The 49720-nt window shown below is 68.5% G+C and carries 47 protein-coding genes and 4 pseudogenes (1 of these 51 running past the window's edge); 29 read left to right on the top strand and 22 right to left on the bottom strand.

The genetic code is table 11. From position 1 onward, the window contains the following. The 4 genes from ACFYY1_RS28445 to ACFYY1_RS28460 all read right to left on the bottom strand — a co-directional run. Nucleotides 1-1578, bottom strand: the 5' portion of a protein-coding gene (locus ACFYY1_RS28445; RefSeq protein WP_388590663.1) for a glycoside hydrolase family 2 protein. 852 nt of this gene lie to the left of the window's left edge; the window shows 1578 of its 2430 coding nt (coding positions 1-1578); it begins with the start codon at nucleotides 1576-1578; its stop codon lies off the left edge, out of view. A gap of 292 nt (nucleotides 1579-1870) precedes the next feature. Next, on the bottom strand, nucleotides 1871-2905 hold the full coding sequence (locus ACFYY1_RS28450; RefSeq protein ID WP_388590664.1) for a LacI family DNA-binding transcriptional regulator: 1035 nt from the start codon (nucleotides 2903-2905) through the stop codon (nucleotides 1871-1873). 117 nt (nucleotides 2906-3022) lie between these two features. Next, complete coding sequence (locus ACFYY1_RS28455; RefSeq protein WP_388590666.1) at nucleotides 3023-4612, bottom strand: right-handed parallel beta-helix repeat-containing protein; 1590 nt, start codon at nucleotides 4610-4612, stop codon at nucleotides 3023-3025. Nucleotides 4613-4827: 215 nt separating this feature from the next. Next, nucleotides 4828-5631 (bottom strand): endonuclease/exonuclease/phosphatase family protein, encoded by an 804-nt coding sequence (locus tag ACFYY1_RS28460; RefSeq protein ID WP_388590668.1) that lies wholly within the window; start codon nucleotides 5629-5631, stop codon nucleotides 4828-4830. A 301-nt stretch (nucleotides 5632-5932) separates the two neighbouring features. Between ACFYY1_RS28460 and ACFYY1_RS28465 the strand changes: the two genes are divergently transcribed. The 5 genes from ACFYY1_RS28465 (at nucleotide 5933) to ACFYY1_RS28485 (ending at nucleotide 12085) form a co-directional block, all read left to right on the top strand. After that, the gene (locus ACFYY1_RS28465; RefSeq protein WP_388590670.1) at nucleotides 5933-7120 is read left to right on the top strand and encodes an ROK family protein; all 1188 of its coding nucleotides are present in this window, start codon (nucleotides 5933-5935) and stop codon (nucleotides 7118-7120) included. Nucleotides 7121-7235: 115 nt separating this feature from the next. Continuing rightward, nucleotides 7236-8573, top strand: coding sequence for an extracellular solute-binding protein (locus tag ACFYY1_RS28470; protein ID WP_388590672.1), 1338 nt, complete (start codon nucleotides 7236-7238; stop codon nucleotides 8571-8573). Beyond that, nucleotides 8560-9579, top strand: a complete 1020-nt coding sequence (locus ACFYY1_RS28475) for a carbohydrate ABC transporter permease (protein ID WP_388590673.1) — start codon at nucleotides 8560-8562, stop codon at nucleotides 9577-9579. The genes ACFYY1_RS28470 and ACFYY1_RS28475 overlap by 14 nt, the downstream gene beginning before the upstream one ends. Next, on the top strand, nucleotides 9576-10436 hold the full coding sequence (locus ACFYY1_RS28480; RefSeq protein WP_388590675.1) for a carbohydrate ABC transporter permease: 861 nt from the start codon (nucleotides 9576-9578) through the stop codon (nucleotides 10434-10436). The genes ACFYY1_RS28475 and ACFYY1_RS28480 overlap by 4 nt, the downstream gene beginning before the upstream one ends. Nucleotides 10437-10444: 8 nt before the next feature. After that, entirely contained in the window at nucleotides 10445-12085 is a 1641-nt protein-coding gene (locus tag ACFYY1_RS28485; RefSeq protein WP_388590677.1) for a beta-N-acetylhexosaminidase, read from the top strand. A 209-nt stretch (nucleotides 12086-12294) separates the two neighbouring features. On the opposite strand, the gene ACFYY1_RS28490 is transcribed toward ACFYY1_RS28485, so the two are convergent. After that, a complete protein-coding gene (locus ACFYY1_RS28490) occupies nucleotides 12295-13827 on the bottom strand; it encodes an MFS transporter (protein WP_388590679.1) in 1533 nt (510 codons plus the stop codon). A 64-nt stretch (nucleotides 13828-13891) separates the two neighbouring features. On the opposite strand from ACFYY1_RS28490, the gene ACFYY1_RS28495 reads away from it, so the two are divergent. The 9 genes from ACFYY1_RS28495 to ACFYY1_RS28535 all read left to right on the top strand — a co-directional run bounded on the left by ACFYY1_RS28495 (nucleotide 13892) and on the right by ACFYY1_RS28535 (nucleotide 23322). Continuing rightward, nucleotides 13892-14062, top strand: a complete 171-nt coding sequence (locus tag ACFYY1_RS28495) for a contact-dependent growth inhibition system immunity protein (protein ID WP_388590681.1) — start codon at nucleotides 13892-13894, stop codon at nucleotides 14060-14062. Nucleotides 14063-14405: 343 nt separating this feature from the next. Further along, nucleotides 14406-16382 carry a protein kinase gene (locus ACFYY1_RS28500; protein ID WP_388590682.1) on the top strand — a complete coding sequence of 659 codons (1977 nt, stop codon included), beginning with the start codon at nucleotides 14406-14408 and terminating at the stop codon, nucleotides 16380-16382. Between the two features lie 372 nt (nucleotides 16383-16754). Next, entirely contained in the window at nucleotides 16755-16970 is a 216-nt protein-coding gene (locus ACFYY1_RS28505) for a hypothetical protein (protein ID WP_388590684.1), read from the top strand. Nucleotides 16971-17131: 161 nt separating this feature from the next. Then, complete coding sequence (locus ACFYY1_RS28510; protein ID WP_388590685.1) at nucleotides 17132-17686, top strand: isochorismatase family protein; 555 nt, start codon at nucleotides 17132-17134, stop codon at nucleotides 17684-17686. Nucleotides 17687-18033: 347 nt separating this feature from the next. Then, on the top strand, nucleotides 18034-19431 hold the full coding sequence (locus ACFYY1_RS28515; protein WP_388590686.1) for a hypothetical protein: 1398 nt from the start codon (nucleotides 18034-18036) through the stop codon (nucleotides 19429-19431). A gap of 295 nt (nucleotides 19432-19726) precedes the next feature. Beyond that, nucleotides 19727-20494, top strand: a complete 768-nt coding sequence (locus tag ACFYY1_RS28520) for an aminoglycoside adenylyltransferase domain-containing protein (RefSeq protein WP_388590688.1) — start codon at nucleotides 19727-19729, stop codon at nucleotides 20492-20494. Nucleotides 20495-21435: 941 nt separating this feature from the next. Next, the gene (locus tag ACFYY1_RS28525; RefSeq protein WP_388590690.1) at nucleotides 21436-21780 is read left to right on the top strand and encodes a hypothetical protein; all 345 of its coding nucleotides are present in this window, start codon (nucleotides 21436-21438) and stop codon (nucleotides 21778-21780) included. A 208-nt stretch (nucleotides 21781-21988) separates the two neighbouring features. Continuing rightward, nucleotides 21989-22921 (top strand): transposase family protein, encoded by a 933-nt coding sequence (locus tag ACFYY1_RS28530; RefSeq protein ID WP_388590692.1) that lies wholly within the window; start codon nucleotides 21989-21991, stop codon nucleotides 22919-22921. Beyond that, nucleotides 22906-23322 (top strand): PPOX class F420-dependent oxidoreductase, encoded by a 417-nt coding sequence (locus tag ACFYY1_RS28535; protein WP_388590694.1) that lies wholly within the window; start codon nucleotides 22906-22908, stop codon nucleotides 23320-23322. Before ACFYY1_RS28530 ends, ACFYY1_RS28535 begins: the two co-directional genes overlap by 16 nt. A 38-nt stretch (nucleotides 23323-23360) precedes the next feature. On the opposite strand, the gene ACFYY1_RS28540 is transcribed toward ACFYY1_RS28535, so the two are convergent. After that, nucleotides 23361-23612: a winged helix-turn-helix domain-containing protein gene (locus tag ACFYY1_RS28540; RefSeq protein WP_388590696.1), complete on the bottom strand. Its 252-nt coding sequence runs from the start codon at nucleotides 23610-23612 to the stop codon at nucleotides 23361-23363. Between the two features lie 145 nt (nucleotides 23613-23757). On the opposite strand from ACFYY1_RS28540, the gene ACFYY1_RS28545 reads away from it, so the two are divergent. After that, a complete protein-coding gene (locus ACFYY1_RS28545; RefSeq protein WP_388590698.1) occupies nucleotides 23758-24288 on the top strand; it encodes a GNAT family N-acetyltransferase in 531 nt (176 codons plus the stop codon). A gap of 22 nt (nucleotides 24289-24310) precedes the next feature. On the opposite strand, the pseudogene ACFYY1_RS28550 reads toward ACFYY1_RS28545, so the two are convergent. The 3 genes and pseudogenes from ACFYY1_RS28550 to ACFYY1_RS28560 all read right to left on the bottom strand — a co-directional run bounded on the left by ACFYY1_RS28550 (nucleotide 24311) and on the right by ACFYY1_RS28560 (nucleotide 26775). After that, nucleotides 24311-25186, bottom strand: a pseudogene (locus tag ACFYY1_RS28550) (IS5 family transposase). Between the two features lie 518 nt (nucleotides 25187-25704). Further along, a pseudogene (locus ACFYY1_RS28555) lies at nucleotides 25705-26295 on the bottom strand (MBL fold metallo-hydrolase); the annotation flags it as partial. Between the two features lie 102 nt (nucleotides 26296-26397). Continuing rightward, nucleotides 26398-26775: a VOC family protein gene (locus ACFYY1_RS28560; protein ID WP_388590700.1), complete on the bottom strand. Its 378-nt coding sequence runs from the start codon at nucleotides 26773-26775 to the stop codon at nucleotides 26398-26400. 421 nt (nucleotides 26776-27196) lie between these two features. Between ACFYY1_RS28560 and ACFYY1_RS28565 the strand changes: the two genes are divergently transcribed. After that, nucleotides 27197-27733, top strand: a complete 537-nt coding sequence (locus ACFYY1_RS28565; RefSeq protein WP_388590702.1) for a hypothetical protein — start codon at nucleotides 27197-27199, stop codon at nucleotides 27731-27733. An 85-nt stretch (nucleotides 27734-27818) separates the two neighbouring features. On the opposite strand, the gene ACFYY1_RS28570 is transcribed toward ACFYY1_RS28565, so the two are convergent. Both ACFYY1_RS28570 and ACFYY1_RS28575 read right to left on the bottom strand, forming a co-directional pair. Further along, on the bottom strand, nucleotides 27819-29024 hold the full coding sequence (locus tag ACFYY1_RS28570) for an NADH:flavin oxidoreductase (protein WP_388590703.1): 1206 nt from the start codon (nucleotides 29022-29024) through the stop codon (nucleotides 27819-27821). A gap of 437 nt (nucleotides 29025-29461) precedes the next feature. Further along, nucleotides 29462-30085 carry an NAD(P)-dependent oxidoreductase gene (locus ACFYY1_RS28575; RefSeq protein WP_388590705.1) on the bottom strand — a complete coding sequence of 208 codons (624 nt, stop codon included), beginning with the start codon at nucleotides 30083-30085 and terminating at the stop codon, nucleotides 29462-29464. Nucleotides 30086-30188: 103 nt separating this feature from the next. Here ACFYY1_RS28575 and ACFYY1_RS28580 point away from each other — a divergent pair, with 103 nt between their 5' ends. Together ACFYY1_RS28580 and ACFYY1_RS28585 are read left to right on the top strand one after the other, a co-directional pair. After that, entirely contained in the window at nucleotides 30189-30575 is a 387-nt protein-coding gene (locus ACFYY1_RS28580) for a winged helix-turn-helix transcriptional regulator (RefSeq protein ID WP_388590706.1), read from the top strand. A gap of 115 nt (nucleotides 30576-30690) precedes the next feature. Next, nucleotides 30691-30945 carry a DUF2283 domain-containing protein gene (locus ACFYY1_RS28585; protein ID WP_388590708.1) on the top strand — a complete coding sequence of 85 codons (255 nt, stop codon included), beginning with the start codon at nucleotides 30691-30693 and terminating at the stop codon, nucleotides 30943-30945. Between the two features lie 193 nt (nucleotides 30946-31138). Here ACFYY1_RS28585 and merB read toward each other — a convergent pair whose 3' ends face one another. Next, nucleotides 31139-31846 (bottom strand): organomercurial lyase, encoded by a 708-nt coding sequence (gene merB / locus ACFYY1_RS28590; RefSeq protein ID WP_388590710.1) that lies wholly within the window; start codon nucleotides 31844-31846, stop codon nucleotides 31139-31141. A 552-nt stretch (nucleotides 31847-32398) separates the two neighbouring features. Between merB and ACFYY1_RS28595 the strand changes: the two genes are divergently transcribed. Beyond that, nucleotides 32399-32860, top strand: a complete 462-nt coding sequence (locus tag ACFYY1_RS28595; RefSeq protein ID WP_388590712.1) for a hypothetical protein — start codon at nucleotides 32399-32401, stop codon at nucleotides 32858-32860. Between the two features lie 763 nt (nucleotides 32861-33623). Here the strand turns inward: ACFYY1_RS28595 and ACFYY1_RS28600 are convergent. Continuing rightward, nucleotides 33624-34064 (bottom strand): hypothetical protein, encoded by a 441-nt coding sequence (locus tag ACFYY1_RS28600; protein ID WP_388590714.1) that lies wholly within the window; start codon nucleotides 34062-34064, stop codon nucleotides 33624-33626. A 107-nt stretch (nucleotides 34065-34171) separates the two neighbouring features. After that, nucleotides 34172-34366 (bottom strand): hypothetical protein, encoded by a 195-nt coding sequence (locus ACFYY1_RS28605; RefSeq protein ID WP_388590716.1) that lies wholly within the window; start codon nucleotides 34364-34366, stop codon nucleotides 34172-34174. A 163-nt stretch (nucleotides 34367-34529) separates the two neighbouring features. On the opposite strand from ACFYY1_RS28605, the gene ACFYY1_RS28610 reads away from it, so the two are divergent. Further along, nucleotides 34530-34880, top strand: coding sequence for a 5-carboxymethyl-2-hydroxymuconate Delta-isomerase (locus ACFYY1_RS28610; RefSeq protein WP_388590718.1), 351 nt, complete (start codon nucleotides 34530-34532; stop codon nucleotides 34878-34880). Between the two features lie 144 nt (nucleotides 34881-35024). Here the strand turns inward: ACFYY1_RS28610 and ACFYY1_RS28615 are convergent, their stop codons facing one another. Next, nucleotides 35025-35804 carry a hypothetical protein gene (locus tag ACFYY1_RS28615; protein WP_388590719.1) on the bottom strand — a complete coding sequence of 260 codons (780 nt, stop codon included), beginning with the start codon at nucleotides 35802-35804 and terminating at the stop codon, nucleotides 35025-35027. A gap of 1909 nt (nucleotides 35805-37713) precedes the next feature. Here ACFYY1_RS28615 and ACFYY1_RS28620 point away from each other — a divergent pair. Together ACFYY1_RS28620 and ACFYY1_RS28625 are read left to right on the top strand one after the other, a co-directional pair. Continuing rightward, entirely contained in the window at nucleotides 37714-38673 is a 960-nt protein-coding gene (locus tag ACFYY1_RS28620) for a hypothetical protein (protein ID WP_388590721.1), read from the top strand. Between the two features lie 156 nt (nucleotides 38674-38829). Continuing rightward, the gene (locus tag ACFYY1_RS28625; protein ID WP_388590723.1) at nucleotides 38830-39261 is read left to right on the top strand and encodes a DUF5959 family protein; all 432 of its coding nucleotides are present in this window, start codon (nucleotides 38830-38832) and stop codon (nucleotides 39259-39261) included. A gap of 4 nt (nucleotides 39262-39265) precedes the next feature. On the opposite strand, the pseudogene ACFYY1_RS28630 reads toward ACFYY1_RS28625, so the two are convergent. Then, a pseudogene (locus ACFYY1_RS28630) lies at nucleotides 39266-40055 on the bottom strand (IS5 family transposase); the annotation flags it as partial. Nucleotides 40056-40213: 158 nt separating this feature from the next. Beyond that, nucleotides 40214-40528 carry a CPCC family cysteine-rich protein gene (locus ACFYY1_RS28635; RefSeq protein WP_388590724.1) on the bottom strand — a complete coding sequence of 105 codons (315 nt, stop codon included), beginning with the start codon at nucleotides 40526-40528 and terminating at the stop codon, nucleotides 40214-40216. Between the two features lie 311 nt (nucleotides 40529-40839). Here ACFYY1_RS28635 and ACFYY1_RS28640 point away from each other — a divergent pair. After that, a pseudogene (locus ACFYY1_RS28640) lies at nucleotides 40840-41166 on the top strand (IS5/IS1182 family transposase); the annotation flags it as partial. Nucleotides 41167-41282: 116 nt separating this feature from the next. Here the strand turns inward: ACFYY1_RS28640 and ACFYY1_RS28645 are convergent. Further along, the gene (locus ACFYY1_RS28645) at nucleotides 41283-41780 is read right to left on the bottom strand and encodes a winged helix-turn-helix transcriptional regulator (RefSeq protein ID WP_388590725.1); all 498 of its coding nucleotides are present in this window, start codon (nucleotides 41778-41780) and stop codon (nucleotides 41283-41285) included. Between the two features lie 104 nt (nucleotides 41781-41884). On the opposite strand from ACFYY1_RS28645, the gene ACFYY1_RS28650 reads away from it, so the two are divergent. Both ACFYY1_RS28650 and ACFYY1_RS28655 read left to right on the top strand, forming a co-directional pair. After that, the gene (locus ACFYY1_RS28650) at nucleotides 41885-42529 is read left to right on the top strand and encodes a dihydrofolate reductase family protein (RefSeq protein ID WP_388590727.1); all 645 of its coding nucleotides are present in this window, start codon (nucleotides 41885-41887) and stop codon (nucleotides 42527-42529) included. Nucleotides 42530-42952: 423 nt separating this feature from the next. Then, nucleotides 42953-43090 carry a hypothetical protein gene (locus ACFYY1_RS28655; protein WP_388590728.1) on the top strand — a complete coding sequence of 46 codons (138 nt, stop codon included), beginning with the start codon at nucleotides 42953-42955 and terminating at the stop codon, nucleotides 43088-43090. A gap of 106 nt (nucleotides 43091-43196) precedes the next feature. Here the strand turns inward: ACFYY1_RS28655 and ACFYY1_RS28660 are convergent, their stop codons facing one another. Further along, complete coding sequence (locus ACFYY1_RS28660) at nucleotides 43197-43808, bottom strand: TetR/AcrR family transcriptional regulator (protein ID WP_388590730.1); 612 nt, start codon at nucleotides 43806-43808, stop codon at nucleotides 43197-43199. Nucleotides 43809-43854: 46 nt separating this feature from the next. Here ACFYY1_RS28660 and ACFYY1_RS28665 point away from each other — a divergent pair, with 46 nt between their 5' ends. Then, the gene (locus ACFYY1_RS28665) at nucleotides 43855-44319 is read left to right on the top strand and encodes an SRPBCC family protein (protein ID WP_388590732.1); all 465 of its coding nucleotides are present in this window, start codon (nucleotides 43855-43857) and stop codon (nucleotides 44317-44319) included. 152 nt (nucleotides 44320-44471) lie between these two features. Here the strand turns inward: ACFYY1_RS28665 and ACFYY1_RS28670 are convergent, their stop codons facing one another. Continuing rightward, complete coding sequence (locus tag ACFYY1_RS28670) at nucleotides 44472-45383, bottom strand: acetylxylan esterase (protein ID WP_388590733.1); 912 nt, start codon at nucleotides 45381-45383, stop codon at nucleotides 44472-44474. Nucleotides 45384-45722: 339 nt separating this feature from the next. On the opposite strand from ACFYY1_RS28670, the gene ACFYY1_RS28675 reads away from it, so the two are divergent. Then, on the top strand, nucleotides 45723-46310 hold the full coding sequence (locus tag ACFYY1_RS28675) for a histidine phosphatase family protein (protein ID WP_388590735.1): 588 nt from the start codon (nucleotides 45723-45725) through the stop codon (nucleotides 46308-46310). Nucleotides 46311-46524: 214 nt separating this feature from the next. Continuing rightward, nucleotides 46525-47001: a DUF6924 domain-containing protein gene (locus ACFYY1_RS28680; RefSeq protein WP_388590737.1), complete on the top strand. Its 477-nt coding sequence runs from the start codon at nucleotides 46525-46527 to the stop codon at nucleotides 46999-47001. A 200-nt stretch (nucleotides 47002-47201) separates the two neighbouring features. On the opposite strand, the gene ACFYY1_RS28685 is transcribed toward ACFYY1_RS28680, so the two are convergent. Beyond that, nucleotides 47202-48017 (bottom strand): S8 family serine peptidase, encoded by an 816-nt coding sequence (locus ACFYY1_RS28685; protein ID WP_388590738.1) that lies wholly within the window; start codon nucleotides 48015-48017, stop codon nucleotides 47202-47204. Between ACFYY1_RS28685 and ACFYY1_RS28690 the strand changes: the two genes are divergently transcribed. After that, complete coding sequence (locus tag ACFYY1_RS28690; protein ID WP_388590739.1) at nucleotides 47977-48276, top strand: hypothetical protein; 300 nt, start codon at nucleotides 47977-47979, stop codon at nucleotides 48274-48276. The genes ACFYY1_RS28685 and ACFYY1_RS28690 overlap by 41 nt on opposite strands. 359 nt (nucleotides 48277-48635) lie before the next feature. Here ACFYY1_RS28690 and ACFYY1_RS28695 read toward each other — a convergent pair whose 3' ends face one another. Then, a complete protein-coding gene (locus ACFYY1_RS28695; RefSeq protein WP_388590740.1) occupies nucleotides 48636-49376 on the bottom strand; it encodes a class I SAM-dependent DNA methyltransferase in 741 nt (246 codons plus the stop codon). Between the last annotated feature and the right edge of the window lie 344 nt (nucleotides 49377-49720).

Below are 49720 nucleotides of genomic sequence, written 5' to 3' on the forward strand. Positions count from 1 at the left end.
CATGCCGGGGGAGTCGGGAGCGAGCCGCTCGCCGGGCAGGGCACGGTGGAGCGTCGCGAGGGCAGGGGGAGCCTGCCAGCCGAACTCGGCGCAGAAGCGGGGCACGTCTGCCCGGTACTCGGCGTAGTCCTGACGGTTCCACACCTCCCACGAGTGATGGGTGCCGTGCCGGGGATCGTTGGGATGGTGGTCCCACGACCCGGACCAGGGGCTGCCCGCCGTGTACGGGCGGGTCGGGTCCAGCTCGGCGACGATCCTGGGCAGCAGTCCGAGGTAGTAGCCCTCGCCCCAGGAATTGCCGGCCAGCGGCCGCTCCCAGTCCCAGTCCCGGAACCCCCAGAGGTTCTCGTTGTTGCCGTTCCACAACACCAGACTCGCGTGCGGCATCAGCCGGATAACGTTGTCACGCGCCTCTGCTTCGACCTCTCCGCGCAGTGGCTGCTCCTCCGGGTAGGCGGCGCAGGCGAAGGGGAAGTCCTGCCAGACCATGAGACCCAGCTCGTCGCACACGTCGTAGAAAGCGTGGTCCTCGTAGATGCCTCCGCCCCAGATACGGACCAGGTCGACATTGGCCTCGGCGGCCCGGGCCAGTCGTTTCCGGTAGCGCTCGGGCGTGACCCGGGAGGGCAGGACGTCGTCGGGGATCCAGTTGACCCCGCGCGCGAAGATCCGTACGCCGTTGACGACGAAGGTGAAGCCGGTGCCGTGGGAATCCGCCGATCGGTCGACTTCGACCGTGCGGAAACCGATGCGGCGCGTCCAGGCGTCGAGCCGCTCACCTCGCTCGTCGAGCAGCGTCACGTCGAGGTCGTACAACGGCTGGTCGCCGTATCCCCGCGGCCACCACAGCGCGGGGTCCTCCACGCTCAGGCACAGCACCGTGCCGTCGCCCTCGAACGCGATCTCCGCCTCGGTGCCGGCGACGGTGGCGCGGAGGGTCAGCCGACGGCCGGCGCCGTTCGCGGTGCGCTCCGTGCGTACCCGCAGCTCGACACGACCGGTGGAGCCGTCGACCGAGACGAGGGGGCGGACCTCGGCGAGACGGGCGGTGGACCAGTGTTCCAGGCGCACCGGACGCCACATCCCGGCGGTCACGACGGTCGGGCCCCAGTCCCAGCCGAAGCTGCACGCCATCTTGCGGATGTACTGGAAGGGTTCAGGGTAGGCGTTCGGGCGTTCTGCGGTCAGGGCGCGGACGCGGTCCGCCTCGTCGTAGGCCGATGCGAATCGCACTTCGAGCGGCCCCGACCGCCCCGTGACGTCGAAGCGGTGGACGCGGTGCATGTTGCGCGTGGTGCCGAGGCCTTCGCCGGCGAGGACGACCTCGGCGGCGGTGTCGAGCCCCTCGAAGACCAGCTCGGCCCGCTCGTGGTCGCTGCTGTGGTGCAGCTCGCTCACGTAGGACCACGCCCGCCGTCCCACCCAGGCGATCCCGGTCTCGTTGTCGCCGACGAAAGGATCGGGGATGACCTGGGCGGCGAGCAGATCGGTGTGGACACAGCCGGGGACACGGGCGGGCAGCAGCGCGTCCTCGTGGCGCAGGCTCCAGCCCTCGTTCAGCTGGGTGACGTCCTTCATGGTGTGCGGCTCCAATCGCCTGGCAGCTGATGGATGCGTGGTCGGGGCGATGCGGTTGACCGGCCGGGTGATCAGCCCACTGTCCGCCCGTGAACCGGTGAAGTCCAGAAGGTCTCACGAACAGTTGTCAACAGAGCGCGCAGCCCCTGATTTGTGTCGTGCCTGGCAAGTGGTGGTTACGGATGAACATGGCCCGACGAGCATGAACTTTACCGGTTCAGGTCCAACTGGCATAGTGTCGCCGCCCGGTGGGACTGCCGCCGATGCGCGCCGGTCCCGGCCGGATCTCCGCTCAGCGAGGGTGCGACACGTCGCTCGGGGGCGGGCCGGTACTGCCCCGGGGGACGAAGCCGGCGCAACCCACGTGGACGTTCCCCACCTCGTCACCGGCGACGAGGGACAGGAGCGCGCTTGCCGCGCGTGCACCGTAGGCCGGAATGTCACGGGTGACCACCGAGAGCACGGGGCGGACCACCTGGGTGAGCGGGGACTCGTCCCATGCCACGACTGAAAGGTCGGTGGGGACGGAGAGGTTGAGTTCCTGGGCCACCGAGAGCGCAGCGACGGCCATGATGTCGTTGTCGAAGACGATCGCCGTGGGACGCACGGGCGAGATCATCAGGCTCCGTGCCGCTCGCGCACCTTCGTCGCCCGTGTAGTCGGTGTGGATCACGGTCGCCTCGGCGATCCCGGCCTTCTGACAGGCCGCGCTCAGGGCCGCGTCCCGCACCGCCGTGTGCGCCAGGCCGGCGGGCCCGGCCACGCGTGCGATCCGGCGATGGCCGAGTGCCGCCAGGTAGCGGACGATCTCGTGGACGCTCTCGCCGTCGTCCGACCAGATCGCGGGGAGTGTGCCCGTCGCGTGGGGCGGCCCGACGGCGACCGCGGGCAGGTCGAGCGCGTCGATGGCGGCAGGGCGGGGGTCGTCGGTCTGCAGGTCCATCAGGAGGACGCCGTCGATGCGCCGTTCGCCCCACCAGCGTCGGCACAGTTCGATCTCGCTCTCCTGCGAGGCGACCATCTGCAGCATCAGTGCGTACGAGCGTTCGACGAGGACGCTCTCCACCCCACTGATGAACTCCATGAAGAACGGCTCGACGCCCAGCGTCCGGGCGGGGCGCCGCACAGCGAGACCCACTGCCTGCGCCCGACCGCCGGTGAGAGCGCGGGCGGCGCTGTTGGGACGCCAGCCCAGCTCCTCGGCGATGTTCTTGATCGACGCGCGGGTGGTCGCGGAGACGCCCGGCAGGTCGTTGAGCGCGTACGAGACCGCCACTTTGGAGACACCGGCGCGGCGTGCGATGTCCGCCATGGTCGGCCGCTTCACACGCCGCTCCTGTTCTGCGCCGAGCTGTTCATCGTGGGGAGAGTCTGGGGGAGACCATATCGCTCGGCCGGGCGGCCTCACCGCGATTCTCGCGGGAGGCTGCCCGGCCGGAAGCTGTTACGCGGCGCTGCCGGCGGTGGTCGTCGGCAGGATCGGCTCCATGGTTCCGGGGCCCTGGTAGGCGCCCATGTTCGGCGGGCTGCCGACCGGGTTGCCGTACAGGTCCCGGTCAGGAGAGCCCGGGACGGGGGTGCCCGCGCGCAGGGCGGGGGAGCCGGGGCGCAGGCGCAGACCCAGGGGCAGGGCGCCGGTGGGGTCGGTGAGCAGCGGGTCGGCGGTGGTGCCGCCGGGGTTCGCGGGCGTGCCGGCCGTGTTCACCAGGTCGTTGTGGGAGAGGGTGACGCCGCCGCTCCTCAGGTTGAAGGATGCGGTGCCGGAGCCTTCCTTGACCACGATGTTGTTGTCGAACGCGATTTCGTGCTTCTCGGTCGTGTTCTCGTTGACGACGGTCTGGCTGACGCCCTCGCCGACGTAGATCGTGTTGTTGTGGAAGCGGACGTCATCGAAGGAGCCGCGGCAGGTCTCGATGCCGCGGAAGTGGTCGTTGCGGCTGACGTTGTAGCGGATGACCGCGTTGGCGAGCTTGCCGGTGGCGGTGCAGACGAGGAAGAATCCGCCCGCGTTGTCGTGGCTGACGTTGTACTGGAAGACGGTGCCGAAGGTGCCCTCGTCGACGTCGTACGCCATGCCGTCGCGGGTGGTCTCGCCGCCGGACACCTCGTTGTACTGGAAGACGGTGTTGTCGGCGTTCCACGGCCACATGCCCGCGTTGTAGCCGGCCGAGCGGCGCTGAAAGCCGTCGAGGCGGTTGTGCTCGACCAGGGTGCCGTCGGTCGCGGTGATGACGATGCCGTCGCCGCCGAGGTCCGCCAGGGTGTTCCCGCGCACCACGACGCGGGTGGAGGGCAGGTAGGCGGGCCCGTTCGGGTCGTAATCGCCGTGCACCGGACGGTTGTTCCAGGTGGAGGCGAAGTAGATGCCTTCACGGTCGACGGTGCGGACGGTGTTGCCGGAGACGACCACGTCGTCGAACTTGGTCGGCACGGTGGAGCCGGTCACCGAGAACAGGATGCCGGCCGAGCCTTCGGTGCCCTTGGTGTCGTCGCCGAGGATGTCGTGGATGTCGAGGCCGGTCAGGCGGTAGTGGGTGCCGGTGCCGTAGTCCTGGAGCTGGACCCGTACTCCTCGCTTGTTCCGGCCGGGGTTGCCGGAGTTGGTGATCTCCAGGTTGCTCGCCTCGACCCACTGGGTGTTCTTCAGCAGCAGGGTCTCGGCGTTGCCGCCGCCGTCGATGACCGGTTTCGCGCCCTGTCCGTACGCCCCGATCACCATCGGCCGGCCCGGCTGGCCCGTCCCGCGCGGAGCCAGGGTGCCCGTGCAGCGGCTGCCGCGCTTGAGCAGGATCGAGCTGCCGGCCCTCAGGTCCAGGCCGTTGACCTGGTCCAGGGTCCTCCAGGGTCGGCTGCGGGAGCCGTTCTCCACTCCGGAAGCGGCCCCGCAGTCGACGTACTGGACCTGCCGGGAACTGTCGCGAGGGGCATTCGCCGCTGAGGCGGCCGGCGCCGTGGACACTGCCAGTGCGACGGCGACGAGCGCCGCGCCCGCCGTGCGTACGGCCTCGGAGCGGCGTGGCAAGGGTATGTTCATCTGTCTCCGCTTTCCTTGAGTTGCTCACCCGCCGCGCTCGGAAGCGGGCGGCCGGGCGTGGGGTTTCGGTTCGCACGAAGCGGCGTCGCACAGCGAGGCGGCCGCACGGAAGACGTCACCACCTGACCCGGCGGCCGGTCCCGCAACTGCGGTGACGAGTCGGCCGCCGCTGTATCCACAGCTTTGGATTCGCTGCGGTGAAAGGTGGGCCCGCGCTACCGGATGCTGAGTTCGACCCGCAGCGGCCGGTGGTCGGAGATCGCCACGTCCAGGACCTGGGCCTGTCGGGCCTCGACCCCCTGTGAGGCGAACACGTAGTCGATGCGTTCCGACGGATTCACCGAGTCGTACGTGAACCCGTTCCCCTTCCCGGCCACCGGCCAGGTGTCGGTGAGCCGTTTGGTCACCGCGGCGATCTCCTCGCTGTCCGGCGTCGCGTTGAGGTCGCCCACCAGCACCGTGGGAAGCCGGGAGGCGTTCACGATCGTGTTGATCGCTGCCACCTGCGTGTGCCGCTCGGTCTGCGAGGTGTGCTCCAGATGCGTGTTCAGGAAGCGGAACTTCTTGCCGCGCACCAGGAGGTCGGCCTCCAGCAGACCCCGCTGCTCGCCCGTCTCCGAACGGGGCAGGAGCGTGTTGTGGGAGTTCACGATCGGGAAGCGCGACAGGATCGCTGTCCCGTACTGGCGTCGCGGGTCGCCCGGCTTCTCCGGGTCCAGGTCCAGGTTCGTTCCGTAGGCCAGGTGAAAGTCCAGTCGCTCCGCGAGCCACTCCGCCTGGTCGACGAAGTCGCTGCGCGAGGCGAAGTGCCGGTCCACCTCCTGCAGGCCGATCACATCGGCCCCCGACTGCCGTACTGCCTGGGCTACATGATTCAGGTTCAGAACATCGTCCGGATCGGCGCCGTGGTGGATGTTGAACGTCATCACCGTCACGTCACGTCCGGGCACCGATGCCGAGGACGCCGAGACCGAAGCCGACGCCGGCCCGGTGGAGGCCAGAGCCGTCGCAGCGGTCAACGCCGCCACCATGATCAATGCACATCTGTCCCACGTACGAGACACACCACACCTCCGAATGGCACAGGAAACGAACGCCAACTCACGGCGCTCCGAGGGTGGTTGAACATAACCGCACTCAGTCAAACACTCAACTGGTGAATCATGTTGATATGCCTGAGTTTCAATTCGATGACTCAATGGTCCGGTATGGGTGGTGCGGATTTTGATCGTGCGGACCTCTTGACGTCATGGCCCCTCGCCTCCAACATATCCAAAGTCCTTTAATTAAAGGGGCTTTACTTACCCGGAGGGGAACTCTGTGGCTGAGTCGTTCCTGCCGCCGACCGACCCCCGCCGCCGTGGCGAACGCGGTCTGGCGCGGGTGTCCGCCCGCCGGCGGCCGCCCGCGCGGACCAAGGCGAGCACGCTCGACAGCAGGATCCACAACCGCGCGCTGGTTCTGGCGACGCTGTACCACCAGGGCGCGATGAGCAGATCGGAGATCGCACGGACCCTGGGGCTCACCGCCCCCACGGTGTCCGCGCTCATCGCCGAACTGGAGGGCGACGGGCTCGTCGTCGACACCGGTCCCCGCAAGGGTGGTCGGCTGGGCAAGCCGGCCAGTGTGATGCGGATCGACGACGACGCCGCCCACATCCTCACCGTGGACCTGTCGGGCAGCGAGTACTTCAGCGGCGCGGTCCTCAACCTGCGCGGTGACGTGGTCCGGCGTGCCCGTGTGCGGTACGGCGACATCCTCGGAGAACGTGCCATCGAACTGGTATTTGAGCTTGTCGGCGAACTGATGGACCTCGCGCCACGGCGCATACTCGGCATCGGGGTCGGCTCGCCCGGCATCGTCGGCGACGCCGGAGTCATCCATCACGCAGCCCATCTGGGCTGGAGCGAACTGCCGCTCGCCGCACAGCTCTCCGAACGATTCGGTGTGCCGGCCTATGTCGGCAACGACGTGAACATCGCCGCGCTGGCCGTGCTGCACTTCCGGAACGCCAAGACGCAGAACCTCGTGGTCATCACGATCGAGCACGGAGTGGGCGCGGGCCTGATCGTGGGCGGTGAACTCGTCGAGGGAGAGCAGTTCGCCGCCGGTGAGATCGGGCACGTGACGGTCGACGAAGACGGTGATCCGTGCGTCTGCGGACATCGCGGATGCCTGGAGCCACTGATCGACGCGGCCGAACTGCGCATGCGTCTGGCCGGCCGTGACCCGTCCGAACACGACGCCGTGCTCGCCGACGCGGGCCGGGCACTGGGCTCCGTCCTCGCCCCGATCAGCAGTGTGCTCAACCTCAACGAGATCGCCCTGCTGGGCCCGCCGGACCTTGTCGAGGGCTCCTTCCTCGACTCCGCGGCCGCGGTGATCCGGGCACGTACCTACGCGCCCATCAGCGCGTCACTGACCATGCGGTCGTTCGCCGGCGACTCGGACCTGATCCTGCTCGGCGGGGCCAGCATCGTCCTCTCCGGCGAGCTGGGCGTGTGGTGAGACACGAGCCCGTGCCCGGCCGCTGCCGGCCCCGCTCCTCTTCCTCTTCCTCTTCTCGGAAGCCGCTCTTCTCAGAACCGCTTCCTCCAAGACCCCCTTTTCTCCAGGAGTTTCCATGACACGTAAAGGCATGCGGTACAGCGCACTTGTGGCCGTCGCCCTCACCGCGGCCCTCGGCGCGAGTGCCTGTTCGGGGTCGGCGGGCAGGGACTCGGGCGGCGACTCGAAGCCCCGGGCGGTCCCCGTCGTCAAGGGTGAGGGAAAGACCCTGACCGTGTGGGTGATGGACGGTGACTACTCCGACGCCACGCTCAAGGCGGTGAACGACCGGTTCACCGAGCAGACCGGGGCCAAGGCGAAGGTGGAGGTCCAGAACTGGGACGGCATCACCACCAAGATCACCACCGCGCTCGCGACGTCGACCCCGCCGGACGTCATCGACATAGGCAACACGCAGGTGGCGAGCTTCGCCGCCAGCGGAGGGCTGATGGACCTCACCCCGTACACCAAAGATCTCAGGCAGGGCCAGTCCTGGCTGGCCGGCCTCGAAGAGCCCGCGACGGTGGACGGACGGCTGTACGCCGTACCCTCGTTCGCCGGCGCCCGCGCGGTGATCTACAACAAGAAGATCTGGGCCAAGGCCGGTGTGAAGACCGTCCCCACCACCTTCGATGAACTGACCGGTGCCCTGCGCAAGATCCGCGCCGACAACCCCGCCCCCGACTTCTCCCCCTTCTACCTGCCGGGCCGGTACTGGCACACCGGCGTGCAGTTCGTGTGGGACGCTGGCGGCGACATCGCGGCGAAGCAGGGCTCCACCTGGAAGGGGACGCTCGGCACCGAAGCGGCGCGGCGCGGGCTGAACGAGTACAAGCAGTTCCAGAACGAGTTCTCCGCACCGTCCACGCGCACCATCGACACGCTCAACCCCGACCAGACCCGGGTATTCGCGGACGGCAAGGCGTCGGCGATGAGCGCGACCAACGCCACGATCGCCCTCATCAAGAAGGCCAACCCCGCCTTCAAGGAATCCGATCTCGGCACCTTCCCGTTCCCGGGCAGGTCCGGCAAGTCCCAGCCCGTGATGCTCGGCGGCTCCGACTGGGGCATCGCCGCCAAGAGCGCCAACTCGGACCTCGCGCTGCAGTGGGTGAAGATCGCGACCGCGCCGGACGTGCAGAAGCAGTGGATCGCCGGCAACGACGGCTGGATCCCGAACAGCGCGGGGGCGGTCAAGGCGGCCCGAGGCGAGGCCGAACCCCTGTTCCGGGGGTTCTTCGACGCGGCTCTGCGGTCCAAGGCCACCCCGGCTGCCGCCGACTGGGCGGCAGTGGAGGGGAACAAGGACATCGACAAGGTGTTCTCGTCCATCGCCTCCGGGACCAGGAACGCGAAGCAGGCGGCCGACACCTTCGACGAGACAGCGGGCAAGGTACTCAATGCCCAGCACTGAGCAGACCGTGCGGGGCAACCCGAAGGCGGTCTTCCCGCCTTCCACGTCCGGTCCCGCGGCCGGGGCCCGGCCCCGGCGCCCCGGCCGTGCCGGACCACGCACCGCATCCGCACGGCACCGTGGACCGTGGGTGGCGTGGTCGCTGCTGACCCCCGCCGGGCTGGTGATGCTGGCCGTCACCGTCGCGCCGATCGCCTTCCTCGTCTACGCGTCGTTCACCGACTACGACCAACGCTCCCTGTTCACCGGCGCGTTCGATGTCGTCGGGACCCGGCAGTACACCGACCTCCTGGCGCAGTCGGAGTTCTGGGACGCCCTGACCCGGACCGTCGCGTTCACCGCCGCGATGGTGGCGGGAAGCATGGCAGTGGGAGCAGGCGTCGCCCAGCTCCTCACCCGGCTGGGGGCGGCCATGCGCATGACCGTCACCATTGTCCTCATCCTCGCCTGGGCGATGCCGACGGTCGCCTCCTCCCTCGTGTGGAAGTGGCTCTTCCAGCCCGGATACGGCGTGGTCAACTGGCTGCTCACCCAGACCGGCCTGTTCGGCGACATGACCAACACCGACTGGTCCAACAGCGCACCCCTGGCCTATCTGTCCATCTGGCTGCTCATCGTCTGGCAGGCCGTACCGTTCATCGCGCTCACCCTGTACGCGGCGCTGAGCCAGATGCCGTCCGAGCTGCAGGAGGCCGCCCGGCTCGACGGGGCCGGCGAGTGGCGTCTGTGGTGGTCGGTCACCCTGCCGTTCCTGCGGCCGACACTGACACTGGTGACCCTGATGTCGGTGATCTGGGACTTCAACGTGTTCAACCAGATCTGGCTCATCTCGGCCGGAGGGCCCGACTCCGCGACAACGACGCTGGGGGTCTTCGCCTACCAGACCGCCTTCGTGGCCTTCCGCGTCGGTCAGGGCGCGGCACTGTCCGTCGTCACGACCGTCATGCTGCTCGCCGTCACCGCCCTGTACATCCGACGCCTGCTGCGCTCCGGGGAGGACCTGTGACCACGCTCCGTACGCGCGGTGCCCGCTCCACGGCGGCCCGGGGCCGGCTGCTCAGCAACACCCTGGCCATCGTGTTCTGTCTCGTGTGGCTGTTCCCAGTCTACTGGATGGTCAACACCGCGCTCAAGCCCCGCTCCGAGGCGATGACGGCGACGCCGCAGTTCTGGCCGAGCTCGCCCACCCTGCACAACTTCGACGTCGCGCTCAACCGGACGGGGTTCTGGACGAACCTGTGGAACAGCCTGCTCGTGGTCGGCGGAACTGTGCTCGTTGCCGTTGTGCTCGGCATGTTCGCGGCAGCCGCGGTCTCGCGGTTCCGGTTCCGTGGCCGGCGCACCGTCATGGTCGCGATCCTCGTGGCGCAGATGCTGCCGGGGACAGCCCTGCTCATCCCCACCTTCCTGGTCTTCAACGAGGCAGGGCTGCTGGGCACCTACACGGGTCTGATACTCGCCTACCTCGCCCTGGCACTGCCGTTCTCGATCTGGGTGATGCGGGGATTCTTCGCGGCCATTCCCGTCGAGGTGGAGGAAGCCGCCCGCCTGGACGGAGCGTCGACCTGGCAAGTGCTCTGGAAGATCCTCTTCCCACTGGTGCTGCCGGGCGTCATCGCGTCGAGCATCTTCGCGTTCATCGCCGCCTGGAACGACTACCTGATCGCCTACACGTTCATGAAGGACCGGGGCCAGTACACCCTGCCGGTGTGGCTGGCATCCTTCACCAACCCCGCCAGCGGGACGGACTACAGCGCGCAGATGGCCGGCTCGGTCATCTTCTCCCTCCCGGTGGTCGTGTTCTTCCTCCTCATTCAGCGCAAGTTGGTCTCCGGCATGTCAGCCGGAGCAGTGAAAGGATGACTCGCTCGATGCTCCTCCCTCGCCCCGTATCAGTGCACATCGACAACGGCGAGTTCGTCCTCGACGCTTCGACCGCGATCACCGCCGCGCCGGAGCTGCGCTCCACTGCCCGTTGGCTCCAGTCGGTCCTGCGGCCCTCCACCGGCCTGGACCTGCCGCTCCTGCCGCCCTCGTCCCCTCCGCCTCTCCGGTCCGAGGCGCGACACGTGATCGACCTGAGGCTGGGCGAGGGCCTGGGCCCGGAGGCGTACCGGCTCCGGGTGACCTCCGGCGGCGTCCTCATCGAAGGCGGCGACCGTGCCGGCGTCTTCTACGGATGCCAGAGCCTGCTCCAGTTGCTGCCTGCCGAGGTCCACCGCCGTGCCGAGACGACCGGGGTGCGGTGGGCGATGCCCGTTGTACGCATCGAGGACGCGCCGCGCTTCGCCTGGCGCGGCACGATGCTGGACGTGGCACGGCACTTCATGCCCAAGCACGACGTGCTGCGCTTCCTCGACCTGATGGCCATGCACCGCCTCAACACCCTGCATCTGCACCTCACCGACGACCAGGGCTGGCGGGTGGAGATTCTGCGCCACCCGAAACTCACGGAGATCGGCGCCTGGCGGCGCGAGTCCCCGCTCGGGGCGTCCCCCGACGCGCCCGGGGACGGGCGGCCGCACGGCGGCTTCTACACCCAGGACGACATCCGCGAGATCGTCGGCTATGCGGAACAGCGGCACATCACCGTCGTCCCCGAGATCGACATACCCGGGCACTCCCAGGCCGCGATCGCGGCCTATCCCGAACTCGGAGTCGGCGGTGGGCAGTCGGAGGTCTGGACGCGGTGGGGTGTCAACCCCCGGGTTCTCAACACGGAGGAGTCGACCGTCGGCTTCTTCCGCGACGTCCTCGACGAGATCATGGATCTCTTCCCCGGCCCGGTCATCGGAGTCGGCGGCGACGAGTGCCCCACGACCGAGTGGCGCGAGGACGCGCGCAGCCAGGAGTTGATGCGCGAACGCGGGCTGAGCCACGAGAACGAGCTGCGGTCCTGGTTCGTGCGGCAACTCGGCTCGCACGTCACCTCGCGCGGGCGACAGCTCCTCGGCTGGGACGACCTGCTGGAGGACGAGGTCCCGGCGGGAACCGTCGTCGCCTCGTGGCGTGGCATGACCGGTGCCGTCACCGCGGCGCGCAGGGGACTGCAGGTGATCGCCTGCCCGGACGACCAGGTGTATCTCGATTACCGGCAGTCCGAACGGTCCGACGAACCGATCCCCGTTGCCGTGCCCGTCACGGTGGAAACGGCGTACGGATTCGACCCGGTGCCGCCCGAGCTGACCGACGCGGAGCGGGCGCATGTCCTGGGCGGCCAGGCCAACATCTGGACCGAGCACATGGACTCACCACGGACCGTCGACTACTTCGCGTTCCCCCGCCTGTGCGCCGTCGCCGAGGCGCTGTGGACGACCGGTGACCGCCGGTACGAGGAGTTCCGCGGCCGTCTGGACCGTCACCTGGCCCGTCTGGACGCCGTCGGTGTCGAGTACCGCCGCGAGACCGGCCCCCTGCCGTGGCAGACCCGTCCGGGCATCGAGGGACGACCGTCGACGCCCGCCGAGCGGGAGGCGTTCATCGACGAGCTCGTGGCCGACATCAAGTCCTAGCCGCGATCAAGTCCAGGTCGCGCGCTTTCGCGATGCGGGCTGTGCCGTGGGTGGAGGCGGGCTGTTCCGTGAGTGATGGTGATCAGAACCGCAGCCCCTGATCCCGACGGCCGCCGTCAGCTGCGGGCATGCCTGCACCCGATGGCGGCCGTCGGCCGGCACGTGCCGCCGCCCACGGCCGTCGGCCGGTGCGGGCGGTCACGGACCGGTCAGTGGGCGTTCTCGGTGGGCCGGATGCCTCGCGGGATCCAGGCCCAGACCGCGGCGGCGGCGACCAGGGCCAGGGCGGACCCGACGGCGAAGGCCGGGGTCATGCCGTGGGTGAAGGCGCGGGCGACCTGGTCCAGGAGCGAGGCGCCGTGGGCGCCGCCGAGCTCCTGGGCGGCGTGGGCTCCCTCACCGACCGAGTTGTGTGCCGCGGCCGGCGCGGAGGTGGGCAGGCTGCTTCGGTACAGGGCTCCGGCCAGCGAGCCGAGGGATGCCACGCCGAGGGCGGCGCCGAGTTCGTAGCAGGTCTCCTCGATCGCGGCCGCACCGCTGACGTGCTCGTTGGGAGTGGCGGCCATCAGGGTGACCGAAGCCACCGTCGTGGCGAGCCCGGCGCCGAAACCGATCAGCGCGAGGGCAGCCGCCATGACGGGGTAGCCGACGTGGTCGTCACCGTCCTGCGCCAGCCAGGGCAGGACCAGCCCCGCAGCCATCAGGACCAGGCCGGACGTGATGACATGGCGGATCGGAAGGGCGCGCATGAGAGCCGGGGCGAGCAGGGACGTGACCACCAGGGCCAGCGGTGCGGGCAGTACCCGCAGCCCCGCCTGGAGGGGCGAGTAGCCCTGTGCGTACTGGAACCACTGAGTGAGCAGGAACAGCACCGCACCGAGCGCGACCATGCCCAGGAAGAGGACCGTGGCCGAGACGCTGAAGGCACGACTGGCGAACAGGCGCACATGCAGCAGAGGGTGGGCCAGCCGCAACTGACGGCGCACGAACAGTGTCAGGACGAAGGCGGCGATCGCCAGCATCAGCCAAGGCAGGGGAGTGGTGAGCCCGCTCTTGCCGAGCTGCTTGATACCGGCGGCAAGGGCGATCATGCCGACGATGGACTGGGCGACGCCGGTCCAGTCCCAGCGCCCGGCGCGCGGCGCGAACGACTCGGGCAGCAGCCAGGCGCCGAGGGCGATGACGGTGAGCGCGATGGGGATGTTGAGCAGGAACGCCGACTGCCAGCCGTAGTCCTCGACCAGGAGTCCTCCCACGACCGGCCCCAGTGCCATGCCGCCTCCCATGACCGCCGCCCACACCGCGTACGCGAGCGCCCGCTCGCGGGCGTCGGTGAAGACGTGCCGCAGGATCGACAGCGTGGTCGGCATGATCATGGCACCCCCGACACCGAGCAGCGCGCGGGCGGCGATCACGTGCCATGCCTCGGTGGCGGCCACCGCGCCCAGCGAGGCCGCGGCGAACAGCGCGAAGCCGACCAGCAGGAGCCGCTTGCGGCCCCATCGGTCGCCCAGTGCTCCGGCGGTCACCAGCAACCCGGACAGGGCGAGTGCGTACACATCGATGATCCACAACTGCTCCACGGCGCCCGGCTGAAGATCGGCGACCAGTGACGGGAAGGCGACGTTGAGGATCGTGGTGTCCATGGCGATCAGCAGCAGGCTGCCGGAGAGGATCGCCAGGACGACCCAGCGGCGCGCGTGCACACGGTCTGCGACCGGGGCCACGGCGAGGCGGGACATTGAGACTCCAGAAGGTTGAGTAAGACGTTCAAGTCTTAAATGAGACACCAATGTATCATTGCTGGTGGACCTGCGCATCCTCATTTCGCAGCAGGTGGCACTGCCCCACGTCCTTCCACTCGAAGTGCACGTGCTGCTCCAGGAGCTGCTGCTGGACGCCTCCCTCTGCGAGGGCGACCTGCAGCTCACTGCCATCGGCGTCCCTGCTTCAGCCGGGCCCCGCTGCCAGACCTGAATGTGAGGCTGCGCGCCGTGATCACTGCGCTGCCGAGGACGGCGGTCGCCGGCCTGTCGGGCGGTGGAGCCGAGGAGCTTGCCCGCTTCCTCGCGCGGCCCTGATCGCTTCGTCGACCTGCTGAAGGCGGGGACGAAGGAACCCGCGTGGCCTGCACGCACCGCGGGAGAGCAAGGTGCGGGGGGCAGCCGCAGGGGCCTGCACATGGGGCGGCCACGTCCTTGAGGCTGCTCCAACCGGCCGTTCAGCGTCGGCTCGCCTCGTGTGTGCGGAGAAACGCGGTGCCAGTCGGCTGTCCCGCCGAACGGCTGACTTTCGATCAAGAGTGTCCTACCGTCATCCCGTGTACACGCTATCGCCTGAGGACCCGTCACATATCGGGTCGTACCTGCTCATCGGCCGTCTCGGGGCCGGCGGCATGGGCCGGGTTTACCTGGCCCGTTCCGAGGGCGGCCGTACCGTGGCGGTCAAGGTCGTACACGACGGTTTTGTGCACAACCCCGAGTTCCGGCGGCGGTTCGCTCAGGAAGTCGAGTCCGCGCGCAAGGTCGGCGGGACCTGGACCGCACCTGTCCTCGACGCGGACATCGAGGGCCCGGTGCCCTGGGTCGCAACCGGATACATCCCGGGCCCCGACCTGCACGCCGTGGTGTCGGGGGAGCACGGGCCGCTGCCACTGGCATCGGTGCTCGCCCTCGCCAACGGGCTCGCCCGGGCGCTCGGCGATATCCACGGCGCAGGCCTGGTCCACCGTGATCTGAAGCCGTCCAACGTCCTGCTCACCGTCGACGGGCCGCGCGTCATCGACTTCGGCATTGCGCGTGCCCTGGTGACCCCGGTCGACGGGTTCCTCACCAGGACCGGCGCCGTGATCGGATCGCCGGGCTTCATGTCGCCGGAGCAGGTCCGCGGCGAACCGCGGGTCGCCCCGGCCTCGGACGTCTTCTGTCTGGGTACGGTCCTCCACTACGCAGCCACCGGCCGGACCCCGTTCGGTGCCCTGGACCGTGGGGCGCACGCACTGATGTTCCGCATCGCCGAGGAGGAGGCGGACCTGACCGGTCTGCAGCCCCCGCTGGCCGAACTGGTACGGGACTGCCTGGACAAGGACCCCCGGAACAGGCCCGCAACGGATGAGATCGCCGTCCGTACCGAGCCCTGGTCCCTGGCTGCCCGTCCCGCCTGGCTGCCCGCCGAACTCCTCGCCAGACTCGGCTCCCAGGCGGGCCGTCTCCTGGACCAGGACGCCCCTGGACGGGTGGTCACATCGGCGTCGGTGCTGAAAGCAAGGGCGGAGCCCGAAGCACGGGGGGAATCCGAGCCGGACAGGGAGCCGGAAGCGGAGTTGCTACCAGATCCGGAGTCGCTACCAGGGCCGGAGTCGACTCCCGATCCGAAGCCGGCCCCGGAGCGTTCCCCGGACCCGGAGCCGGATTCGGCGTCGCGGGACAGGACGATGCCGGAGGAGGCGGCGCCGCCCCGTCGGAGACCGAATCGGCTGCGACGGGGGCTTGCGCTTCTCGCCGGGCTGCTCGTCCTCACCGGCGCGGGCGTGGTGCTCGCTCCGGTGCTGGGCGAAGCGGGCACGGGAGGGGACGGCGATCGTACGCCGGAGCGGAAGACGTCGGCGACCCCTTCCGCCGACAACACCTCCAGCTTCGTGGGGACCTGGTCGGGCGAGGTGACGGACGGCACGGAGGAAGGGGTCCAGTTCGTCAGTTTCACGATCGACAAGAGGGACACGGGGATGTGGAACAGTGCGAACTTCGTCCTGCAGTATCCGGCGCGCGTCTGCGTGGGACAGATCCCCGCCGTGGTCGTCGAGGACCGGCACACGGTCGTGACGCATCAGGATCTGGACGCGACCGATCTGGACCAGGGGCCCTCCTGCTCACCGGAAACCCAGACACTCACGCTCACACTCAAGGGCGACGCGTTGGAGTGGCGAGCCGGAAGCATCAAAGCCCTGCTGCGCAGGGACGCCTCGGCGCATCCGAGCAAGGAGGTCCTGCAGACGTACGTGGGGTCATGGACGACCTCGGACACCGATCCGCCGATGAGCCTCGACATCCGACACCTCAAGCCGGGAGCGGAGATCGAGTTCTCCGCGGGCGAGGGCAGCCGCTGGTGCGGTGTGACGGCTGTCGCCACCGTGGTCGCCCGGGACAGGGCCTTCGCCGCCGTGGAGGTCCCCACCCAGCCGGACATGGGCATCTGCCACGGCCACGACACCTTCGACATCCGCCCCGCCGGGAAGGACCGTCTGCGGATTCTCACCCGGCGCGGCGTCCCCTATGTTTTCACTCGCACCAGGGCCTGAGGGGCGCACGACAGGGCAGGGCGACGTCGGCCCGGGCGGATCAGGCCGACGAGGCGTCGGCTCTCGCTGCTCAGCCCCCGTGACGATGCTGAGCCCTTCACCGAACAGTCCAGACCCGCAGCCTTGTTCCGATCGCCCTCTGCGCCTGTCCGGGGCACGACCGTCCAAGGCTCGGCCCCCGTGAGAAGACTGCCGCTCCCCACTCACCCGCTACACGCCGGGGCGCTGACCAATGATGGCCGCCCCGATCTTCGCTGAGCCGGTTGGCTTCGCTCAGTGGGGAAGCGTCGGGTGTCCGGGAAGCTCCACGAGAACGCCCAGGCCGTCACGACCGGCCGGGCGACGGTTGGCCGACCGGTACACTCGCCGACCATGCCCATACCGAGACTCGCATGGACCACCCCGCGCCGCGTGCGAGCCGCCGCCGTCCTGGCTGCGGTTTTCGCATCCGGTTGGTACCTGGGACAACCTGTCAGGCCCCCGCAGTGCGAGGCCCCGATGAAGCCCGTGCGTTACAGCAACTACCTGGCAGCCGATCTGCCCCGAGGCTGCGAGGACAAGCCACGTCTCCTGGCCTGGCTCACCTGAGACGGGCCGCGTTTCGCCTGTCGGCCGGCTCGACGTACTGAGGACATGCCGGGCTCGTACGAGCCGCCGGACCGTGGACGATCACGTTCCTGTCAGTGGCCTGTCCTACTGTAGGGACGACAGCTGATCCATGACGGTGAAGACAATAAACAGGAGTTCCCTTGACGACTCTGCCCGATCGGCCGAACACCGCACTGCTCGTCATCGACGTCCAGGACGGGGTGGTGGCAGGCGCCCATGAACGCGATGGTGTGATCGCGAACATCAACACCCTGGTGAGCAAGGCACGTGTCGAGGACGTGCCCGTCATCTGGGTGCAGCATTCCGACGACGACCTCAAGCGGGACAGCGAGCCCTGGCAGTACGTGCCGGAACTGGTCCGCCGGGATGCGGAGCCTCTCGTCCACAAGCTCTACGGCGACTCGTTCGAGGAAACCGCCTTGGAGGAGTTGCTCGCCGAGCGCGGGGTGGGTCGGCTGGTCGTGACGGGGGCCCAGAGCGACGCGTGCATCCGCTCGACGCTTCACGGGGCCTTCGTCCGCGGGTACGACGTGACACTGGTCGGCGACGCACATACGACGGAGGACCTCACGGAGTACGGTGCTCCGGCCCCGGGCGAGGTGATTGCGCACACCAATCTGTACTGGCAGTGGCAGAGCGCGCCCGGACGCCGCGCGGGGACTGTCGCTACAGCGGAGGTGACGTTCACCGCCTGACTGCCAGAGCGTCAATTCGGTGTCGGAGGGCTCACCCTCGCAGTGGGTGAACACAGCGGTCCCACGGCGGTTCTTTCGGCCGATTGAACAGTTGGTGGTGGGTGATGGTGGGCCGTATGCGCTTCGAGTGACGTGCAGGCATGGGCGTACCCGCGCGCTGCATAACCGCTTCAGCAGTGTCACTCACCAAACCCGTCAATCCGAATTGGCGGAGAACCGGCGAGAGTTCATTCTCCGCCTCCCTTCAGCTGCGCTCTCCTTCTGACGGTCCTGCCGCCCGCCACGAATCACCACCTCGTGGCGCGGTCGGCGGGAATCCGGCAGCGCCGAACAAGAAGGGGAAAGCCGTGACCACACCTCCTCCCGCCCCGATCCGGATCGCACTGGCCAACGGAAGTTTCGAAGAACCTGTCGTCACCGACGTCGAGATCCTGCCTGACGCCTCGCAGACTCAGGCAACCAAGCGGGTCCCTGGGTGGCTCACCACCTCGACCGACCACTTGATCGAACTGTGGCGCTCCGGCTTCAACGGCGTGCCGGCCGCGCACGGCTCCCAGTTCGCCGAACTGAACGCACGCCAGGTGGCCACGCTCTACCAGGACCTGCCGACCACGCCCGGCTCCAAGCTGTACTGGCGGCTGTATCACCGGGGGAGGGCCGGTCAGGACACCATGGCCCTGGACATCGGCGCGCCGGGCGCCGCGGTCGAGCAGCAGCGCTTCACCGACGGCAATACCGCCTGGGGCTACTACACCGGCACCTACACCGTCCCCGCAGGCCAGACGCTGACCCGCTTCGCCTTTCGGTCCGTGTCTGCCGCCGGTGGAAACCAGTCCGTCGGGAACTTCCTGGACGGCGTCTTCTTCGGCACCGCCCCTCACATCGTGCTGACCAAGACCGCCGTTCCCATGGGCCCACTGGAGGTGGGCGACGTCATCACCTATCGGATCACGGCCCGCAACGAAGGAGGCGGCGCGGCCGAGGCGCTCACCGTGACCGATGCCATCCCGGCCGGTACGACGTACCTGCCCGGATCCCTGCGCATCGTCTTCGGCCCGAACGCGGGGCCGAAGACCGACCGGGCCGGCGACGACCAGGCGTACTTCGATCCCCAGGGGAACGAGGTGGTTTTCCATCTGGGCAACGGTGCCTCCGGCACCGAGCCGGGCAGCCTGCCCAGTACCGAGACCCTGCCGGGCGGCACTACGGTGGAATACCGGGCCACCATCGACCGGGCCGGTGCCGGCCGGCAGATCACCAACGTCGCCACCGTCATGTACGAGAACCGCCTCGGACCCAACCCCGAAGCGTTGACCGCGACGTCCAACGAGACGGTCACCGAGGTCAATCCCGCCGCCGACCTGACCGTGGTGAAAGCTGCCGACGCGACCAGCGTCACCGTCGGACAGACCGTGACCTACCGGATCACCGTCCGTAACACCGGGCCGAACCAGGCGACCGGCGTCACCGTCACCGACCGACTCCCGGACAACCTCGCCTTCCTGTCCGCGACGCCCACCCTTGGTACCTACGACCCGGCGTCGGGGCAATGGACCGTCGGGAACCTGGCCGAAGCCGGTGCCGCCACTCTCGTACTGAGGGCGAAAGCCACCGCATCGGGCCGGACCACGAACGTCGCCACCGCCAACGAGCAAGACCCCGATCCCACGAACAACACCGACACAGTCACCATCTGCGTCGAACCCGCCCCCACCTGCTGTGACCCCTGCTCCAACGAGGAGTAGACGAACCGTAGGGCCGCCTGCACCACAAGCGGTGAGCCGCACGTTCACCAAGCCTCCATCCCCATGCCGGCTCCGGCCCTCCAGACACCACGGCCGGGGGTACGCCGCCGCGTTCCCCCGGCCGGAGGAACGGCTCTACGACGGTGGGCCGGGTACCCGAGAAGGCCGCGGAGACCCCGGAGACACACGCGTCATCGACGGCACCGTGGCCGGCAACATGTCCTGGGCTCACGGGCTGCGCCGAGCCCGACTCGACCGTCGTTTGCTCCGAAGAGCCGCCTATAGGCTCTGTTTCGTGGCTACTGATGCGTTTGTGCCCCGAGACGTCGTCCGTTACGTCGCCGAGGTCGCGGCCGCCCTCGCCGGAGTCCGCCCCGACCTGGTCGGCGTCTACTTGCATGGCTCGGCTGTGCTCGGGGGGTTCCATGCCGCCCGCAGCGATGTGGATGTGCTGGCCGTTCTCGCCGAGCCGGGCACCAAGGCCGACCAACAGGCCATGGGCGAGGCGGTGGTAGGAGTCACGGCGCGGTGTCCCGGCACGGGGCTGGAGATGAGCGTCATCACCGAGGCGACCGCGGCCGACCTCGGTTCCTGTCCGTTCGAAGTTCACATCCGAACCACCGCGACCGAGACCGTCGTGATCCCCGGGGCAGGCCATGCCGGTGACACGGACCTGGTCCTGCACAGCGCCGTGTGCCGTGAGCACGCGCTCGCCGTCTGCGGTCCACCGGCCTCCGCGGTCTTCGGCCCGGTTCCCGCCGACAGAGTGGGCGCCGCGATGGTCAGCGAGCTGCGATGGGCGCTGGACCATGCGGCCGCAACGTATGCGGTGCTCAACGCCTGCCGCGCGCTGCGCTTCGCCGATGACGGGCAGCTGTGCTCCAAGCTCGACGGCGGCCGATGGTACCTGACCCGTCATGGAGACAACGCGGTCGTCGCGGCGGCCCTCGCCCACCAACGCGACGGACACACGGGACCGGCGAGAGCCGCCGCCACCGCATTTGTGGCAGCAGCACGCGATCGGCTGGGCCGGCCCGGCCCGGTCCCAGGCCCTCCACGGTAGCCGCTGACGGCGGCCACCACGTGGTGGCGAACGGACCTGAGGGCTGTCCCGCAGATGATCTCCCATGCGGGCGGAGACGTCCTCGAAGCAGGTGGTTCCCGGGCCTTGAGGCGGCTGCGAGGCACCCCGGGTCGGTTCCGGGACAGAGCACTCTCCGCGATCTCCGAGATGCCGAATCAGCGGCGCAAGCCGACACAGCGTCAAGTTCATGCATCAGTACGCCGCGACCGGCAGCACCCGGCCTCCAGCGGCAACCCACAGCCGTCTCCATTGCACCTCGTCGGTGCCGTCACGGGCGCAGCGCCGTCTGCCGACGGCCGGTGAACGGGTCGGGAAGAGTGCGCTCCAGGTACACAGTGTCCAGAGAGGCCACTTGACGCTTCAACTCTGACCGGGCCCGGACAGGCAGCTGTTCCAGGACCTGCTCAAGCACATCGCGCGCATGCCTCGTCGTCAGCAGTCATGGACGTCATTGTGCCAGCCCCCGTGCGCCCTCAGTCAGGAGCCGACGGGACAAGCCCTGGCACGGCGAACGCGGCTTGGGTGAACTGCCGCGTCGGAAGGGAACCGAACACTCACTCCACCAGCTGGTAGGGCTCGCACCGTTTTACCGGTCCCCGGCAGCTGACCCGTTGAGGAACCACCGACCTCGGCAGGTCCCTCTCAGACGCACGATCCTCCGTCATGACCGCTGACCGTCCTGACCGGGAACCGAGTCGCTTGGTGACCGGGCCAGTGCGGCCGAGAGCCCAACTCGCCGATCTCGCACGATGGAATTTCCGTGCGCAGCGCCGGACAGCCCGATTACGGCCTCCCCCGCGATGGGGAGCGGGCTGGCAGTCAGTCCTGCGAGAGCTGGAGCCGTCCGAGGGAGCGCTCATCCTCAGGCCACTCATCGGCTCCTCGGGAACCCCCATGACGCGGCAGGCGTCTCCGTGATCATGAGGGAACGCATTGAAGCACTGAGCGGTATCGGAGTGGCCCTGGTCGGCGGGTTTGCGGGGCTGCTGGGGTGGGCCGCGGACGCCGAACTCCGGGCGCGCGCCGGATTCGCGGCAGGGCCGGACTGGCACGTCCTTTACGCGGAACTCCCGCTGACCGTCCTTGCCGGTGTAGTGGTTGCCCTGGCCGCGTGGTTGTTGCCCCGGCGATGGGGAGTCGGGCCGTCGGTGGCCGGGTACACGGGACGCACCGCACTCCTCGCCTTGGCGCTGGCCGGGTTCTGGTTGGCCGTCGAGGGCTGGTACGCGGGGCTGCCCGAAGCCTTGCCCGATCGTAAACCCTAATGGCCGTCCCGCGATTGATCGCGGGACGGCCGTGACATGACGATGGCTGAGCAGGTTTCTTGAGGTGTGAAGACCAAGCAGGCCCGCGCGGCCATGGCTCATCCTGCCCTGTGCGGCCTCACTCGCCAACATCTCGGCGAGTTGATCGAGAAACTCGCGCCACGCTGGGAAGCACGTTGTGAGGCCGGCCGGCACGAGCGGCGCCGGGGTGGCCGCAGGCGCCAGGCCGGGGCCGGGTAGAAGGTATGAACTCGTCTTCGCCGACCGGGCGTTGATCACCCTGGTTTACCTGCGGACTGGGCTCACCCACGATGCCCTGGCCGCGCTCTACGAAGTGGGATCTTCGACCATCGGCCGTGCCGTCGGCGAGATCCGCTCACTGCTGGCGATGCGCGGGCTCGCCGTGCCCGACCGTTCTGGCCTGCGGCTGCGAACCCTGGAGGACGTCTTCGCCTACGCCGAGGCCGAGGCCGTCACGCTGAGGGTCGACGGCACCGAAACCCAGGTCCGTCGGCCCCCGGCGAACCGTCCCGGAAGGAGTGCCTTCATCTCCGGCAAGCGCAGGCAGAACACCATCAAGACGACCACGATCAGCGACCATCAGGGCCGCACTCTGTGGTCCGGCGCCGAGCGGCCCGGCCGGATGCACGACCAGACCGCTCTGCGCACCGAAGGCCTCGCCGAGCAGCTTCGCTACCGCCTGAGGGTCAAAGCCGAGGTCGACGAGGGTTACCGTGGCCTGGCCAACGAGATCTTCCCGACCAGATCTCGGCGCCGCCGAGGAAACCGAAAACCTCGACGACGCACCGCTGAGCGAGAGGTACGGATGGCGCGAAATGCGCCGCCGCCAGTCCTCCCGCCGGATCTGCGTCGAGCACGCCGACGCCGAACGCAGGCAGTGGCGTCCGCTGCAGCGATACACCGGACGCCGCGAAACCTACGGCGACACTCATCGGGCCATCGCCGGGCTCGTCTCCGACCGCGCAGCCAAGCCCGCCACCCGACGCAAGACGAGCACCGAACTCGTGCCCGTCTGCGCGACGGCCTGTTGAATCACCCACCAGCCGAACCGCCAGACCCACACGCCCCGATCTCGATCGCGGGGCAAGCCGTTAGCCTTCCGACATGTCTATTGAGATGAACCCCACCGTACGCAGCCTTCTCGACTCGACCCACCCCGCCGTCCTGTCCACCCTCAACCCTGACGGCAGCCCACAGAGCTCGGTGGTCTGGGTGAGCCGTGACGGCGGCGAGCTGCTGATCTCCACCGAACAGGGCAGGCGCAAGGAGCGGAACATACTCCGCGACCCACGTGTCGGCCTGACCGTCTTCGACCTGGCCAACCCTGACCTGTACGTGGAGATCCGCGGGACGGCCACCGTTTCCGAGGACGCCGGGCGCGCGGTGGCTGTCCGCATCGCGGAGGAATACCTCGGCCCGGGTGGCGGCAAGGAGTATCTGGAGGCCCCGCCGGAGAGGATCCGAGTGGTTGTCCGTATCACTCCTACCAAGATTCTCGGCAACGCCACCAGAGCCGGTTAGCGGCCGGATTCGGAAGTCCTCCGGGCGCTGGCCGGACCTCAGGTGGCGGAGGCGGCCTTGAGCAGGGTATCGGCGGTGGCGGTGCGGGCGTGGAGGACGGAGCGGCCCGCCCGGTGGGCGCTGACCAGGCCCGCGCCACGTAGTGCGGTCAGGTAGTGCGATACGTCGGCCGGGGACGGTCCGGTGCGGTGTGCCAGCTGTATGGCCCCGGTGTGCAAGTCGTCGAGTACGTGGCCCGCACCGTGCTCGGCGACTTGGTGGGCCCGGTGGAAGACACCGGGGTCCAGCACCGCGCGGATGCGGGCCTGGGCCGTGTATTGAAAGCAGATCTCGATTGTGGATGATCACGCGCCATGAAGTGTGACGCGGTCGCGGGCCGCGGTCCAGCATAAAATGCCTGATCACATGGGGTGTGAGAGTGTTATCGTCGCCCGCATGCCTGAACTGATCCCACCCACCGGTCGACTCCAACCTTCATGGCTCGCGGCGCGTGACGAGTGGTCTCCAGGTGCTCACCAAGCCGGCACTGGCTTGGGTCTCATGCCCGGGGCTGACCTCGACGACCCCGCCGTCTTCTCGACGTGGGTTGAGCAACTGCAGCAGCAGTCGGACAGGTCAGTTGCCCTGAGAGACGGATGGGTCCACGCAACCCACTGGTGGCTCGTCGAGGGCGACAGCTATCTGGGAGCCATCGATCTGCGACACCGCCTGAACGCCTTTCTGCTCCGTAGCGGCGGGCACATCGGCTATAGCATCCGGCCCTCCGCCCGGAGACGGGGCTTGGCCACGTGGGCTCTCGGGGCTGTTCTCCCCGAAGCCCGTGCGCTCGGTCTGGGGCGCGTCCTCATCACATGCGACGACGACAATGTCGCATCGGCGCACACCATCGAGCGCAATGGCGGCGTTCTGGAGGATGTCCGTACCACCGACGAGGGCATCAAGCGCCGTTACTGGATCACTCTGTAGGTAAGCGGTGTGGTGGTGCTGGTTACAGCCACTCGTTGATGGCCGCGACCAGCACGGTCGCCTCGTAGCGGACCGAGAGCTTGTCATATCTGGTGGCCACAGCACGGTTGCGTTTGAGGCGATTGATGCCGCACTCGACCGCGTGGCGCTCGCGGTAGTCGACCGGGTCGAAGCGCGGCGGCCGGCCGCCATGGAAGCCGAGCTTCTGGCGGTTGCGGGCCTGGTCGGCCTTGTCGGGGATGGTGCAGCGGATCCCGCGGCGGCGCAGATAGGCGCGGTTCTTGCGGGAGGCGTACGCCTTGTCGGCCCGCACCCGATCCGGGCGGACGCGTGGCCGGCCCGGCCCGATGCGGGGCACACGGACCTTCTCCAGCACGGGTTCAAACTGTGGCGAGTCCCCGCGCTGCCCAGCGGTCACCACGATCGACGTGGGCTTCTGGCCCTGTTCGACAGCCAGGTGCAGCTTGGTGGTGAACCCGCCGCGCGAGCGTCCCAGCCCGTGATCACGAGGCTCGGTGAACACGCCGCCCGGCGGTTCCATCTGCAGGTCACCTGCTTGCGAGCCCCGGCCGCATGCTGATGGGCGCGGCAGACTGTGGAGTTAACGCTCAGGCCCCACACGATCGCACCTTCCGCGTCGGCCAGGGACTGAAGGCGGGTGAGGACCCTGTGCCATGTGCCGTCCCGCTGCCATCGGCGGAACAGGTCGTAGACCCGACCCCACGGCCCGTACCCGACGGGCACGTCCCGCCACGGAACCCCAGTCCGGACCCGGAACCGTATACCGTCGATCAACTGGCGCCGAGGCCAGGCAGGGCGGCCGCCCCGCCTTCGTGCCCTTCGGCAACAACGGCTCCAGCGCTGCCCACTGCTCGCCTGTGAGATCTCCCCGCCCCATGAGCCGAGATCATTCATCGCTCAAGATCCACTTTTGATACACGGCCTACTGTAGTTGTCATCAGCGAGCCGATGGAGAGCTGGGCGCTCTGACGGTACAAGAACTCCAGGCCAGACGAGGGGCGTCGTACGGTCGTGTGCACTCGCCCGTACTCCTGGCAGGCGCGGGTGTCCGTCCTGGGCGAGCAGATCGTGGGCCGGTGCCGGGGAATTCCTGACTGCGAGGCGAAGAGGACTGCACGGCCCGGGTTCTGCTCGGGGACAGTGACGGCCGTCCCCGCGCCGTTTCGCCGAGAGGCGTTGTGGCCGAAGCCCTCAATGATTGACCGTGGTGTTCCCACCGGAGCGGTAGTGCCGCCGCCACCCCGATCCGCGGAAGAGGGCCCGGCCCTCGCCACCAGGGGAGCCTTGAGCCGCCTGCCCACCAGATGAAGCGCACCCGAGCCGAGGCGGATCCCCGCCCCGCGTCGGCGGACAGGACACGCATGAGCGAGCAACCGGCCGCTATGCCGGATGGCCTCAGCTTCCGGGCTCGGCCGCACTTGCCGCCCCGATGGCGAAAATTGCGCCAGGTGCTGCGTAGTCGACGGGACCGGCGAACCGGGCCGAGGCGCGGGCCACCGCCTGCTGCGGGGTGAGGAATCGACCGACGTGGGTGACGATCAACCGGCCGGCTCCGGCCCCGCTCGCCGTGTTTCCGGTGTCCTCGGGCGTGTGGTGCACCTGGTCACCATCGGCCGGAACCTGGGGGCTCTCGGCCTCGCACAGCAACACATCGCACCCTTGGGCCAGTTGTGTGAGGTTCGCACAGGGTGCGGTGTCGCCGGAATAGACCAGTGAGCGGTCCGCGGCGTCGACGCGTACGGCGAAGGCCGGGACGCCGTGCTCCACTGCCCGGCTGGTCAGCGTGAGCGCGCCGATCTGCGCCCGGTGACCGTCATACAGCTCATGGACGGCGAAGGCGGATTCGACGGGGCTGCGCGACGCGGTGTTGGTGAGGAAGCCGGCCAGCCGGTCGGCGATGCCTGGTGGCCCGTACAGGGGAATCGGCGCGGTGAGTCGGATGTCCGCGAAAAGCGCCGCGTAGTAGGCGGTCAGCAGGTCCGCGCTGCCGCAGGCCATCCATGCCGCGGCCTGCGCTCGCCGTCTCGGCGTCGGCCCGCAGAGCTTGCGACGACGCTCACCGATGGCTGCACGCCTTCGTCGTCCGCCTCAGTCCCGAACGAGGCAGAACGGGTGTCCTGCCGGATCCGCGAAGATGCGCCAACTCCGTATTCCGTCACCCTCGTCGAGCAGCGTCCCGCCCCGATTGATGACGTCCTCCTGGGCCCGGTCCAGGTCCTCGACCGCCAGGTCAAGGTGGAACTGCTGGGGATGAGCGGAGTCAGGCCACTGAGGCGGCCGATAGGCTTCCGTGTGCTGGAAGGCCAGAACGAACCCGCCGTCGGTGTGGAGCGTCGCCCAGCCCTCGCCGAGCGACCACCGTGGATCCGGCCGGTTCACCACACCGCCGAGAAGCGACTGGTAGAACCGGGACAGTTCACCGACATCGGAACAGTCCAACACCACACACTGCAGCTTGGCAATCACGAACGGCAGCGTCTCACGAGGGCTGATCAAGATCTACAGCTCGGGTGCCGGCAGGTGCTCAGCGGCGCGTGAACTTGCATCGGCAGGCACTTCGCAGGTTCGGCTCGGACGCGGCGAAGGACTTCGTGGGGAGGTGCGACGACATCGAAACCGCGGAACGCCGGACGTGCGTGGTCCACCCATCGCCATGCCCGACGCGACCGCCGACTCTCGTCAGCCGCGCCGGCGCCGGGGGAGGGGCGGCATGGGGCCTCGCGCAGTGGCGAACGCGGTCCGGCATCCCTTCGTGAGCCGGCCGACGTCCCGTCCGGGCCGTCCGGGCCGACTGGGCCCGGGAACCGTTCCCCCGGATCCTGCGTGACCTGTTGACGTGTTGTCGGCTGCTGAAGGGGATCGAATGAAAGTACGGACGATGACGAGCGTGGCGGTATCGGCCTGCGTGGCGCTGGTGGCCTGCGCGTGCGGTCCGGAGAAGACGAAGGCGGACACGGAAGGGCAGCCTTCGCAGTCGTCCCCGTCCATGCGGGGAGACGAGACATCGGCCATGCCGTCGGCATCCGCTCGGACGGAGCAGCCGTCGGTCGAGCCGACCGGCGACCGGTCGGCGCCCAGGACGCAGGCCGGCGCGATCCAGCGGTACGAGCAGTATCTCCACGCCCTGGGCCGTGAGGACATCGACACGGTCTGCGAAGTGGCCGGGCCTGGTGCGAAGAAGGCACAGGACGAGGGACTCGGTCCGTGCACATCGACGTTCGCCGTCGTGTTCCAGATGATCTCGCCCACGCAGAAGAAGGCTCTGCAGACCGCGACGGTCGACCCGCAGCGCATCATTGTGAGCACACCCGACAAGATCGACATTCCGGTCGAGGCGATCAGGGCCTCCGTCACCTTCTCCGAGGACGAACTCGGCAATTCCACCCTGGAGTACCTGAAGAACGACTGGTACATCACTGGCTGAATCGTGCCGTCGGCCGTCTCCGTCCCAGCGTCCGGCCGCACCCGACGCGCCCCGTGTCCGGCTGCAGCTCAGGCGGGATGTCGGGTCAACGACGGGGAACAGGTTCCGGATCCACGAGCACGCAGCGGGTGCCGCTGTAGATGGTGGGCATGCAGCGGTTGCAGTGGACGCACAGGGACGTGCTGCTGGTTCCGGACATGTAGCGGTTGACCAGGTCGGGCTCGCGCAGCAGGGCGCGGCCCATGGCCACGAAGTCGAAGCCCTCGGACATGGCCTGCCGTGCGGTGGCGAGGTCGGCGATGCCGCCGAGCAGAATCAGCGGAAGGTCCAGCGCCGCGCGGAATTGGCGGGCCGACTCCAGCAGGTACGCCTCCTGATAGGGGTACTCGATCAGGAAACGCCTGCCGAACGCTCGCACGCCGAGCCGTTGCGGCTGCGGGAAGACGGCGGCGAACTGGGGTAGTGGAGCTTTGCCGCGGAAGAGGTACATCGGATTGAGCAGGGAGCTGCCGGCGGTGAGCTCCAGCGCGTCGATCGTGCCGTCGTCCTGGAGCCACCGAGCGAGCTGAAGACTCTCGTCCAGCCAGATGCCGCCGGGGACACCGTCGTCCATGTTCAGCTTGGCGACGACGGCAATGCGGTCGCCGACCGCGTCGCGCACCGCGCGGGCGGCCCCGCGTGCGACCGAGGCCCGGTTGGCGAGGCTGCCGCCGTACCGGTCCCGGCGCCGGTTGAGCCTGGGGCTGAGGAACGCGCTGGCGAAGTAGTTGTGCCCGAGATGGATCTCCACGGCGTCGAAGCCGGAAGCGACGGCGATCTCCGCAGCCTCACCGTGCGCCCTGATGATCCGGGCGATGTCGGCCTCGGTGGCGGCCTTGGTCGTCCGCATGCTGAGGGGATTGAGCCGGCGGGTGGGGCCGAGCGCCGGGCTGCGGTTGGAAGCGGCGTCGGCGACCGGCCCGGCGTGGCCGATCTGGGCCGACACCGCAGCGCCTTCGGCATGCACGGCGTCCGTCAGGCGGCGCAGACCCGGGCCGGCTTCGGGGCGCATCCAGATCTGGTGACGCTCGGTTCGGCCCTCCGGGGCCACTGCCAGATACGCGACGGTGGTCATGCCCACTCCACCGGCTGCGGGTCTGCGGTGGTACTCGATCAGCTGGTCGGTGACCAGCGCTTTCGGAGTGGCACCCTCGAAGGTCGCTGCTTTGACAATGCGGTTGCGCAAAGTCAGCGGGCCGAGTTTCGCCGGTGCGAGGACATCGGGGACATCACGGGGCGCCGATGTGATCATCAGTCAGACATCCTTTCCGCGCATGCGGACTACGGAACGCATTCCGTATCAGCAACGTCGCAGTGACGGCATATCAGTTCGAGTCGTTCGGGGCTCAGACTGCCGAAAGGCCGGGCTTGTCCGTGCCGCTCCGGGCAGTCGCGTCCTGCAGGAGAGCACAGTCTCCCAGCACTTTCAATCGCGAGTGGGGAATGCGTACTTACCTTTCGGTGCGCTTTCGGTTCGAACGAACAGATGGCCGCGCACTGTCTTGGCCTCACCGGTCTTCCAGGGATACTCGACCTCCCCGATCTCCCCGATCTCCCCGATCTCCCCGATCTCCCCGATCTCCCCGACCTCACCGGACTCGCCGAGGGAACCGGCGGCCGTCGCTCAACCGCAGAAATCCCGCCACTGGAGCGGCATCGCACACTCCGAGCCGTCATGGACCTCGGGTGTCACACCTCCCTCACGCTGACGGCAGCCCGGTGATGGCGGGGCGCCTCGATCTCGTCGATCAGCGCGACCGCCAGGTCCGCGTATGCAATCCGGCTGGCCGGGTCGCCATGCTCGGCGATCCGGTATCGGCCGGTGCGCGTGCCCTCATGGTCGAAGTCACCTGCCGGGGCCAGGTACACCCAGTCCAGGTCGCACCCTCGCAGTTCGTCGAGGCCTGCCGCGTGGCCGAGGGAGAAGGAGCGGTACTCGTTCGGGTAGCCGGGCTCGTCCATCAAGGGGGCACCGGATGAACCGGGCATGACCGATGCGAGCCCGACCACCACGAGGCGGTGCACTCCTGCGTTGGCCAGGCCGGTGGCCAGGGCTCGGGACGACGATGTGAAGAACTCGTGCGGCGGCACGGACAGGTCCGCGGCGGCACTGACGGCGGCGTCATGGCCGGCGGCCGCATGCTCGATGCTCGCCGTGTCCGTGACGTCGCCGGCCACGACCCGCACGTCTGTGAGGTCGCCGTGGCCCGCAGGTTCGCGCACCACCGCGGTGACCTGATGGCCGCGTCGGTGCGCCTCTGCCACCACTTGTCGCCCGGCCCTACCTCCTGCCCCGAAAACCACAATGTTCACGACGAACCGCCTCTCACCAGGGCCGGAGCTCGTGCGCCACGGCCGGTTCCCGGACGCTACCGAAGCCCCCGGTTACCAAGGGGGTACCGGCTAGGGTGAGGCCATGAGGGAACCGTTGCCCGCCGACATGTTCGACGAACTGTGCCCGTCCTCACTCAATCCGATCCGATTCGGCGACAAATGGGCGGCGCTCGTCATCCGCTGTCTTGAGCACGGGCCGCGCCGGTTCTCCGAACTGCGCGTGCCACTGAGCCGCGTCACCCCCAAGGTCCTGACCCAGTCGTTGCGGTCGCTGGAACGAGATGGTCTGGTCAAGCGCACCGTCTACGCCGAGGCCACCCCGCATGTCGAGTACGAACTGACGCCGCTGGGCCGCAGCGTGCTCCGACCGATGGCGGTTGCATGCGCCTGGGCGGAGAAGCACTGGGACGAGCTGCTCGACGCCCGGGAGTCGTACGACGGCACCACTCGCCCTGACCGCATCGGATAGCCAAGCCATTGCCGGTGGTGTCGTAGGGCTGCCACGGGGCGGGTTGCCGGCAAGTGGGGGCAGAGGGGGCAGTATCGAGATCAACCACCAACTGGATCAAGGGAGTCAACTCACCGTGGCAGACATCGAGGTCACCTACGACAAGACCGCTGACGCAGCGTACGTGTACTTCACCGACCCACAGGAAAGGGTGAACTCCGCCCAGATGTATCCCTGCGATCCGGTGGACGTCGACGGCATGATCAACCTCGACTTCGACGAGCAGGGCCGCCTCATCGGCATCGAGGTATTGGCGGCCAGTTCAAAACTGCCCGAACACCTCCTCAAGTCGGCAAGGCGACTGGACACCGAAGACGCCTGTAGCAACTGAGAGCGGTAGCCGGCGCTCCTCGCCCGGCACCGGCTCGGAAAGGGGCTCTGGCGTGCAGAGCAGACGAATTCGTAGTCGTAGTCGTAGTCGTACGTGGTTGTCGTGCTGTTCTCGATATGGAACTCCATGCTCATCGTGAGGGGACAACAGCAGGATCGGGAAGCGGTGTGCATTCGGCAAGCGGCGGGGGAGCTCACTCGGGCAGCCCCCAGAAGGAGCCGTGCAGGCCGACCCGGGCGAAATAGGCAGAGGCGGAGGCGGGGTCACGGCGGGTGTAGCCCGGGTCCAGGCGTCCGGTGTACCAGTCGCCGGCGAAGCTCCACAGGGTGGCCAGATCCATCACGTAGCCGCGCTCCTGGCCCGTCCGCCGCAGCCAGGAGTCGACGCAGCCGGTGGAGCAGAAGAGGCGCTGATTGGCGCAGGTGTGCACGACATCGTCCCAGGCCCGGTGCATGGGGGTGAGGAAGTGGGCCACCTGGTCGCCCTTCGGGGGTGCCTCTCGGCCGACCACCCAGGCGTGCGGAGTGTCGCAGGCCGGGCAGCGGGTGGCGACCAGGACATCGGGCTCGTTCCGGAGCAGGTGGGGCAGGGCGAACGAGTCCCACGCACAGCCGCCCCACCAAAGGGTGTGCGAACCCATGACGGAGAAGCCGAGCGGTACGGACGCGAAGGGGTGGGCCATCACGATCTGGCCACTGTCCTGCGAATCCAGGACCACGTCATGACGCTCGTGAAGGGTACGGAGTTCCTGACGTACCTGGTCCAAGGCGAGCCCGGTGAACGTGGCAAGTTCAGGCACGCTCGGAGCCCGGCCGGTGCGTGCGAATCCGCGGTAGACGGCCAGGCGGACTCTCTCCGTCCTGTCGAGGCTCATCGGTACTGTCGACGTCTTCTCGGTCATTCGTGGAGTTCCTTGGCTGGCTGAGGTGCTGGTGTCCAGCGTGCGCCCTGGAAGCGCGTGGGGGCTTGAACGCTCGTACGCCACAAGGGGGACATGACGTCTGCCGGAGAACGCGCCGCCTACTGGCGGGTACCCGGGCTCGCGCTGAAGGCCGTGGACGCCGGCTTCGCGCAGTACGCATAGCCGATGCATGCCCATGACATGTACTCCCGCCGGACTTGCGGGAGCGGGCGGAACCGGCCGCCATGGCCCGGGTCCGCCGTCCGCTGCGACAGCGATACGCCGAGAACATCGCCGCCAACGAACGGGCTCAGGCGGCCGGATGCAGTTGCTTCGCGCTGTTCCGGGGCTCCCGCGCGACGTACGGCTTCGCTCCCAGTGCCCATCAGAGGGATCTGCGGTTGCGCCGGGCACGTGGGCTCCTGGCCGAGGTTACGGCCCCGGGGTGGGCAGGTGTGATCGCTGGGGGCTGTTGGATCCCTCTCCGCGCCTACCGCTAGAGTGCGATGCTTGTTCGATTCGCCGTGAGGCGGATGGGGAGGGGGAGAGGTTTTGAGCTCACAACTGAGAGATACCGCTGTTGAGTTGGCGGAGGTCTTGTGGCGGGAACACACGGTCTACCGGGAGCGGTCCGGCGGTGTGGTCATCCGGGGTGAGCATGTACGGCGGTGGATCAGCCTCGCTCCGGCGGGCGGCCGGGACGAGGTCCTCGTACGTGCGGGGCGCATCTTGGACGGCGGCACTACCGCTCCGGCGCGTTCGGAGGCCGTGGTGCCCATCTCTGCCGGTACAGGAGTACTCGCCGCGACCTGCCGTCGCCTGCTCGCCGAGGCGGCGGCCGATGCGGCTCCGGTCCCGCCGGGGCGTGCAGCACCCGGGCGGTCCAAACGCTTCGGGAAGGCCGCGCGTCCCAAAGGCAGAGGGAGGCACACCAGTTTCGGTTCATGGGTGATCCTCGCCTGTGTCGCCGGTGTTGTTGCCCTGTACGTCTACCGCACCGCGATCCAGGGCTAGGCACTGTTGCGCGGCTTCATTCAGGACCCAGCTCTTGACGCCTCCTGTACGGCTACGACACCGCCAGGCCGCCGCATCCCGCCGCCGTGAACAGGATCGCGCCTTACGCGCAGCACCCGCGGTAGGCGGTCCCGTCAGTGACTCCGGCACCGCCCGCCGAGGCGAACGGACCCGGATCGCAGCATCTTCCACCGCCACGGCGATCTGCTCCAGCAGTTCCAGGCCGTCGTAAGTCAGTCACAGGCTGCCGACGGTCACGGAGTCACCAGCGCGCCCATGCAGGTAGATCTCGCACATGCCAACGGCGCAATAGCTGGCTCACTGCCCGGATCTGCCAGTTGGAAGACGTACTGCCACGGCCTCTCGGCGAGCAGGGCCGGCGAGTTGAGCGATGTGGATGGCGAGCGAGCTGTTCTCGCCCCTGCACGCAGGCTCTCGCCGTCCGGATCCACCGGAGACACCGCACCGCAATCGACTCGGGGGCACGCTTCATCAGCCGACAGGGTTCACGTGTGTCGAGGTTCTGCCTCGCATTCCGGCCGAACTGCTTCCAGGGCTGACCCGTCGGTCGTGCGGCCTGCGGCCCGAGCGGCAGCACGGGCTGCGGTTGGTCGAAGCGTTGCCCGGCCCCGAAGTCCGGGTCCCTCAGGCTTCCGGTGGCGGTGGCTGTCCAGCGGTGAGCTTCCCGGCCGCAGCGACCCGGCGCCGCGAACCCGAAGGCGCCATGCGTTCTGGAGGCGTCGCTGACGGGATGCATACGTCGTCACGGAAGGTCGGTGCGGCCCCACCAGTTCGGCCGTATCGGTACTCCGTCCGCATCACATTCCACCGGCGGTGTCGAGGTCGGAGCCGGCACCGCGTCCGCCGGCTCCGACTCCGAACCCGGCTCCGGCTCCGGTGGGGTCGCGTGCGCCGGCGGCGAGGCCGGTGCAGCGCTGTCGTCCAGCAGCTCCGCCACGGTGAACCGCGTGCTGAAGGACTGCCAGGCGCCGTCGATCACCAGAAGGAAGCCGTCGCTTTCCCGGAAGAGCCGACGGCGCTTCGGACTTCTAGGGTGCTCCGGGGTATGCCTCCGGGCACGCTGCTCCAGCTCCACCAGAGCCTCTTCGCGTGTGCCGTCCATATGCGTCAGCACGTATGCCTCCCCGTGCTTGCGCTCCCCGACACCCACGGTCGTCTCCATGACCAGTCCCCAGATCGTCATGCTCCCGCCCCTCCCGTTCGAATCAAGAGAGAGCCTAAGTAAGCATGGGGCCCGGCCTTGACGTAGGTCGGGATGTCCTGCCCCTTCGAGCCCGGTCTGCCCGGCGCTCACAGGGACGAAGGCCACATTGACGCGGTCGAGACCGGACCGGCGGCCCTCAGCGCCCCGGTCATCGACAGGCTGCCGCACGAGCACGACAGCACTTCGGATACCTCCTTGAGTCGAGTATTGACGTCGACACCAGCACGGCTCACGCCGGTCGCATCCGACCAGTCGAGGGAATCATCCAGCGCTGCGGACACCGCTGTCTCCTTCAACTCCAGGCAATCCCGGAGGTCTCCGGGCATCCGCCTGCTGCCCCGCAGAGGTTCGGGCGTGATCCTGAGCGGGGCGGTGGCGATCGGTTGAGCCGGCCTCCGTAGGGTGGGAGCTGATCATGTGATCCCATCCGAGGAGTTGTCCGCCATGCCGCAGATCACCGTCGACTATTCCGGCCTGCTCGACGCGGCCTTCGACCGCCCGGCCTTCGCGCTCGCCCTGCACCCGATCGTCGTCGATACCGTTGACGCCCGCCTGGAGGCCTGCAAGACCCGCTTCCGTCAGGTCGAGGACTTCACCGTCGGCAACGAGACCGAGGGGCATGCCGTCCTGCACGTGGAGATCGGCCTGCTCCACGGCCGCACCGACGCGACCAAGACCCGTCTCGCGGCCGCCGTGCTCGCCCTGGTCGCCGCCCAGGTCAAGCCAGTCGATGGCGTCACTCTGCACCCCTCTGTCGAGATCCCCGACCTGGACGCATCCTACCGATCGAGCTGACTCACCCGCTTCCCCAGCACGACGAACCGGCCGTCTACCCAGCTCCCCGGCCACTGTCCAGGAGAACACGCCCGGCCGCCTTGCTGGGGATACCCGGGGCATACGACTGAGGCTCGGGGTCAGCCGGACGGGTGCCGACAGGTATCAGGGTCCGGACAGGCTGTCGAGCCAGCCGTCGTTGGTGTCCCTGCGCCGCGAGCGCGCCAGCTCGGAGACGTGTCGTGCCTGGGCAGCGGACAGCCGTCGCATCTCCCACAGCAGCTCCGCGGCGTCCACGGCCTCCGGGGACGGCGAGGGTGGTTCCTCACGCAGGAAAACGCCCGTCAGCGCGGCCAGTTCGGCGGCGTCGATCCCCAGCAGGGTGGCGAAGTCCGTCACCAAGCGCGGGGTCAGCTCCTTGCGACCGGCTCCGATCACGCCGTAGGTGGACGCCGACAGATACGTGGGAGTCACGAACGCCAGCGCCTTCGCCATGCCCATCCAGTTCAGGTTGCGGAACTGGAGCATGCGGACGACCCGAGCGCCCGGACCGCCGGCGACGGGTACCAGCGTCTTCGGGGCGAAACCGGAGCGACGTTCCTCCTGTGGTAGTGAGCGGATCAGCCGGAGAACTTCACAGCGCCCCGCTGCGGGCAGGCGCACCGCATCCGTCACCGTGCTCGCCGTCCACGTCGCGGCCGTGGCATCCAATGGGGCCAGGTCTTCCGGGACCTCCCACCCCGCGAGAATGAACAGATCGACAGCGTGCAAACCCAGCGCAGATGCAAGCCGTCGGAGCAGCATCTCGCCGGGGCTCTTTCCCGCGAGCACTGCTTGGACGTCGTTCGTGGCCGTCCCGGCGCGGACGGCCAACTCCTGTGCGCTGAGCTCTCTGTGGTCCAGCAGCCACGTCAATATCGCGCCGAACCCGGGATGCTCCGTCATGCCGACATGCTAGGCGTTCTGTTCGGATCGTCAGGTGCGGCTGGGGACAGAGCACGTAGGCACTTGACTGAACGCATGCTCGGACGCGAGCCTTGCGATCAAAATTGGGGCGGAGGCGACCACGCCGCGAACCAGGAGTGGGTGCGTTGCCCAAGTGATCGCGTTCCTGATCGATGTGGTGGGGGCCTCTTGGTCTCTGATTTCGGTGGGAGACGACGGGCAAGGGCTCAGACTCGCTCCTTCGCTGAGGGTGGTGAGGTCGTCTTCGAGGCATGCTTCCTTGGCGATCGCCCGTATTGCAGTCCTGTCGTAGTCTTCCTCGCGGCGTCCAGGAATGCCCTGCACATGCGATATTTGACCGGGGCGCTCGGAGCAGAAGCGGCTGGGCTGAACACCGGCGTTGCTCACTGACGTGGAGGGTCAGCGGGCAGGTCAGATGAAGATGCCGGCCACGTGGAGTCCAGCTAGGTGAATGGCGGCTGTCGTTTCGTAGCGGATGGCAAGGCCGCGCGACTGCTCCAGCCGGTTCTTGCACCACTCGACAGGTTGCGTTGCTTGTACTCGTTGCGGTCGAAGGCGGGTGGTCCGCGGCCGCGACTGCCAGGTGGATCTTCGTGGTCAGTCCGCTGCGGGACCGGCCGATGGCGCGATCACCGGGCTCACCGTCCGTAGCCCCCTTTGTGAGCCCCGGCCGCATGCTGGTCAGCTCGGGCCAGCAGTGCGGTGAACACCCGCCCCCGACCTCTCCGCTTCGGCCTGCGATTCGGTAGCAACGGCTCAATCCGCGCCCACTGCCCATCACCCAAGGACACACTCGGACCGATGATCAGATGATCTGAGCGAGACGGTCTGGCCGGAAGAGCGAGTACGTCGTCGGCTTCCATCCGGATGGATTGCCCCGACCGCCTGTCCTCGGACACCGTAGACAGCTGAGGTGAGTGCACAGGGCACCGTGGAGATGGGTAGGCAGCTGACAGTCGAGGTCCTGCTCATCATTCAAGGCTGTTCAAGGGGTAATTCTTCTCACTTGGTCAGATCACCCGATCGGTGGGAATGCGTGGCCCGCTGACGTCGTGCCAGTCCGGTTGCTTGGCGGGTGATCTGGCCCCGGGACGGCCGGTATTCAGGGGCCGCCGAACGGCAGCACCGATGTCGGACCAGTCCCGAATCCCCGCTGGGGAACGGTGCTCGCGCTGGTCGCAAGGCGAGTTTCCCGGTCAACTGGGCCGCCTGACGCGTACGGTGGGCTCGACGAACACGCCCCGCCCGTAATGACGGGAAAGCGCAGGCGGCAGGGACATGGCACAGGAGGAAGAGCGGGATGACGCAGGCCGCGGCGAGTGAGTTGGACGATCGGGTCCTGGGACGCAGATGGACTGTGCGCCTGGACCCCGCCGGGCGAGGCAGTTCAGGAGTGCGTGTCTCGTGCAGTCGCCCAGCCTGCGCTGAGCAACGCCTGCCGGCCACGGCCGCCGGCCGCGCGGCCGCGGTCGCCCACCTCAAGGCCCACCTGAAGGCCGCTACGCCGCCTCGGGCCGAGGCGTACTGCGCGTGCAGGGCGGAGAGTTGCCACGCCCACATCCGTCCCACCGACCGGCAGATGCGTGCCCAGCCCTGGAGGTGCGGCGGGGCGACGGTCCTGGCCGTTGTCACCGACCGGGAGGGCCGCTGGTGGCAGGCCATGGAGTGCTGTTCTCGCTGCGCGGCCGCCACTCCTGGCGCGACAGTCGTCTCCACTGCCCCCGCCGCATCCGGCTCGGTGGCGGGCCCGCCGGCCGCTGACAAGCCTCCGTCGGCCGCTCCTGCCGGCGTGCCACAGTTCTCCGACCTTTCCTCACCTGCAGTCGGTAGGCACCCGGTGCCTGCTGCCCGCCCCGCCCCTGCGGGGCGAACCCGTTCAAGCAGGAAGATGATCGCGCAGCGCCTCATCCCGCACAATCTGCAGCCCGTTGTGCTGCGCGACGAGCTGGTCGAACTCGGGGACCTGTTCCGTGCCTACCAGGAGCGCCCCGAACCCGACCTGGGGCTCCTCGCCGACCTCCATGAACGCAAGGCACGCGCCTTCCTGGCCTGGGCCGATGTCACCGACGACATCAATTTGCGGCTGGAGGCGCGGCGGGCCGAACAGGCCGCGGTTGCCGCCCGGTTCCAGCAGTTGCAGCGTACCGGCCACAGCGCGGACGGCGATGGGCCGACGGTGGCCCGTCTGCTGACGGTGCCGACGCAGTGGGAGCACGCACGCTCTGTCCTCGCGCACGTGGCCGACCACAGCCCGCTTCCGGGCCCAGAAGCACGGCTGTTGGCGGTGATGCTGACCCTGCGCACCGCGCATGCCGGTACCGGAAACCTCGTCGGGCAGGATGTCACGACGATGGGCCTGACCGATCCGGAGGGCCTGGTCGGGGAGCTGACCTGCTGCGGCTGGTTGGCCATCCCTGGCACCATCGGTGACCTGCTCGCCTCCCGGCCGGAGAACCCCACTACCGTCACTGTGCCCTCCTTGGTGCCCCATGAGGACGGTTCCGGACCGTTCACGTTCGGCAAGAAGATGCGGCCCAAGCTCAGCGGTTGGGCTCAGAGAGTCATCTCGGAAAAGAAACTCCGCAAGGCCAAGGCCCCCGCGCCCGCCCGTCTGCTGGCGATGACGTTGGCGACCCAGGCGAGCAGCGATGGTCGACTCGGTCCCAGCGGTCGGGGCATCGCTCGGGAGTCCCTCACTGCCTGGGTCCCGGTGGATCCCGAAGAGCTGCAACGCCTGGTCGACCAGTTGACCAGAGCGGACTGGCTCACCGAAGCCACCCTCACCGACACCCATTTCACCGGTCGGTTGAGCGAGCGCGTCCTTCCGCTCACTTGCCCACTTCTGTAGCCGGTCCGGTCCGGACCGGCCGGGCATCGAACCCGTTCGGGCGCAGCAGCGACGGTCCCCCTCCGGGCTAAGAACTCCTGGCGAAATGGAGTGGCGGACGCACGCGTGACAGGGTGACGATCTCTCGGTACTCGCTGATGGAGGGGCAGGGCAGTTATGGGAGACATCGTTCCGAGGGAGCTCATCTCCCTCGCCGATGACGAGGGGAACAGCGTCACCGTCAACGTTCTGGGGTGTGATCCCAGGTGGGGTGCCGGGCTCGACGCCGAGATCGTGGTGAGGACGCCCTTCGTGTCCGGGAGTATCGATTTGGTGCTGTCCGCCTCGAAACTGGCGAGTTGGGCGGACGCGCTGAACAGGCTCGACGCCGGCGAGGACGTTGCCTGGATGGAGTGGGACAGGGGGCCGTCCATCTGGATCCAGCTCTGCGGCGAGCGTGACTGTCCGGAGGTCGTGGTGGAGGACGAGTCGGGTTCCATGGTCACCGTGAGAGTGCCGGTCGTCCCGCCGGACGACTGGATTGCAGATCACCAGCAGCGTTCGCACCGGGTGATGGCGCACTGGGTTCCGATGCTGTCGGCGAGTTGAGCAACCGTCGCCAGCAGATGAGTGCGCATCCGAGCACGAGGAGGGCTTCGTGGATGTCGTCGCGGATCTCCCAGCGGATCCGCAGGTGGCGGAACCAGTGCAGGTGTGCGAAGGCGCGCACGACGACCCAACGTTGAGTGCCGAGGCCGGAGCCGTGCTCGGTGCCCCGGCGGGCGATCACCGGTTTCACCCCGAGGCTCCAGACGAGGCGCGGTACTTGTCGTGGTCGTAGCCGCGGTCGGCGAACAGGCGCCGTGGCCGGTGACGGGGCCTGCCGACCAGGCCGCGAATGCGGGGGATGGTGTTCAGCAGGGACATCAACTGGGTGGCATCGTGCCGGTTTCCGCTGGTCAGTGACACCGCGAGGGGCGTCCCACGCCGATCGGTGATCAAGTGGTGCTTGCTGCCAGGGCGGCCGCGGCCGACCGGTGAAGGTCCGGTGTGAGCCCCCCTTTCAGGGCTCTGACGTGGGAGCCGTCGATCGCGGCTTCGTCCATCTCGAGCAGTCCGGTCTTACGGAGTTGTGCCAAGAGGAACTCGTGCAGGCGTGGCCACACGCCAACCTCGGTCCAGTCCCGCAGACGCCGCCAGCAGGTCACTCCGCTGCAGCCGATCCTCTCGGCCGGTACGTCGGCCCAGGTCACACCCGTGCGCAGGACGTAGACGATCCCAGGCAAGGCAGCGCGGTCATCCGCCGGCAGTCGGCCTGGGCACCGTTGACGCCTCGGCGGGCGGGGTGGGAGCAGCGGGGCGACACGCTCCCACAGATCATCAGACACAAGATCATCCGACACCCGCAGAAGTCCGCCGTCCACCAACCCAACTGCCAAGCCCTGAGCCAATCTCATGGCTCTGCACGAGGCTACAGCTACCACGACGGCTGTTCCGTTCTGCATAGTCGCGGTGGCGGAAAAGGCTGAGGACGATCTCCGGTGTGGACCAATTCCTGTACTCAGATGCGACGCCGGTTCGGGCGTGAACGCCACCTACCTGGGCCGCCGTTGGCTGCCGATCTCGGATCTGTTGCCCTTGTTGTGGTGACGTACTGCGCGTAGCGACGACGTGCGTCGGTCAGGCTCTCCGCTCCGTTGGGGCCGCCCCAGACCTCGTCGGCGTTCGGGTCGTCCTGGCCATCGTCTTCCCAGCTGCACTCGTCACAGATCTGGAATTGTCCGCGGGCTTCCAGCGTCAAGAGCTTGCAACAGGGACAGGCATAAGGACCGCAGCCGGGTGGGCTGGCTCTGGGCGGTTCTTCAGGCGTTGTCACGCGTCGAGTGTTGCGTGATCCGCGAGGAAGCTCTGGGCTGGTCGCTCATTGTGAAATGATCAGTACGAGGCCGCGCAGATGGGCGGGGTGGCGGCACCCCGGCAGCAAGGCAGGCGCAGGTCTTGGCGATCACGGAGTTACGACGCTCTCCGATCACCGGCGAGGCCAGTGCCTGTACTGCCATCATGGCTTGGCCGAGCCGATCTGGAGCCCATTCGCCACCCTGCTGCCTGAGCGATCTGCGTACGCGCCGCCCCATCCGCTGGGATGCCACCGCCCATGCATCAGCGACCGGATCGTCCTGACGACCTGGGCCGTTGCCCGACGACATCATCGTGCGCCTGGGCACCGACTACGACGCGGACAAGACCCGCGCTCCGCTCAACGAGCGCGGCCTGTGCGGACGCATCGCGTGCAAGGAGGAGAAGGCGCCCATCCAGGTCAGTCAGCGTTGGCATGCCGAACGCACTCACGCCTGGCAGAACGCTTTCCACCGGCTCGCCCGCTGCTACGAGCGGCGCACCACCGCCCTCGACGCATTCTTCGACCTCGCCGACACGGTCATCACCGTCCATAGCCTGATCCGGCGGGCATGGACCACCTACCGCTGGGAGGAACGCCCCCGATGCCGAGCTTGAACTGCCGCCTGTCCGCGCGGACTGCAAGGACCATTGTCAGGTCGCCCGCGCGGAAAGATGGGTATCGGCCAAGGACCAGTACTCCAGGCGCTCTTGATGATGGCCGGAGGGGTGTGTCAGTGCGCCTCGGTGAGTGCCTGCTCGTAGGCTGCCTGAAGGAGTTCGGAGGCCCGGGGATGGTTGGGGTTCGGGCGGGGAATGCCCAGGTGCACCTCGCGGAGTTCGTCCATGAGGTTCTCCCAGAGATGCGGGCCGCCGTCCTCCAAGAGGCGAGCGCGGACGCTGAGTTCGGGCGTGGTCGGGCGGTGCCGCATTCCCCAGGAGCCGAGCGCGACCATGATGGGGACGGTCTGGATGCCCGCTTCTGTGAGGCTGTAGGTCGCTCGACGTCCTCGTTCGGCCCGTTCCTGCGTGAGGAGACCGCCGGCGACGAGGGCCTTGAGACGGCTGCTGAGGATGTTCGACGCGATCCCCTCCTCGGAGTGGCTGAGCAGCTCGCGGAAGTGTCGGCGTCCGCCGAACACCACGTCGCGCAGGACGATGAGGCTCCACTGGTCCCCGAGTGCCTCCACCGCCGCGTTGATCGCGCATCCGGACCGCGGTTTGTCTCGCATGCCCACCTCCAGTGATTGCATTCTGCCATCACCGAGTCTAGGCTCGCCCACGGCTAGTGATTGCAGTTCGCAATCACATCGCTTCGAGGGCAGGGGTCCGTGCAATGTCCCGCGTGAGGGTCCACAACTTCTCCGTCTCCATCGACGGGTTCGCCACTGGTGAAGGGCAGAGTCTCGACGCCCCGTTCGGCCACGCAGGCACGCGGCTCCATGAGTGGTTCTTCCCGACCAGGACCTTCCAGCAGATGCTGGGCGAGCCGGACGGGAATACCGGGGTCGATGACGTCATCGCCGGTACCTGGGATGTCGGCATCGGAGCGGAGATCATGGGCCGCAACAAGTTCGGCCCCCAGCGCGGGCCATGGGAGAACAACGACTGGAACGGCTGGTGGGGGCCCAACCCGCCCTTCCATACCCCGGTGTTCGTCCTGACCCACCACCCCCGCCCCTCGGTGGAGATGGAGGGCGGTACCACATTCCATTTCATCGACGCCACGCCGCAGGAGGCACTGCGTCAGGCGCGCGAGGCCGCAGGCGGCCTGGACGTGAGGATCGGTGGCGGGCCGACCACGATCCGCGAGTTCCTCGTCGAAGACCTCATCGATCATCTGCACATCGCCGTCGTCCCGATCGTCTTGGGCCGTGGCGAGCGACTGTGGGACGGACTCGAAGGACTTGAGAAGCGCTTCCAGGTCGATACCGTGACAACCCCCAGCGGCGTCACGCACATGACCTTCACCCGGCGGTAGCGACCGCCCGCGCAGGCGGCAATCGGCCTCGGTCTCCTGCTCCGCACGCTCCGAAGACCGACAGGACGAACATCACTTCCAGGGACGGCACCACGTTCGCCCTCGACACGACCGGCCAGGGCGTGCCGCTGATCCTGATCGGCAGCGTCTTCAACGACCGCGCGACCGTGGCCGGGCTCGTTAGCACGATGGCATCGCAGGCACAGGATCTCCGGTGGTCACAGAGCGTCGTAACTCCGTGATCGCGGAGCCTGTGCTTGCCCTGTCTGTCAATGGGCCCCGCCCGTGCCGATCGGCGTGGCCTTTGAGTAACGGCTGACCAGGCTGTTCTATTGGGCCACCGTCGGGGCAATCGGGAGGCCCGGTCCAGGACGCGGACGAACGGCGGTCGCCGGTAGGAGCCACACCGGGGCCGGCAGGCCCATGAGGGCCAACGCCGACCTGCCGATCCTCGACAGCATCGCCTTCGGCTTCGGCTCCGACTTCGACAGGCTTGCCGGGGCGGAGCGCATCAACGCCGTCTGCCTGGGCATCATCGACCCCCCATGGTCAGCGACATGATTGCCAACGGGATCTCAGCCGCCTCGGTCCTCGGTGCTGCCGCGGATCGCTCAGGCCGTTCCGTGGCTGCGCAGCCCCGGGGGCTGCTTCGGAGACGGCGGCTCCGTCACTTGGAGTCGTAGTAGAACTGAAGGAATTCCTCCATCGCAGCGTCGACACCGGCGCGGTCACCGGTGGCGAGCAGGTCGAGCAGTAGGCCGCGGACGGTGGCGAGTCCCAGCCTGGCGCGGTTCCGGGCCACGGCGGGGTCCACACCCGCGGCGACCTCGGCGGCCATGAGCGGCTCAAGCCAGTTGTTCACGAGCCCTTCGAGGACCGGAGCGGCTTCGGGGCGGCCTCGCAGCGCCTGCCCGTAGATCTCGAAGAAGAGCCGCTCCTGACCGGCCAGTCGAGGGTCCGTCAGCTGCTTCCAGAGCAGCCTCGCGGCATCGGAGGGCGAGAGACCGGGTTCCAGGCGGAGCCGGGACAGCAGAGCAAGCTGGCGCTGCTCCGAGGTCCGGACGATCTCGACGAGCAGCTGTTCCTTGGAGCCGAAATAGTGGATCAGCATCCGGTGGCTGACACCGATCGCGGCACCCAGACCGCGCAGGCTCAGGTCCGCGAAGCCGTGTGCTGCGACGTAGTCGACGGCCGCGTTCATCAGTTGAGAGCGTCGGTCCCCGTCCGTGCCGGGCGCTGCCTTGTCGTCCTCGGAATGTGAGCCGTCCGTATTCACCACGTTGCGAGTGTACCAATTGGTACATGGCCTGTGTACCGTGTGGTACATGAAGCCTGTCACCGTGTCGATCGACGTACCGCAGACCCCCGAGCAGGTCTACGGTTTCCTCGATGTCATGGCCCACCACGAGCGATTCACCAACCACTACCTGACCGACTGGCACTTCAGTGGCCCCGGTCGCGGCGTCGGATCGTGCGCCAGGGTCACAGCCGCGCTGGGCGGCACGAAGACCGACGTCGCCATCGAGGTCGTCGAGGCCCAACCGCCTCGGCGGATCGTCGAGCGGAACGTCAGCGCTGCCGGCCGACGGCTGGCCCGTGGCACCTACACCATCGAGCCCCTGCGAACAGGCGGAAGCCACGTGTCGTTCACGTACGCCTGGGCACGTGCCCCGCTCGCCGACCACCTGCTGGCGCCCGTCGTCCGGGCCACCATGCGGCGCGCCAACCGTACGGTCATGCGACGCCTGGCCATCGAGTTGGATCGCCTCGTGTCCGCTGCCGGATCCTGACGGCGGTACGTGTCGGCTCTTCTGCCCGACGCAGGGCCCGAGACCCACGGCGTCCCGTCCCTGCCTGCACCCGTGATCGGACTGCCCGGTCGGGGCTCAGGCGCCGTGGGCGCTGGGTGGCCCCGCGCTGAACCCGGGATTGCCCCCGGCCCTCAGGCCATCGGGCCGGAACGCTGCAGTGCCGCGGCGTTCCGTTCCCAGCCGGACCACAAGGTGGCATCCGCGCAGTAGCCGCAGTCCGGGCCGAAGAACATCCGGCCGGCCGCTTCATCGCCCATCAGCCAATAGCGGAACCAGGCGGTGGCCGGGGCGCGGAAGTCCCCTCCGTCGCCGATCGAGTCGAGATGGCCGGCGCCCCGGACCTCACCGTAGACGGCGGGGACGTGGTCGGAATCCTGGTACATCGCCTTCACCAACGCCGGCCACACGATGTGGTCCTGCTGCCCGGCCAGATAGAAGACGGGCTCGTCCATCAGATCCGGATCGGTCAGGGGACCCGGCTGGATGGGAACAGCGGTGATCACCCGTGGATCGATCGCCGCATTGATGGCGGCCGCACCACCCTGCGAGTGACCGGCGGAGCCGATGTGCGCCAGATCCACCTTGTGGTAGTAGGGACTTGAACTGTCTGCGTTGCGTTGCTCCAGCACGTCGATGCCCAGGCGCATGCTGATCGCGTAGTTGGAGGTCGGCGTGTTTGCGGCAGCCACGATGAAGCCTTGACTCGCCCAGTGCCGCAGCAGCGAGCTGTACACGCCGGGCACCGCGCCTGTGCCGTTGCCCCAGATGATCACCGGATGGGATTCGCCGGACTGCCCCATGTTCTGCGGCCGGTAGAAGGTGTGCACGACCCCGACTTCCACACTCACGGCGTACGGCCCCGGTGCACCCCAGTCGGTGCCGACGGACGGGATGCCCACCGTGGCCGCTGGAACCGCCGACGGCGACCGAGCCGCGTCACTCGCCCCGACGGCGCCTGCGGACACTCCGGGCGCCGCACCCACCATCAACACGGCGGTGGCCAGAATCCCGCCAATCGTAAGCCGCCTTCTGATTCCCGACATGGCAACTCCTTCACGAATACGGCACGTTGCGCGTCCTCGCATCGTGACCAAAGCCATGATGAGATCTGGTTTCGCTCATGTCTGTCTGCAGGCGCACAGTCGTCACGCCGGATTGCTGGGCGTCTGCACAATGCCGCTGTACGTGGTTCAGGGGCGGACGTCGCTCTGACCGGCCGGCCCAGTGGCCTTCGCCCCGGCGCCAGGGTCACTCCTGCCTTTGCTCGAGGCCGCGCGGATGTCATTCCAGCCAGTGGACCGGCTGGGGCGGATGAGGATGCAGCCGAGGGTGGCGAGGAGCGTGTCGGCAGGTGTTCGAGTGATCGGCTACGGTGCGCAGTCATGGGTGAACTGATATTGATCAGGCATGGCCAGACCGCATGGAGTCTGTCGGGTCAGCACGCCGGCCGCACCGACATCCCGCTCACCGACGCAGGCGAGGCCGTGGCCGAGTCGCTCGCTCCTCGGCTTGCCCGACGCCATCTGGTCGCCGTGTTCAGCAGCCCGCTGAGCCGCGCCATGCGGACGGCCGAGCTGGCCGGCCTGACCGGCGTCCAGCCCGATCCCGACCTGATGGAGTGGGACTACGGAGCGTACGAGGGCCTGACCGCGGCACAGATCCAGGAGACGACGCCGGGTTGGGACCTGTGGCGGGACGGCGTGATTCCCGCCGACGCGGCCCATCCTGGTGAGGGGCTCCGGCAGGTGGCCGCGCGCACGGATGCGGTGCTGGACCGGATCCGGCCACTGTTGGACGACGGCGACGTCGCCGTCGTCGCCCACGGTCATCTGGCGCGCGTGCTCACCGTGCGCTGGCTCGGCCTCGACGCGTCCGCCGGCCGGTTGCTCGGCCACCCGCATCCGGGCACGCTCAGCTTCCTGGCCACCAAGGACGAGCAGCCCTTCATCGCCGCCTGGAACGTTCCGTAGCGGCAGCCCGGCGTCTCACGCCTGCTGTGAGAGGAACCGGAAGCAGATGAGCGCCGCGGCGATCTCGGTGCGGGCCAGGAAGTGTTCCGTCTCGTGCTTGTTGTTGCGGCGGCGATGGCGGTGGCGGCGGTGGCACTGCTGGTGTGTTCGCTCGGCAGACGGCCCATGAGAAAGTCGCGGCACGGCTCACCGATCACCACGAGGAGAGGGATCCATGGGAGCGTTGCCCGTTGCGACCCGCCGCGACGAGTTCGATGCCTTGGTCGTCAGGACCGACTACCACGACGACCAGGCGTGGCGGGAACTGGCGGCGGCGCTGCTGGAGCCCTGGGGAGACGAGCCGTACGAGGCACACATCCACTTCATCGACGATCCGGCCTGGTCGGGGGCGACCACCGACGAGGTACTGACAGCGGTCAGTACCGATGAGGACCTGTCCGTCGTCTTCCTTGCCGACCGGGTGAGTATGCAGGCCGAGCACCACCCGCTGCTGGCGGTCACCCTGCTGACACAGGCGGACTGCGTGGACGAAGAGGACTATGAGCAACTGACCGAGTTCGGCCGCGAGTTCCGCACCACCCCCGCAGGGGTCCACGAGGTCCATGCGAACCTGAGCATCGGCAACCTGGGCTTCGAGGAGTTCGCGGCATGGTCCCACGATGATCCCGAAGGGATCTACCGGCCCTGCTGAACGGGGCAACGGCTGTCGATGCCACGCACGGTGGCCCGGCCGCCGCAGCCAGGCTCGACGTGAACGCGTACGACGTCGTGGCCTCGACCGCGACCTGCCCGGGATCCACGGCGACAGGCTCTGCCAGAGCATCCGGTCCCCGGCCCGCCGCAGACCGCGCGCTGGGCGGCGCGCCGGTCATCACGACCCCCGAGGTCCGATCAGGCCTCCTGACGCGATAGTGCGGGCCGGGGTGCCGGGCCACGAACAGCCCGGCACCCCGGCCCGTGTCCGGTGCCCGTACCGCCTACGGCGCCGATCCTCCTGGCCGCCAGCCCCGACGGCGGGCCCGGGGGAAGGTGAACGCGGCGAAGCCCGTGATCAGGACGGCCACCCCCGGCGGCGGAGGTGATGGCGATGGCCGTGGTGCGGCCGGAGTGGGCCTCGGGAGGTGGCATGCGCAGGGCTGCCGGGTCCCAGGGGGACGGGTCGGCCGAGGGATCGGGGGCCGGGGCGGTGACGGCCGCTGCCGGGTCCACCGTGCCCGCGCCGACCAGCGCCTTGTCGGCAGGGAGGTGATACGCCGTCGCGGTGAGGCGGTCGGACAGCTGGGAGGGCGTCAGATCCGGGTGTGCGGAGAGGGCGAGCGCGGCGGCGCCCGCGATGAAGGCCGTGGCCAGCTCGGCGCCGTCGCCGGTGAAGCTGCCCGTACCGCCGGGGCCGACACTCATCACGGCATTGCCGGGCGCGGCCAGATCGGGCGCGGTGCGGGGCGCGAGCTTCTGATCCGGGACACCGCCCGGTCCGAGTGCGGCGACGGCCAGGACGTCCGGCAAAGCGGCCGGATAGGCGGCCGCGGCGGGGGCGTTCCCGGATCCCGTGACCGCGCTGCCCGACGCGTACGCCGGGGCGATCACCAGCGCGCCGTGGCGTCCCGCGTCACGGACCGCCGCGGCGAGCGCCGGGCTGCTCCGGGCCAGGGCGATCGGGACGTCGATGACCCGCGCACGGCGGGCGACGGCCGCGTCGATCCCCAACTCCGGCGACGTCCGGCATGTCGGCGGTGCACCGTCCTACTACACCGTCCACGCCGGGAGCAGTTCCGCCGGGGCGCAGCCGGCGAGCTTCACGATCGACCAGGTCGCCCACCACGGGCAGTGGGTGGCGGCACCGAACGTCAAGCTCGGTGGTGGGAGGCTGTCGGTCGTGCTGCACGACCGCGGCAAGGACTGGAACTCGCAGGGGTCCACGGACGCGCACCACGCGGCGGACGCGGTCTATGTGAACTGCAGCTGACGCGGGGCACTTCCGGACCCGCACCTCACGCCGGTCGAGCCCGGGTCCGACAGTGGCCCATGGGCTTCGGCCTGCTGTTGACCGTGGACGACGGCAGGCCGGGGCCTGAGGGCCGGAGGATGTTGTCACGGTGCCGAGTGCGCCGGCCGTGCTGGGAGCGACGGCCGGCAACCCCTGCTGACATTCGCCGTCCGAGCGGCGGCAAATCACCTGCTCGCGCGCGGGCGCCGCTCCTCCGTACACATACGAACCGGTCAGCATGCGGGCTCGTCGTCGCGGGCGCACCGGCAGCCACGCCTGGCCAGGCCAGGGCTTCCACCCCGCTGCTTCAGACGGTGCCGCCGGTGCGGAGGCCGACTTCAGACTGGCTTGCGCCACACGGAGATGTGCTTCGTGGAGTCCTGGGCGAACGGCGCCCCGTCCCAGTCCGCGACGCGACGTTCCAGCTCCAACCCAGCGATCCGTGCCATCAGGTCGAGCTCCGCCGGCCAGGCGTACCGGTGCCGGGAGTTGTCACGGCGGTAGCGGCCGTCGTCGCCTTCGCGGGTGAAGTGGTGCGAGACGAGAATCTGCTCGACCAGATCGAAGGTGTCGAGGCCGATATGACGCTCGGAGACGTCGAACGGCACCGCGATCTGGCCAGGCGGCAGGAACTGCAGTGGCGGCACGCCCAGCTCGACGACGAATCGGCCGCCGGGCTCCAGATGACGTGCGGCGTTGCGGAAGCACTCGACCTGCTCGTCCTGCGTGAGCAGGTTCGTGATGGTGTTGTAGACGAGATAGACCAGGGTGAACTCGCCTGGGACGACGGTGGAAGTCATGTCCCCGACGGTTACCGGGAGCTTGTCCTCGCCGATCTTGCGCCGCAGCACCGCCGCCATGTGCTCCGACAGTTCGATTCCCACTACCGGCACGCCGCGTTCCCGGAGAGGGACGCCCACTCGTCCGGTCCCGATGGCGAACTCCAGTGCCCGGCCGTCTCCGGCGAGCTCGGCGAGGAAGCCGAGAGTCGGTTCGAGAACGGCGGCCGAGGACATCTCGGTCTCCTCGGCGTCGTAGCGGTCGGCGGTCGCACGGGTCCACAGCTCACTGCTCGTCACGGACACACACTTTGCCGGGTGCCGAGGGGTGCTGTCGAACGGAATCACCTTCCAGCAGAGTCGATCACAGATCCGGGGCGCGTCGGCACAGATGCGCTGACCGTCGAGTCGCACGGGCCCGTGGTGTCACTGCCGAGCACGTGAGCTCGTACGACGGCCCCCCGTCCGTGCCATGGGACAAGCCCGCACATCTGCACGGAATTCCTGAGCCGGGAGGCTAAGGGCTGTCCCGTAATCCCTGGTGGGCGTGCGACGACGGCCACGGCACCTCGCCGCGTTGTCGGGACGCCCGAATACATCCAGTATTCGGGCGTCCCTCCGCCTTGCGATGCACCGCGTCCGAC

Origin of the sequence: Streptomyces sp. NPDC001890, assembly GCF_042891445.1 — a bacterium.
Classification (GTDB): Bacteria; Actinomycetota; Actinomycetes; order Streptomycetales; family Streptomycetaceae; genus Streptomyces.

Coding starts and splice junctions, on each gene's coding strand:
- ACFYY1_RS28455 (WP_388590666.1), bottom strand. CDS start 4,612: ATGAACATACCCTTGCCACGCCGCTCCGAGGCCGTACGCACGGCGGGC.
- ACFYY1_RS28535 (WP_388590694.1), top strand. CDS start 22,906: ATGTCTATTGAGATGAACCCCACCGTACGCAGCCTTCTCGACTCGACC.
- ACFYY1_RS28645 (WP_388590725.1), bottom strand. CDS start 41,780: ATGCGAGACAAACCGCGGTCCGGATGCGCGATCAACGCGGCGGTGGAG.
- ACFYY1_RS28545 (WP_388590698.1), top strand. CDS start 23,758: ATGCCTGAACTGATCCCACCCACCGGTCGACTCCAACCTTCATGGCTC.
- ACFYY1_RS28655 (WP_388590728.1), top strand. CDS start 42,953: ATGAGGGCCAACGCCGACCTGCCGATCCTCGACAGCATCGCCTTCGGC.
- ACFYY1_RS28505 (WP_388590684.1), top strand. CDS start 16,755: ATGCCCATACCGAGACTCGCATGGACCACCCCGCGCCGCGTGCGAGCC.
- ACFYY1_RS28610 (WP_388590718.1), top strand. CDS start 34,530: ATGCCGCAGATCACCGTCGACTATTCCGGCCTGCTCGACGCGGCCTTC.
- ACFYY1_RS28680 (WP_388590737.1), top strand. CDS start 46,525: ATGGGAGCGTTGCCCGTTGCGACCCGCCGCGACGAGTTCGATGCCTTG.
- ACFYY1_RS28580 (WP_388590706.1), top strand. CDS start 30,189: ATGAGGGAACCGTTGCCCGCCGACATGTTCGACGAACTGTGCCCGTCC.
- ACFYY1_RS28690 (WP_388590739.1), top strand. CDS start 47,977: ATGACCCGCGCACGGCGGGCGACGGCCGCGTCGATCCCCAACTCCGGC.
- ACFYY1_RS28625 (WP_388590723.1), top strand. CDS start 38,830: ATGGGAGACATCGTTCCGAGGGAGCTCATCTCCCTCGCCGATGACGAG.
- ACFYY1_RS28475 (WP_388590673.1), top strand. CDS start 8,560: ATGCCCAGCACTGAGCAGACCGTGCGGGGCAACCCGAAGGCGGTCTTC.
- ACFYY1_RS28490 (WP_388590679.1), bottom strand. CDS start 13,827: ATGTCCCGCCTCGCCGTGGCCCCGGTCGCAGACCGTGTGCACGCGCGC.
- ACFYY1_RS28600 (WP_388590714.1), bottom strand. CDS start 34,064: ATGACGATCTGGGGACTGGTCATGGAGACGACCGTGGGTGTCGGGGAG.
- ACFYY1_RS28665 (WP_388590732.1), top strand. CDS start 43,855: ATGAAGCCTGTCACCGTGTCGATCGACGTACCGCAGACCCCCGAGCAG.
- ACFYY1_RS28615 (WP_388590719.1), bottom strand. CDS start 35,804: ATGACGGAGCATCCCGGGTTCGGCGCGATATTGACGTGGCTGCTGGAC.
- ACFYY1_RS28485 (WP_388590677.1), top strand. CDS start 10,445: ATGCTCCTCCCTCGCCCCGTATCAGTGCACATCGACAACGGCGAGTTC.
- ACFYY1_RS28650 (WP_388590727.1), top strand. CDS start 41,885: ATGTCCCGCGTGAGGGTCCACAACTTCTCCGTCTCCATCGACGGGTTC.
- ACFYY1_RS28620 (WP_388590721.1), top strand. CDS start 37,714: ATGATCGCGCAGCGCCTCATCCCGCACAATCTGCAGCCCGTTGTGCTG.
- ACFYY1_RS28675 (WP_388590735.1), top strand. CDS start 45,723: ATGGGTGAACTGATATTGATCAGGCATGGCCAGACCGCATGGAGTCTG.
- ACFYY1_RS28470 (WP_388590672.1), top strand. CDS start 7,236: ATGACACGTAAAGGCATGCGGTACAGCGCACTTGTGGCCGTCGCCCTC.
- ACFYY1_RS28525 (WP_388590690.1), top strand. CDS start 21,436: ATGAGGGAACGCATTGAAGCACTGAGCGGTATCGGAGTGGCCCTGGTC.
- merB (WP_388590710.1), bottom strand. CDS start 31,846: ATGACCGAGAAGACGTCGACAGTACCGATGAGCCTCGACAGGACGGAG.
- ACFYY1_RS28670 (WP_388590733.1), bottom strand. CDS start 45,383: ATGTCGGGAATCAGAAGGCGGCTTACGATTGGCGGGATTCTGGCCACC.
- ACFYY1_RS28570 (WP_388590703.1), bottom strand. CDS start 29,024: ATGATCACATCGGCGCCCCGTGATGTCCCCGATGTCCTCGCACCGGCG.